General features: G+C 47.5%; 36 protein-coding genes (1 of these 36 running past the window's edge). 8 read left to right on the top strand and 28 right to left on the bottom strand.

The features are described 5' to 3' along the window. The 12 genes from CK797_RS07550 to CK797_RS07495 all read right to left on the bottom strand — a co-directional run. Positions 1-1217, bottom strand: partial view of a pyrimidine-nucleoside phosphorylase gene (locus CK797_RS07550; protein ID WP_104689153.1) — the 5' portion only. It extends 82 nt beyond the left edge of the window; the window shows 1217 of its 1299 coding nt (coding positions 1-1217); it begins with the start codon at positions 1215-1217; its stop codon lies off the left edge, out of view. Between the two features lie 31 nt (positions 1218-1248). Then, entirely contained in the window at positions 1249-2442 is a 1194-nt protein-coding gene (locus tag CK797_RS07545; protein WP_104689152.1) for a phosphopentomutase, read from the bottom strand. 47 nt (positions 2443-2489) lie between these two features. Further along, entirely contained in the window at positions 2490-3167 is a 678-nt protein-coding gene (gene deoC, locus CK797_RS07540; RefSeq protein WP_104689151.1) for a deoxyribose-phosphate aldolase, read from the bottom strand. A 356-nt stretch (positions 3168-3523) separates the two neighbouring features. Next, on the bottom strand, positions 3524-4303 hold the full coding sequence (locus tag CK797_RS07535) for a DUF1129 domain-containing protein (protein WP_104689150.1): 780 nt from the start codon (positions 4301-4303) through the stop codon (positions 3524-3526). A 24-nt stretch (positions 4304-4327) separates the two neighbouring features. Further along, positions 4328-5425, bottom strand: coding sequence for a redox-regulated ATPase YchF (gene ychF, locus CK797_RS07530; RefSeq protein ID WP_104689149.1), 1098 nt, complete (start codon positions 5423-5425; stop codon positions 4328-4330). 79 nt (positions 5426-5504) lie between these two features. Beyond that, a complete protein-coding gene (locus CK797_RS07525; protein ID WP_104689148.1) occupies positions 5505-5702 on the bottom strand; it encodes a DUF951 domain-containing protein in 198 nt (65 codons plus the stop codon). Between the two features lie 12 nt (positions 5703-5714). Beyond that, entirely contained in the window at positions 5715-6602 is an 888-nt protein-coding gene (locus tag CK797_RS07520; RefSeq protein ID WP_104689147.1) for a ParB/RepB/Spo0J family partition protein, read from the bottom strand. Next, complete coding sequence (locus CK797_RS07515; protein WP_104689146.1) at positions 6589-7362, bottom strand: ParA family protein; 774 nt, start codon at positions 7360-7362, stop codon at positions 6589-6591. The genes CK797_RS07520 and CK797_RS07515 overlap by 14 nt, the downstream gene beginning before the upstream one ends. Positions 7363-7375: 13 nt before the next feature. Further along, positions 7376-8329: a nucleoid occlusion protein gene (locus CK797_RS07510; protein ID WP_104689145.1), complete on the bottom strand. Its 954-nt coding sequence runs from the start codon at positions 8327-8329 to the stop codon at positions 7376-7378. 17 nt (positions 8330-8346) lie between these two features. Next, positions 8347-9072, bottom strand: coding sequence for a 16S rRNA (guanine(527)-N(7))-methyltransferase RsmG (gene rsmG / locus CK797_RS07505; RefSeq protein ID WP_104689144.1), 726 nt, complete (start codon positions 9070-9072; stop codon positions 8347-8349). A 364-nt stretch (positions 9073-9436) separates the two neighbouring features. Continuing rightward, complete coding sequence (rihC, locus tag CK797_RS07500; protein WP_104689143.1) at positions 9437-10345, bottom strand: ribonucleoside hydrolase RihC; 909 nt, start codon at positions 10343-10345, stop codon at positions 9437-9439. A gap of 81 nt (positions 10346-10426) precedes the next feature. Next, complete coding sequence (locus CK797_RS07495; RefSeq protein WP_104689142.1) at positions 10427-11629, bottom strand: NupC/NupG family nucleoside CNT transporter; 1203 nt, start codon at positions 11627-11629, stop codon at positions 10427-10429. 477 nt (positions 11630-12106) lie between these two features. Between CK797_RS07495 and CK797_RS07490 the strand changes: the two genes are divergently transcribed. Continuing rightward, complete coding sequence (locus CK797_RS07490; RefSeq protein WP_104689141.1) at positions 12107-13096, top strand: aldo/keto reductase; 990 nt, start codon at positions 12107-12109, stop codon at positions 13094-13096. Between the two features lie 542 nt (positions 13097-13638). Here CK797_RS07490 and CK797_RS07485 read toward each other — a convergent pair. From CK797_RS07485 to CK797_RS07470, 4 genes are all read right to left on the bottom strand, one after another. Then, a complete protein-coding gene (locus CK797_RS07485) occupies positions 13639-14991 on the bottom strand; it encodes an amino acid permease (protein WP_104689140.1) in 1353 nt (450 codons plus the stop codon). Positions 14992-15319: 328 nt separating this feature from the next. Then, positions 15320-16063, bottom strand: coding sequence for an amino acid ABC transporter ATP-binding protein (locus CK797_RS07480; protein WP_104689139.1), 744 nt, complete (start codon positions 16061-16063; stop codon positions 15320-15322). A 1-nt stretch (position 16064) separates the two neighbouring features. Further along, positions 16065-17528, bottom strand: a complete 1464-nt coding sequence (locus CK797_RS07475) for an ABC transporter substrate-binding protein/permease (RefSeq protein WP_104689138.1) — start codon at positions 17526-17528, stop codon at positions 16065-16067. Between the two features lie 209 nt (positions 17529-17737). After that, entirely contained in the window at positions 17738-18964 is a 1227-nt protein-coding gene (locus CK797_RS07470; RefSeq protein WP_104689137.1) for an MFS transporter, read from the bottom strand. A gap of 326 nt (positions 18965-19290) precedes the next feature. On the opposite strand from CK797_RS07470, the gene CK797_RS09260 reads away from it, so the two are divergent. Beyond that, positions 19291-19653 (top strand): cadmium resistance transporter, encoded by a 363-nt coding sequence (locus tag CK797_RS09260; RefSeq protein WP_412458030.1) that lies wholly within the window; start codon positions 19291-19293, stop codon positions 19651-19653. Positions 19654-19720: 67 nt separating this feature from the next. On the opposite strand, the gene serS is transcribed toward CK797_RS09260, so the two are convergent. Continuing rightward, complete coding sequence (gene serS, locus CK797_RS07460) at positions 19721-21019, bottom strand: serine--tRNA ligase (protein WP_104689135.1); 1299 nt, start codon at positions 21017-21019, stop codon at positions 19721-19723. 332 nt (positions 21020-21351) lie between these two features. Between serS and CK797_RS07455 the strand changes: the two genes are divergently transcribed. Further along, the gene (locus tag CK797_RS07455) at positions 21352-22110 is read left to right on the top strand and encodes an NADPH-dependent oxidoreductase (protein ID WP_104689134.1); all 759 of its coding nucleotides are present in this window, start codon (positions 21352-21354) and stop codon (positions 22108-22110) included. Between the two features lie 53 nt (positions 22111-22163). Here the strand turns inward: CK797_RS07455 and CK797_RS07450 are convergent, their stop codons facing one another. The 3 genes from CK797_RS07450 to CK797_RS07440 are packed head-to-tail and all read right to left on the bottom strand — an operon-like array spanning position 22164 to position 24942. Further along, a complete protein-coding gene (locus CK797_RS07450) occupies positions 22164-23084 on the bottom strand; it encodes an FAD:protein FMN transferase (protein ID WP_104689133.1) in 921 nt (306 codons plus the stop codon). Positions 23085-23089: 5 nt separating this feature from the next. After that, positions 23090-24346 carry an NAD(P)H-dependent oxidoreductase gene (locus CK797_RS07445; protein ID WP_104689132.1) on the bottom strand — a complete coding sequence of 419 codons (1257 nt, stop codon included), beginning with the start codon at positions 24344-24346 and terminating at the stop codon, positions 23090-23092. Continuing rightward, entirely contained in the window at positions 24346-24942 is a 597-nt protein-coding gene (locus tag CK797_RS07440; protein WP_104689131.1) for an NADPH-dependent FMN reductase, read from the bottom strand. Before CK797_RS07440 ends, CK797_RS07445 begins: the two co-directional genes overlap by 1 nt. Positions 24943-25156: 214 nt before the next feature. Here CK797_RS07440 and rlmD point away from each other — a divergent pair, with 214 nt between their 5' ends. The 3 genes from rlmD (at position 25157) to CK797_RS07425 (ending at position 28190) form a co-directional block, all read left to right on the top strand. Next, positions 25157-26548 carry a 23S rRNA (uracil(1939)-C(5))-methyltransferase RlmD gene (gene rlmD, locus CK797_RS07435; RefSeq protein ID WP_104689130.1) on the top strand — a complete coding sequence of 464 codons (1392 nt, stop codon included), beginning with the start codon at positions 25157-25159 and terminating at the stop codon, positions 26546-26548. A 136-nt stretch (positions 26549-26684) separates the two neighbouring features. Further along, entirely contained in the window at positions 26685-27077 is a 393-nt protein-coding gene (locus CK797_RS07430; RefSeq protein WP_104689129.1) for a HesB/YadR/YfhF family protein, read from the top strand. 57 nt (positions 27078-27134) lie between these two features. After that, positions 27135-28190 (top strand): dipeptide epimerase, encoded by a 1056-nt coding sequence (locus CK797_RS07425; RefSeq protein ID WP_104689128.1) that lies wholly within the window; start codon positions 27135-27137, stop codon positions 28188-28190. Positions 28191-28256: 66 nt separating this feature from the next. Here the strand turns inward: CK797_RS07425 and CK797_RS07420 are convergent, their stop codons facing one another. From CK797_RS07420 to CK797_RS07410, 3 genes are read right to left on the bottom strand one after another with little or no spacing between them, the layout of a single operon-like run. Then, the gene (locus CK797_RS07420; protein WP_104689127.1) at positions 28257-29939 is read right to left on the bottom strand and encodes a glycoside hydrolase family 13 protein; all 1683 of its coding nucleotides are present in this window, start codon (positions 29937-29939) and stop codon (positions 28257-28259) included. 57 nt (positions 29940-29996) lie between these two features. Next, a complete protein-coding gene (locus tag CK797_RS07415; RefSeq protein WP_104689126.1) occupies positions 29997-31502 on the bottom strand; it encodes a glycosyltransferase in 1506 nt (501 codons plus the stop codon). Then, on the bottom strand, positions 31502-33046 hold the full coding sequence (locus CK797_RS07410; protein WP_104689125.1) for a glycosyltransferase: 1545 nt from the start codon (positions 33044-33046) through the stop codon (positions 31502-31504). Before CK797_RS07410 ends, CK797_RS07415 begins: the two co-directional genes overlap by 1 nt. Positions 33047-33174: 128 nt before the next feature. Between CK797_RS07410 and CK797_RS07405 the strand changes: the two genes are divergently transcribed. Further along, positions 33175-33576 carry a hypothetical protein gene (locus CK797_RS07405; RefSeq protein ID WP_104689124.1) on the top strand — a complete coding sequence of 134 codons (402 nt, stop codon included), beginning with the start codon at positions 33175-33177 and terminating at the stop codon, positions 33574-33576. Positions 33577-33649: 73 nt separating this feature from the next. On the opposite strand, the gene pyrR is transcribed toward CK797_RS07405, so the two are convergent. The 5 genes from pyrR to CK797_RS07380 all read right to left on the bottom strand — a co-directional run bounded on the left by pyrR (position 33650) and on the right by CK797_RS07380 (position 56335). Next, positions 33650-34186, bottom strand: a complete 537-nt coding sequence (pyrR, locus tag CK797_RS07400) for a bifunctional pyr operon transcriptional regulator/uracil phosphoribosyltransferase PyrR (protein ID WP_104689123.1) — start codon at positions 34184-34186, stop codon at positions 33650-33652. 153 nt (positions 34187-34339) lie between these two features. Next, positions 34340-35140 carry a hypothetical protein gene (locus tag CK797_RS07395; RefSeq protein ID WP_104689122.1) on the bottom strand — a complete coding sequence of 267 codons (801 nt, stop codon included), beginning with the start codon at positions 35138-35140 and terminating at the stop codon, positions 34340-34342. Positions 35141-35333: 193 nt separating this feature from the next. After that, on the bottom strand, positions 35334-48026 hold the full coding sequence (locus tag CK797_RS07390) for a mucin-binding protein (protein WP_104689121.1): 12693 nt from the start codon (positions 48024-48026) through the stop codon (positions 35334-35336). Between the two features lie 936 nt (positions 48027-48962). Continuing rightward, positions 48963-54575, bottom strand: coding sequence for a mucin-binding protein (locus CK797_RS07385; RefSeq protein WP_104689120.1), 5613 nt, complete (start codon positions 54573-54575; stop codon positions 48963-48965). Between the two features lie 470 nt (positions 54576-55045). Further along, positions 55046-56335, bottom strand: a complete 1290-nt coding sequence (locus tag CK797_RS07380) for an adenylosuccinate synthase (protein WP_104689119.1) — start codon at positions 56333-56335, stop codon at positions 55046-55048. Positions 56336-56532: 197 nt separating this feature from the next. Between CK797_RS07380 and CK797_RS07375 the strand changes: the two genes are divergently transcribed. Beyond that, complete coding sequence (locus CK797_RS07375; RefSeq protein WP_104689118.1) at positions 56533-57507, top strand: GMP reductase; 975 nt, start codon at positions 56533-56535, stop codon at positions 57505-57507. Positions 57508-57671: the final 164 nt, after the last annotated feature.

The following is a 57671-nucleotide window of genomic DNA, read 5'->3' as shown; positions in this document are numbered from 1 at the left end:
TCCTTGATATCTTGGCGGTTGCTATAGATCGTCAGAAGCGGCTCGCCCGCCTCAACAGAGTCACCGAGCTTATGGTGAAGCTCGATCCCGACACTATAATCTAGCTTATCATCAGCCTTCTGTCGGCCTCCGCCGAGCAGCATACTGGCAGTACCAATCTCATCAGCGGCCAGCTTGGTAACTATCCCGGCCCGCTTTGCCGGATACGAGATCTGGTACTTCGCCTGAGGCATAACTTGATAGTCATCCATTACGCGTGGATCACCGCCCTGGGCAACCACCATCGCCTTGAAGCGATCGTATGCAGTGCCGTCAGTAATGGTTTGTTCAAGCAATTGTCGTGCTTCTGCAGGAGTTTTGGCCTTGCCACCCATTACTACCATATAACTGCCAAGGGTCAAGACCAGTTCGGTCAAATCGTTTGGCCCCTTACCCTTCAAGACATCAATTGATTCCTCAATCTCGAGGGCGTTGCCGATCTTGTTGCCTAGCGGCTGGTTCATGTCAGAAATCACTGCCATACACTGCAAGCCGGCCTGCTTACCGATGTCCACCAGGGCATGGGCGAGCGCCCGAGACTGGTCCAGCGTCTTCATGAAGGCGCCGGCCCCGGTCTTAACATCAATTACCAGGGCATCAGTTCCCGAAGCAATCTTCTTGCTCATAATCGAACTGGCAATCAATGGAATTGAGTCTACCGTGTCCGTAACATCCCGAAGACCATAGATCTTCTTGTCGGCAGGGGCAACTTCCCCGGTAGCACCAACAATTGCCAGTTTTTCCTTGGCAACCTGGTCGATGAATTGCTGTTCACTCAGCTCCACTTTAAAGCCCGGAATCGCCTCAAGCTTGTCTAGCGTACCGCCGGTGTGACCCAGACCACGGCCCGAGATCATCGGAACCGGGATCCCCGTGGCCGCCACCATTGCGGCAAGCGGCAGGCTGACCTTGTCACCAACACCCCCAGTAGAGTGCTTATCAACCTTGACCCCCGGGATCTTGCTCAGGTCGAGTCGTTCCCCAGAATGCATCATTTTCATGGTCAAGCTGGTCTGCTCGACGCTGGTCATCCCCCGGAAGTAGATCGCCATCAACAGGGCACTAATCTGGTAGTCGGGAATGCTCCCGTCAACCACTCCGTCCACGAAGAACTGTAACTGTTCATCGCTTAAGGTTCCCCCGTTTCGCTTGGTGTTGATGATGTCAACCATCCGCATCACAATCGCTCCTCTCGTTTTACTTTAATAGCTAGTCGTTGCTGATTTCCTTGTAGAAGCTGGTTCCCCGGACAGAGTCAACGTTAAAGTTGTCCAGAATCGTTGCTCCAAGGTCAGAGAAGGTCTTCCGCAGACCCAGTGACTGGTTGGTCTTCTTCATTGATGGAGAGTAAACCAGCAACGGCACGTTTTCACGCGTGTGGTCGGTACCCCGGAAACCAGGATCGTTACCATGGTCGGCAGTAATCATCAGCAGGTCGTCTGGCTTCATTTCTTTAAGCACTGTACCCAAACGCTTATCAAAGTCCATCAATGCCTGACCGAAGCCCTTTGGATTACGCCGGTGACCATACATGGCGTCAAAGTCCACCAGGTTAGTAAAGCAGAAGCCAGTGAAGTCCTGCTTCATGACATCGTCCACATGGTCCATCCCGTCCATGTTGCTCTCGTTGTGGTAGCCACGGTCGATCCCTTGACCGGAGAAGATATCATTGATCTTACCAACTCCAATGACATCATAGCCAGCCTCACGCAAGCGGTCCATGTCAGTCTTGCCAATCGGCTTCAGACTGAAGTCATGCCGGTTAGCGGTCCGGGTGAAGTGATCCTTGTCTGGGCCAACGTATGGACGAGCAATGATCCGTCCAACAGTGTATTCAGGACCATTGACCAGAGTCCGAGCATATTCACAGATCTTGTATAGTTCCTTGACTGGGATAACATCTTCGTGTGCCGCAATCTGCATTACAGAATCTCCGGAGGTATAGAGAATCAGTTCTCCAGTCTTCATTTGCCGCTCACCGTAATCGTGGATAACTTCGGTCCCGGAATACGGCTTGTTGACGATCACCTTCCGGCCGGAGAACTTCTCCAGCTTGTCAACGATTTCTTGTGGGAAGCCGTTTGGGAAGGTGGACAGCGGCTTAGTAACTGGCAGACCCATCATTTCCCAGTGACCATCCATACTGTCCTTACCGGCAGAAAGTTCTTCCATCTTGCCATAGTCACCGATTGCCGGATCAGCAACTGGAACCCCTTCGATTGGAGTATCACGGAGGTTGCTAATACCCATCTTGCCCAAGTTTGGCAGCTTTAAGTCACCCTTATAAAATTCGCCAACGTGACCAAGGGTATCTGAACCAAGATCATCAAACTTATCGGCATCATGTGCAGCACCAGTACCAACTGAATCCATTACAATAACAAATACACGTTTATATGACATGTTAACCCCTCCATCTTGAAAATTTTATTAGCTAAAACTATACCAAACTAGTCTTGCTTGGCAGCTTCTTCGAGGATCTTAACAGAAGCGGAAACCCCGAGCCGGTTGGCACCGGCTTCAATCATAGCGTAAGCCTCATCCAGACTGTGGATACCACCAGCAGCCTTGATCTTAAAGTCAGGGCCAACAGCTTCGCGCATCAGCTTAACGTCTTCAGCCTTGGCACCGGAAGTGGAGAATCCAGTGGAAGTCTTAACGAAGTCGGCACCACCCTTGACAGTCAGCTTGCTGGCCCGAGTCTTCTCTTCGTCGGTCAGCAGGCAGTTTTCGATGATGACCTTCAGGAGCTTGCCCTTTTCGTGGGTAGCTTCGGCAACGGCCCGGATATCATCTTCAACTGCCTGGTCGTTACCACCCTTCAGCTCACCAATGTTGATGACCATGTCGATTTCGTCAGCACCATCTTCAATGGCCTGCTTGGTTTCAAACACCTTGCTGGCTGTTGAAGTAGCCCCCAGAGGGAAGCCGATCACAGTACAAGTGTTAATATCGGTTCCTTCCAAACCTTTATGAACCCGCTTGACCCAGTATGGGTTGATGCAGACAGAAGCAGTATTATACTTCCGAGCTTCGGCAACGGTCTTGTCGATCATCTCGGCAGTGGCTTCTGGCTTGAGCATCGTGTGGTCCATGTACTTAGCTAATTGTGCTTGTGTTAACTTCATAGTTGAAATCTCCTTTGAAAATATGTATGCGTTTTCAATCGACTACGTTTATAGTTTAACAAGCTCCTGTACATTTGTCCAGCGATTTTTTGAACATTTGACCAATTTTTATTTTTCCACAAATTCATTAAGATAATTTCATCAAAATAATCATAATTTATTAACAATTAGTTGTTCAGTAGCGAATTTAGGCAAATAAAAACGAGGATGACAAATCGTGGTTCGTCATCCTCGTTAGTTTTCGTTTCTAATTGTTATAAAGGCCAATTGCAACTGAGACTATTAGTGCCAAGCATACGAAGCAACAAATAAGCAGCGCTCCCCCGCGGTAAGCCACGCAGCTTGTTATGCTAGGATTAACGCCGCCGGTTGCCACCGTAGAAGCCGCCAGTGATATGGTACTTCCGCCGGTAGTAGATGTCCCCCGCAAAGGTTACCACAGCGATCGCTAGGTATGCCCACTGGTTGAGCCGTGGATTGATAACGTTTGGCAGCAGAGAAGCCAGCATGTAGACTGCCAGCCAAGCCACCAAGCCAAAGGCGACGGTCAGAACCCGGAACCACATTGGCTTGGTCTGCACCCACTTGCCATCCTTGTTTTTCGTCGGCTGAAGCTGTGTAGTAACGTAGCCAAACAGGACCCCACCAAGAATTGCAACCAACAGGATGGCTGTAATACCGCTGCTTCCAGCACGGCTACTGCGCATGGCTAGTGGTGACAGCCAGAACATCAGGCCAAACATAAAGGTGAAGATACTTAAAAAGATCAGGGCATTATCGATTGCTAACATCCAGATCGATTTCTTAGTCATGTGTTCAGGAGTCTTCTTCGGATTCTTCAACTCCTTGGCATAGGCAGTTGGGGTGCCAAAAAGGGCTTTAGCTGTCTTCCCCTTCTTCTGGCCAGCCGCCAGTTGCTGAGCAGTCTCTTCCAGCATTGCCGGCTTCTTATCACTAGCAACCCCCTGCCGGTCCAGCTGCTTATTCAGCTGATACATAAATTCTTCATTCTTACGAGTTAAATGATACTGACCAAACGCGCTCCCCTGGGCTTGGCGCTGGGCCTTGACGTGCTCCTTCTGCCGCTGGCCAGCCGCCGCGTTACGTGCCTGATTATGTGTTTGTTCTTCGCTCACGAATAAACTCCTCTCTGCTTTAAATTAGACGTTGAAGCGGAACTCAACGATGTCACCATCTTGCATTACGTAGTCCTTACCTTCAAGCCGCAGTTTCCCAGCTTCCTTGACTGCAGCCGCGGAACCAAGTTGGTCGAGGTCGGTAAAGCTCATGACTTCGGCCCGGATGAAGCCCCGCTCAAAGTCAGAGTGAATAATCCCGGCAGCTTGTGGTGCCTTGGTCCCCTTCTTGAAGGTCCAAGCCCGGGTTTCAGGACCACCAGCGGTGAAGAAGGTTTCCAGGCCCAGTAGCTTGTAGGCAGCCCGAATCAGCCGGTTCAGCCCTGGTTCTTTGACCCCTTCCATTTCCAGGAAGTCGGCCTTATCAGCGTCATCCATCTCGGCAATTTGTTCCTCAGCGGCAGCGGCAACCCCGATTACCTCACCGTCACCCTTGACGTGTTCTTTGATAGCTGCCATGTACTTACTATTGTCAGGGTCAGCCATATCATCCTCGGCAATATTGGCAACATAGAGAACCGGCTTGCTGGTCAGCAGGAAGAGGCCCTTGACGATCTTCTTCTCATCATCGGAGAAGTCAATGGACCGCACGCTCTTGCCATCTTCCAGGACCGGCTTAATCTTGTTTAAGACTGCTAACTCAGCCAGGGCATCCTTGTCGCGACCCTTAGCAGCACGCTGTACCTTGCTCAATCGTTTATTAACGGCATCCAGATCAGCCATGACCAGCTCCAAGTTAATCGTGTCGATATCTTCAATTGGATCAACTTTTCCAGAAACCGTGGTAATGTCGTCATCATCGAAGGCCCGAACAACGTGAACAATTGCATCAGTCTGACGAATGTTTTCCAGGAACTTGTTACCAAGTCCTTCACCCTTGCTGGCCCCCTTAACGATTCCGGCAATGTCGGTAAATTCGAAGGTCGTCGGTACGATCTTTTTGGCCGGGATCAGTTCCTGAATCCGGTCCAGGCGCTTGTCTGGAACCTCAACCATCCCCACGTTTGGATCAATCGTAGCAAACGGATAGTTGGCCATTTCAGCCCCCGCCTTGGTAATTGCGTTAAACAACGTTGACTTACCGACGTTTGGCAAGCCGACAATTCCTGCAGTTAATGACATGAATAATTCACTTTCCTTTTTTCGTTAATCTTTCTTATTTTAAGCTATATTGCACGATTTGTGACCACTTTAACCATATTTATTCCGCCGGGTGAGCCTTTTCGATGACTTTCTTGAGTCCCTTGTCGAACTTCTGTCGAGTCATCATTACCACGTGACCACATCCCTGGCATTGAATCTTGATATCGGCCCCAACCCGGGTAATCGCCCAGCGATTGGTGCCACACGGGTGGGCCTTCTTCATCATGACAATGTCACCCTTATCATAGTTTGCCATCTTGCACCCCTCCTAATCGAGCGAAATATCAAGCAATTCCAAAATCCGCGTCAAATCGTCGTTGGAGGTATATGGAATCTCAATCTTCCCGCTACCCCGCTTCCGGCTTTGAGAAACCGCCACCTTGGTACCAAACTTGCTCTGCAGCTGGTCCTCTGCCTCACGAATATAGACCGGTTTACGTTGCCGCTTATGCTGGTCCTTTGCCTTGGCGGTACCGTTCATCTGAGCAACGATCTTCTCCAGCTGACGGACTGTTAAGTTCTGCTTAACTGCCCGGTTAGCTAGCGGAGTCAACTGACGTTTATTTTTCAATCCCAGGATGGTCCGTGCCTGGCCCATCGACAGTTGACCAGCATTTAAGGCTTCCTTAATTGGCGCTGGCAGCCCCAACAGACGGAGATAATTGGCAATGTATGGACGGCTCTTACCGAGTTTGACCGCTACCTGAGCCTGGGTCAGCGATAATTTATCCATCAGTGTCTGATAGGCCTGAGCCTCTTCAAGCGGCGTCAGGTCCTCACGCTGAAGATTCTCTAAAACGGCAACCTCCATCATCTGCTCATCGCTCATCGTCCGAACAATTGCCGGAATCGTCTTTTGCTTGGCAAGCTTAGACGCCCGAAAACGTCGCTCACCAGCAACCAGCTCGTAGCGTTCCACCGCCGGATCGGGCTGACGGAGAATGATTGGCTGAAAGACGCCGGACTTCTCAATTGAGGCCGCCAGCTCCCGAAGCGCCGCCTGATCGAAAGTTCGCCGGGGCTGGTAAGGGTTGGCCCGGATGCTCGTCAGTTTGATGTCTTGAACTTGTTCTGTTGAATCTGGATCTGCAATAGTATTTTCCTCAAAGAGAGCCTCAATACCACGACCCAGGGCACCTGTTCTATGCTTTGCCATGTTTTGCCAACACTTCCTTTGCTAGTTGTTCATACACGTGGGCCCCCGTCGACCGCTTATCGTAGTCGACAATCGCCAAACCATGGCTCGGGGCCTCCGATAGGCGGACGTTACGGGGAATCACCGTCTCATAGACATGATCGCCAAAGGCCTTGCGGACCTCGGCATTGACCTGCTGGCCAAGGTTGGTCCGCTTATCGTACATTGTTAGCAGAACCCCTTCAATCTTCATTTGCGGGTTGAAGTGACGCTTGACCAGGCTAATCGTGTTCTGTAACTGGCTCAGTCCCTCCAACGCGTAATACTCACTCTGGACAGGGATCAGGACCGAGTCAGCAGCTGTAAAGGCATTGATCGTGAGTAAGCCCAGGGATGGCGGACAGTCAATCAAGATAAAATCGTAATTATCGCGAACCTCACCGAAGGAATCCTTTAGACGGGTCTCCCGAGCCATCAGATTGGTCAGCTCAACCTCTGCCCCGGACAGGGCAATTGTCGTCGGCGCAATGTCTAATCCCGGATGGCTGGATGGTTTAATTACGTCTGTCAGCATCGTTGTCTCATCAATCAGCACATCATAGACACTCTGCTCAATCTGCCGTTTCTCAATACCCAGGCCGCTGGTAGCGTTGCCTTGGGGGTCAAGATCAATCAGCAACACTCGTTTTCCCAGGTCGGCGAGACAGGCCCCGAGGTTCACACTTGTCGTGGTCTTGCCGACACCACCTTTTTGGTTTGCTAACGCAATTACTGTGCCCATCTTACTTGCCCCCTTACTGTTTCTTCGGAATCTCAATGGTCAGCTCGTAGCTGCTCCCCGTATCTTTCTCGTGGGTCGTAACCGTAAAGCCATTCTCCGTGGCCATCTTGATTGACTTCTTAATTGTGTTCAACGCTAAACGGCCATCCGTAGCCTTGGCCTCTTGACCTCGCTTGCGCTTGGTCGTTTTTGCCTTCTTGGCAGCTTTCTTTGTCGGCTTCACGGTTGGCGCTTCTTCGGAAACTGGGCTAGCTGTAATTGAGGATGTCCCAGCTGACTGTTCCTTAGCCAACTTCTTCTGTTTAGCCACCTCAGACGGTAACGGCCGCCCGAGAACCTTGGCAACTTCGTCCTCGGTCTGCCGAACCGTCAAACGTTCATTGACAATCCGCATCAGCATGGTTCGCTGTTGAGCCTCATCAAGGTCGAGCAGGGCCCGCCCATGACGTTCTGAGATTCGGTGATCCAAGATAGCCGTCTGTACCGGCGTGATCAACTTAAGCAGACGGAGTTTATTAGCAACGAAGGACTGACTCTTTCCCATCCCCTTGGCAAGGGCCGCCTGGGTCAAGTGATTGAGATCCATTAGTTGCCGATAGGCCTGAGCTTCCTCCACGGAACTCAGCTGAGCCCGCTGGAGGTTCTCAATCAGAGCCAGAGAGGCCGACTCTTCATCCGTCATTTTCTTCAAAATGGCTGGAGTGGTTGACCAACCGAGCATTTTCATAGCCCGGTAACGGCGCTCACCAGCAATGATTTCGTACTTAGCTGGTTCGTATTCCCGAAGCACGATCGGTTGCAAAAGGCCGTGTTCCTCAATCGTATGAGCCAACTCCCGAATCTCATCTTGGTTGAAGACCTTCCGCGGCTGGTAGCGGTTCGGAATAATCTGATCCAACTTGATATTTACAACCTTATTTTTATTGTCTGAATCACTCTTGCCAAAGTTAAATAGTGAAAATGCCATACTCTCTCCCCCTGACGCTATTGAATTGGTTTCTTATTTGGCAGTCCCGGTCGCCGCGGGTACTTCTGTGGTGTCGGCGCTTGTTTATCAATCAGGATAATATTGCGCTCGTCGTCCGTTCTCGGCAGGGTCAACTGAACTGTCTGTCGAACTTGACCACCCAGCTTAGCAATTGCCCCAGCGGCATCCTGTAATTCTTCCGGCGCTGCTAAGGCCTTGTAGGCGATAAACTCACCGCCAACCCGGACTGCAGGCAGGCACAGCTCACTCAAAACAGCCAATCGAGCCACCGCCCGGGCCGTCACCACGTCAAACTGTTCACGGTGAATACTCTTTTTAGCACTGAAGGTCTCGGCTCGATCATGAATCAAGGTCACATCAGTCAGCCCCAGTTTGGCCACCAAATCTTCCAGAAAGGCGATCCGCTTATTAAGTGAGTCAACAATCGTTACTTTGAGCTGAGGGAAGGCAATCTTCAGCGGCAGTGACGGAAAACCCGCCCCGGCTCCGATATCGCAAAGCGTCAAATCAACCGTCTGCAGACGGGGATCCGCAAACGCTCCAGTGATGGAGTCATAAAAGTGCTTCAGGTAAACCTCGTCACGATCTGTGATTCGAGTCAGATTGACGTGCTTATTGCTCTCAACCAACATCCGATAATAGGTTGCAAATTGTTTTAATTGTTCAGCATCCAGCGTAATCCCGTGATCCGCCAATGCCTGTTGAAATTGTTCTGGATTCATCAGATTCTCCTTTCGTGAAACAGATAATTGTTTCACGTTACCCTACTACTGTACCGTAAAACTAGCCTACTTTCAACCGCCAACCCCGGCTCCCTCTATAAATATTTCCCGGGAAATATCGCGTTAAAGAATTCTTTATCCAACAGGACGCAAAAAAGGGCGGCACCGCTTTATTACGGCAGTGCTACCCCCCTTTCTTATATTAAAAATTATCCCCTTACCTCCAACTCAAGGTGCGGGTAGCGATATAAGCCCCGCCCGACTCTTGGCCGACATGTCTGATATCATCCATATTCTACAGCTAGCTAAAAGCAACTAAAAAGGCGGAAGCCAACAGCTCCGTCGACTTCCGCACTCTTAATATTTACTTCATCTTGCTGACTTCATCCAGGAACCACTTGTTGAAGTATTCAGCATCAATATCCAGACAAACCTCAGCATTGGTCTTGCCATCGTGGTAAGCACCACGGATATCACCGACCGTGGCACCAATGGCGGGACCATCTGTTTGTACGTCAACCCACATCTTCTTGGTGGTAAATGCCTCTGGGTGAAGCAGGTAGAAGATAGTGTTAACATCGTGCATTGGACGTCCTTCATCTGTCCCATCATTGTAATGGGTGATCAAGGCGTGAAGCATTTCACCGGTCTTGTTCATCTTGCCCAGCTTCTCAATCGTGTCCTTAGTAAGCAGGGCCTTAAGAGTAACATCCAGGCCAACCGTAACGATCGGAATACCAGCGTTGTACATGATCCGGGCAGCGTCAGGATCAGTGAAGACGTTGAATTCAGCGGCACTGGTCATGTTACCACCTGACATTGAGCCACCCATGGCTACAATCTTCTTGATATGACTCTTAACCTCTGGGTATTCACTGAATAAGAGGGCAATGTTGGTGTAGGATCCGGTTGGTACCAAGACAACCTCGTCTTCGGCCATAATGGCGTCGTGCAAAGCCTCAACCGCCGTCTTCTTGATTGGCTCACCATAATCGTCACCGAAGTCGTAGCCAGGCATTCCTGATTCACCGTGGATCCGGGCGGCGTCCTCAAATGGCTTGATCAACGGCTGTTCGGCCCCGGCGGCAACTGGAATGTCCTTACCAAAGAAGTGGATAATCTTCAAAGCGTTAGCAGTGGTCTTGTCAACCGTAACGTTTCCGGCAACCGCCGTGACCAGTTTCAGGTCAATTGATGGGTCGTTAATTGCCATCGTCAATGCAGCAGCGTCATCAATACCAGGATCGGTATCCATAATAATCTTAGTAGTCATATTTTATTCCTCCTCGAGAAATGCAAGCGTTTACGAATGTTGGGTTAAAAAAAGCAGCCCTTTACAAGCTGCTTTTTAGTTTTACCAAACGAACAGACCAACGAAGGCCGCGGACAGCAGTGATACCAGAATACCAGAAAGTAACAGGTAACCAATGTTGTGAGCGATGTAGTCGTTATCTTCCTTACCAGCCAAGCCCTTGAAGGCACCGATAATCATACCTAAAGTACCAAAGTTGGCGAAGGAGGTAACGAAGACAGTCAGAACAGCCTTCAAGTGAGCTGGGTAGTGGTCAATGGCACCAGTAACCTTACCCATAACAACGAATTCGTTAGTAACTAACTTCATACCCATGTTTTGTGCCAAGTCCCATGCTTGGTGAACTGGCAGACCGAGCAGCCAGGAGAATGGGAACATGCAGACACCAAGGATACTTTCCAGTGACAGTGGCTTCCAGAACAGACCTAAGATCTTGTCGATCAGGGCAGCCAATGCAACGAAGGCAACAACGTTAGCGATAATGATCAGAATCAGCTTACCAGCACCCAGGATGGAGTCACCCAAGAAACTGAAGAATGGTTCCTTCTTACCGTTATCAGTATTACCAACCTTTTCAATCGTATCTTCTTCAGGCGTAACTTGAACAGGGTTCAACATACTCGTCGCAATCAATGCGTTCATAATGTTGATTGGAACCGCGGTCAGAATGTATTGACCAGGCATCATCAGAATGTATGAACCAAGGATTGAGGCAGTAACACAAGACATTGACATCATGGCCAAGGTCAGGTTACGTTCCTTGCTCATCTTCCGAATCTGCATCCCAGAAACGGCCAGAACTTCAGTGTTACCTAAGAACATCATTTCAACAGCAAAGAAAGATTCGAACTTTGGTTGACCAGTGATGTATGAAAGTCCACGTCCGATCCACTTGATGATCCATGGCAAGAAACCAATGTAAGTCAAGATATCGAACAGCGGAACAATCATCAGGATTGGCATCAATGCAGAACAGATGAAGTTCAAGTTCTTAACATTGTACCAGTCACCTAATGCAAAGACAGTCCCCTTTGCAGATACATCAACGATCCAAACGAAACCGTCAGCAGCAGCCTTAACACCGGCACGACCTGCGGAAGAACCAGTCAGGAACCATGCGAGGATAAGGTTAATAACAATCATAATCCCAACCGTCTTCCAGTTGATGGCCTTACGGTTCTTAGAGAACAGCCAACCAATAGCGAGGAAGACAATCAGTCCAAGAATATTGATTGCGAGATACATATTTACACCCCTTAATAAAAAAATACAGGTAATTGTTAGCCCGACTACTTAAATCGATATAAATAATGGCTTTGTTCGGTGGGCTAACTTTACGACATACTTAGAATATCTTAAAAATTCCCACCTGTAAAGCACCAATTATTATTTTCTTTGTGAAATGAGGGCGTTTACATCGTTTTGGAAAGCGCTGTAACGTTTTACCTTCTATATATTTACTGGCCAAAGCTCATAAAATTACTTTTTCACAAAGAATTTCGATTTTTTGGAAGCGCTGACAAATAGTAACAAAAGAATAGAGAAATAGTATGCTTTTCAGTAACCATTTCTCCGCCCCTGCCAAGGAACTATAATTATACTTGATCCCCCAAAATGGTCAATATCAAATTCAAAAATAGAAATTTTGTTCATTTTTTGCATAAAAAAAGCTATAATAGAGTCAGAAATAGTAAGCGCTTTAACCAAGGAGGCTACGAAGATATGGATAAGTCAAAATTAGTTAAAATTGGTCACTCAGATGTCTACGCAACTCCACTTGGTCTTGGAACCAACGCCGTGGGTGGTTATAATCTCTTCCCAAACCTAAAGGATCAAAACGGTCGGGATCTTGTTCGTGCCGCCCTGAACAACGGGATCAACCTGCTTGATACAGCCTACGTCTATGGGCTAGGCCATTCCGAGGAATTAGTCGGTGAAGTTATGAAGGAATACGACCGAGAAAAGATTGTCCTGGCCACCAAGGGGGCACAGAATTTTGCGACCGGTGAACAAGTCATCGACAATAGCCCAAAGTTCTTAACAGACCAGGTTAATCAAAGTTTAAAAAGATTAGGTGTCGACTATATCGACATCTTCTACATTCACTTCCCAGATCATGATACACCTAAGGCCGAGGCAGTTGGCGCCCTTCAAAAATTGAGAGAGGCTGGTAAGATTCGGGCCATTGGGATTTCCAACTTTAGTCTGGATCAGATCAAGGAGGCTAACGCGGATGGCTATGTCGACGTGGTTGAGGATGAGTTCAGTCTCCTCCACCAGGACCACCTGACCGCGGGAATGCTTGATTACCTGCATGAGCACCAGATCAGCTTTGTACCGTACTTCCCACTAGCTTCTGGCCTGCTGACGGGGAAGTACGATCACCAAATCGACTTCCCGGCCGACGATATCCGCAGTCAAATTGTGGACTTCACTGAACCACGCTTCAGCAAAATTCTCAAGGCCGTTGACATTGTGCGGCCAATCGCCAAAGCCCACCAGGCAACTGTCGCTCAGGTGATTCTGGCCTGGTATATGCAGAATCCGCTGATCTCCGTGGTTATTCCGGGGGCAAAGCACGCTGAACAAGTTAAAGCTAACGCTCGTGCTCTCGATATTACCCTGACCGATACGGAATACCAAGCGATTGAACAAGCCTTCGATGTTTTCAAGAATACAACAAGCGGAAAATCTCTAGCCGATCCCGACTAGGCGATATTTCCCGGGAAATCAAAGGTGACGATTGGGCGTTCCACGTCTAACCGTTGCTTTATTTTAAAACTAAAAAACGGAGACAACTTAATGTCTCCGCGCTTCCGTATGGAAAGGAATTGGCCGCTATTAATTGTATCAAGATCCGTTATTGTGTCTCTATCTGCAGTTCTTTCGCCTTCCGTGAAGAACTTTAGCTTATTATCATTTAGGTTGTAGATATGGCCACTAATTTTTAGCTAACATACTTTTCAAGGAAACTAATATGTTTCGTCTGGAGTGGGGTGTTGTTAATTATCATGTAAAGCCATTTTAATTAACTAGCTTCAAAGTAGTTTATTATGAGAAGATGTTCGTATCAACGGGCCAATCTCCCTTCCACACCCTTAGTATAGTAGATCGCTTTTAAAAGTTCAAACTAACCGCGCTGTGTCGGGCTTGGTGACGGTTTCAATAACTAGACATTTACCCAACATTTCTTCGCTTGATCCAGTATTTTAAACTCTTTTTGCTTGATTTGCGTACTATATTTACCCAAATTTTTAATCTTTATTTTTTGGTAGAAAACTATAACTCACCGCTAGCAGAGCAAAGATGATTACCGTAATAACCAGTGGCAGTCGGGTGCTATCGATAAATAGCAAAATTACCAGCACAGCCAGGAAAAAGGCAATTGTGAGCCAACTGGTCAGTGGGAAGCCGGGCATTTTGAAGAAGGTCACTCCAGATGGGTGCTGCTGACGGTACTTGATATGGGCCCAGAGGATAATCAACCATGTGAAGATGAAGGTGATCGTTGAGATGCTGGCGATCATATCAAAGACTCCCGCTGGCATGATGTAGTTTAAAATCACCGTGATGAAAAGAATCAATGATGAGAAAGTCAGAGCATTATTTGGCACTGCCTTGGCACTCAGTTCGCCGAAGCGCTGTGGAGCATTGCCACCCCGGGCCAGTGAGTAGAGGGACCGACTGGTACTGAAGATGGCGCTGTTGGTAGCTGACATCGCTGCGGTTAGGACCACGAAGTTCAGAATGGCGGCTGCACCAGGTACCCCGATGGCTGCGAAAACTTGAACGAAGGGACTGGAACTAGTCTTAATCTGGTACCAGGGATAAATTGCCATCATAGCGATCATCGATCCAATGTAGAAGAGACCGATCCGGACTGGCAGGGTGTTGATTGCCTTAGGAATATCCTCGTTGGGGTTCTTGGTCTCCCCAGCAGTCAGGCCAACCATCTCAATACCGACAAAGGCAAAGACAACCATCTGAAAGGACATCAGGAAGCCCAGCGGTCCGGTCGGGAAGAAGCCACCATGATTGACCAGGTTGGTCAAGGTAACCGGCCGCCCTGCCACGGAACTGTGGAAGAGCAGCATGATCACACCAACCGCAATCAGTGCCAAGATAGCAAGTACTTTAATCATTGAGAACCAGCTCTCTAATTCACCGAACAATCCAACATTAACCATGTTAACCAACATTAAGAGAACCACGATCACTAGTGGTCCCACCCACTGGGGTAGACTTGGAAACCAGTAGCGCAGGTAGATACCGGTAGCAGTCAAGTCGGCCATCGCTAGGGTCAGCCAGCAGGCCCAGTACATCCACCCGGCCACAAATTCCATCCGGTCGCCCAGATATTCCTTCACCGAATCAATGAAAGAGTGTTTGCTTGTGTCGGCCAGGATTAACTCACCAAGGGCTCGCATCATGAAGAAGCAGAAGATCCCTACTATTAAGTATGAGAGGATAATCGATGGGCCGGCCTTATGAATCGCAGATCCAGAACCAAGAAATAGTCCCGTTCCAATCGCCCCACCGATGGCAATCATGGTGACGTGGCGACTCTTCAGTGAACGTTTCAGTTTCTTTTGCTGTTGTTTGTCCATAAATTTTCCCTCCTTGAATATTACGATTAGGCATGACACGAAAAACGTCCCTGGTACGGCTATCGTACCAGGGACGTTTTATGCAACGCGGTTCCACCCATCTTTATAGCCCCCATTACGGGAACTACCTCTGAGTCGATATAGGAACCACCCTATTTCATCGTTCATGCCATGAGGCTGGGCCCGACTCTCAGCACCTGTCGGGTTCTCTGGCAACCAGCCATGTTAAGTTATTGACCATTATACCGGCCTCAGCATAAATGTCAAACAATAAGTCATATTGAAAGCGGATAATTCGGTTTCCTGATTATCCTCATTTCCCATCACCCTAGACATTCAGTACCTTATCCAGGAAATTCTTGGTATCGGGATCCTTTGGGTGGTCGAAGATTTCCTCCGGTGTCCCCTGTTCACGAATGTTCCCATCATGAAAGAAGACAACCCGGTCGGCCACCTGTTTGGCAAAGCCCATCTCGTGAGTAACCACAATCATGGTCATTCCCTTCTTGGCCAGCCGCTTCATGACTTCAAGTACGTCACCGACCATTTCAGGGTCCAGGGCCGAGGTCGGTTCATCAAAGAGCATCACATCCGGTTTCATCGCCAAGGCACGGGCAATCGCCACCCGTTGCTTCTGCCCACCGGAGAGGGTTTGCGGTTTAACATTGGCCTTGCTCTGCAGACCGACCAGTTCAAGGTAGTGCATGGCGTCGCGCTCGGCCTCCTCCTTGCTGGCTTTGCCCAGCTGAATCGGTGCCAGGGTGATGTTCTCCAGAACGGACATATTAGGGAAGAGGTTGAAGTGTTGGAATACCATTCCGATATTTTCCCGAACCTTGTTGATGTTGACTTTCGGGTCAGCAATATCGTAACCATCAATGTAGACATGACCACCGTTCGGCACCTCTAAACGATTTAAGCAGCGTAAGAAGGTACTCTTTCCGGAACCAGATGGCCCGATCATGCAGACCACTTCATTGGGTGCCACGTTCAGGTTGATTCCCTGGAGGACTTCATTGTTCCCGTAACTCTTTTGGAGGTCTTTAACTTGTACTTTGTATCGTTTATCCATATTAAGCCATCCTCTTTTGAATATAGTTTGATAACCAAGTCAGCAGGGTAATGATGATAATGTAGATGGTTCCGATGATCAGCCACATCTTGAACCCTTCCATGTTCTGCGAAATGATAACAGTCCCGGTTTCGGTCAGTTCCATGACCCCAATTGCGGACAAGATCGAGGTATCCTTCAGAGTCATGATAAATTGGTTGACCAGCGATGGTACCATAATCTTCAGACCTTGCGGCGCGATGACCTTAACCAGAGCCTTGTGGTATGGCAGTCCTAAACTGCGGGCCGCTTCCCATTGGCCCGGGTCGACAGCCTCGAAGCCACCTTTGACGATGGCTCCGATGTAGGCTCCCTCATCCAGCATCAGCGTGATAACCCCAGCAACGAACAGTGGAACCTTGTGGCCGATGACGTTTGGTACCCCCATATAGATGAAAAAGGCCAGGACGATCATTGGCAGACCACGGAAAATATAGATGATCACACTGGAGATAGCTTGGGCAACCCGGTTTTGCATAATCCCGAGGACTCCAAGAATCAACCCGAAAATCATGGCACAGATGATCCCAACAATTGTCAATTCAACGGTCATCCAAAGGCCCCGCAGCAGGGCTTCCCGGTTAGCCTTCAGCAGGCCGATAATTGTCCGGTCGGCAGTAGTACTCTTGGCAGTCTTGTTACCCTTAGTATACTTGTCGATGATTTTCTGCAGCCGGCCGGTATCCTTCATCCAGGTAATCCCAGCGTTGATCTTCTTTTGCATCTCCAAGTTCTTACCCTTCTGGAAAGCAATGGCGACCGGCTGGGCATCGATTGGCTTCTTGGTGACGATCTTCAGTGGCACCCCGGTTTTGATTCCGTATTCGAGTACCGGACCATCATCGAAAGTAGCAACACTGTTACCGATTTTGACATCATTCCACATTGTGTTGGAGGAATCAAAATACTTAATCTTATAACCATACTTCTTCTGGTTTTTCTTCAGAAAGAGAGATGCACTGGTCCCAGACTTGGCGGAGACCGTCTTACCTTTCAACTGTTTTAAGGACTTGATGTTGCTATCCTTGGCAACCGCCATTTCAACCCCGTCCGTATAGTATGGTACGGAGAAATCAAACTTCTGTTTACGCTCATCAGTAACACTCATCCCAGCCATCACGGCATCAACCTGACCACCTTCCAAAGCTTGAAGGTCACCATTAAAGCTCATCGGCTTGAGCTTGTACTTGAAATGCTCATGCTTGGCAATCTCACGAAGCATTTCTATTTCGATCCCGGGGTTCTTGCCGGAATAACCACCCTTGCTATCTTGAATTGCAAAAGGTTCAAAGGTATTGTTCGTAGCAATCGTGTAAGTTGGCTCATCAGCAGAGACAGACTGTGGTTCGATCAATAGCCACCCAACTGCAATGGCAAGCACTGCAAGCCAGCTGGCAAATATCTTTTTCCAACTTCTTCTCCGCATTATAACCGACTCCTTTTTAATCAAATTTTAACGTTGCTAATACTTTAGCATTACGTTCAAAAGAAGTGAATACTTTGAAGCTAACTGTGTATAAATCAAAGAATTATAACGTTTGAAGTAAATAATTTTAAAGTTTTATATCTAATTATGATTAATTTTGTTAAGCAGCAATTATGCTATATTCCGCTTTACTAAGTGAATTCTCATTTTTATAATTGGTGTTTACTATATATTTCTAGCCAGCTAAAAATTACTACGCAAATAATACCTGCCGTAAAAATAATAGCAAAGCCCCATTGCCAATTTGTCTTTTCCACCAGCTCACCGATTCCGTATGATGCAATCACTTGGCCAAATGCATAACCAAAAAAGCCTAACATACCGATTCCACTTGCTGCGTATCGTATTGGTAATATATCCAGAACCATAATATTCAGTAATGACTGCTGTCCATAGACACAAATCCCCATAACAGCGACAGTCATATTGACAACTAATGAGCTCGCAGTCACAACATACAATGGCAACGTAAAAATAACCAATAAAGCAGTCCCGATTACGAGAGGAAGACGGCGGCCTTTCAACCAGCGATCACTAGCTAATCCCAATAAAATCGTACCCGGAATAGCGGCGTATTCAAACCATGAAAAAGCAGTTGCTGTCTGAGTTACGGTAAAGTTTTTAGTTAACTCTAGATAGGTCGGTATCCAATTTTCAATCCCATATCGTAAAATATACGAAAAAGCATTTAGAAAACCTAGGATCCACATCAATGGATTCTTTAATAGGTGGTTTGCAAATTCATTCCAAAACAGATGTCCATTATCTTTTACCTTACCGGTATGCATCGGTGCGTCTTTACCAAGCCAATAAACAATCACGGCCATTGCCATTGATATTATGGCCGGAATTAGAAAAATATTTTTAGTATTTTGACCACCATAATAAGAAATAATAACAGCAACAATAATTGCGCTTGCTCCAGAACCCAAATTATGAGAAACATGCCAGCAACTAATTGCTGTTGCCAATCGTTTTCTTTGGAACCATTCTGTAATCAATTTTTGACATGACGGTGCTCCACATCCCTGGGTTAATCCAAGTGCAGCCATTAAAGCAGCCATAATATAGTGATTATGGGTTTGTCCTAACAAAAGGTCGGCAACTGACGACAAAAATAGGCCAATACTGATTAACAGCCGCGGGCGAATTCGATCGGCCACGATTCCAAGGATAAATTTACTACTGCCGTAAGAAACTGCTAGTATTGCTAATAATAAACCGATTGTCCCTTTGCTAAATCCATCATACTCAATCAGAGCTGGACTGGCTTGTGTAAGGTTCAATTTTACGATATGGTAACTAGCATACGCTAATATTGTTGCCCCCAAAACCCTTGCCTGGGCAGTATGACGCTTATTCCATTGTTGAATCATAAATAACAAGTCTCCTTTTCACACTCCCTAATTTAATTGCCAAGCGTTAATCAGACAAACATAACTGTGCGTGTTTTATAAAGATTTAATGCCCTTTAGAAAGATTAAAGAATGAGGTTAAAATCTTGTTAAATATACTTTTATTAGTAATACTTTTTATCGGTATTAATACCGATACGCTTATTGCCCTCCTTTTTATTATTAATCAGTGTAAGTTAACTACTGCGCTGTATAGTGTTGTCTTATCCGACATCACCCTATGGGTAACAGGCATTATCATTGGCAAAACCTTTACAATTGTTTTTCCAACCTGGATCACTGGTTTCATGGGATTCCTCCTTTTATGGATGGTTATTAGGCCACAAGCGACTACCACCACTAGGCAATTGAATCAGCCTGGATTTGCCTCTATCTTTCTCCTATGCATTAGCCTGGGTGGTGATAATCTAGCCGTGTATATTCCCTGGGTAACCAATCTAAACATTCAGTCTATTATGATCATTACATTGGTTTTCATCTGCTGCTCGATTGCTATGACCCTAATTGCTAAGAGCATAATCTTGATAAAACCATTGATTTACCTTCTAAAAAGGTACAGTGGCTACTGCACTAAACTCGTTTACTTATTCTCAGGAATTCGTATTATTTACAATAGTCACGTAATAAGGCATCTTATTGCTATTATTTAAAACACAACGGACCCATGACAACCAGCTTGGTTATCATGGGTCCGTTAATTTCAATTAATGCCTTAAGTTACTTGTTACGGAACGGTACCGCATTTTCCTTGGTGATCTTGGTTACCCCGTGCATGTATGGGACCAATACCTCAGGAATCGTAACAGAGCCATCAGCGTTTTGGTAATTTTCCAGGATGGCGGCAACCGTCCGGCCAACAGCCAATCCGGAACCATTCAGGGTGTGAACGTATTGTAGCTTGCCATTCTCATCCCGGTACTGAGTGTGCATCCGCCGGGCTTGGAAGTCTAGGCAATTCGAGCATGATGATACTTCACGGTACTTATTCTGCGCCGGCATCCAAAGTTCGATGTCATGGGTCTCTGAAGCAGTGAAGCTCATATCGCTGGTCGTTAAGGTAATAACGTGGTATGGGATCTCCAGCTTCTTCAGAATGTTCTCGGCGTTAGCGGTCATCTTCTCGAGTTCATCCCATGAGTCCTCAGGCTTAGTGTACTTAACCATCTCAACCTTGTTGAACTGGTGCATCCGGATCAGTCCCCGGGTGTCTCGACCGGCAGCCCCGGCTTCTGAACGGAAGCATGGGGTCAGGGCAGTAACGTAAACCGGCAATTCCTCGGCTGGGATAACGTCACCACGGTAGTAGTTAGTCAATGGCACTTCGGCGGTTGGAATCAGCGTCATGTCCTCGCCGTTAACCTGGTAGACCCCTTCCTTAAACTTTGGGAACTGGCCAGTACCGTACATGGAATCAGCGTTGACGATGTACGGAGGCAGAACTTCGGTATAGCCATCCTTCATGTGTTCATCAAGCATGAAGTTATAAACGGCTCGTTCCAGTTGGGCACCCATACCTAAATAGTAAACGAAACGAGCACCAGATACCTTGCGGGCCCGGTCAAAGTCTAAGATCCCCAGGTTTTCACCAACGTCCCAGTGGTGTTTTGGCTCAAAGTCAAAGTCGCGGATCTTACCGACCTTGCGGAGTTCAACGGCACCCTCCTCGATCAGGCTGACTGGCACTCCATCGTGCGGAATATTCGGCAAGTGGGCCATCTTGTTATGAAGCTGCTCGTCGTTGGCCTCGATTTGCTGGTCGAGTTCCTTAATCTTATCACCAAGCTCCCGGGTCTCCTTGATGGCTGCATCAGCGGATTCACCATTGCGCTTAGCTTCACCAATCTTTTTAGAAGCGGCGTTGCGTTGAGCCTTCATGGTTTCGGTTTGTTGCAAGAGTTCCCGCCGCTTTTGGTCAAGAGTCAAGACCTCATCGATCTCTTCGGCCTTGACACCCCGGGTCGCCAGCTTTTGCTTAAAGAATTCTGGGTCCTTGCGAATCTTCTTGATGTCTAGCATATGATTACCTCCAATAAAAAGAGCCACTCCGTCTCAAAAATTTTGGGACGAAATGGCTCTTAGTTCCGCGGTACCACCCAAGTTTGGTATTAAATACCACCCTCGTGATGGATAACGGTCATCGGCCGTGCGGCATTACCCGCCCACGTCATCTTCTGCACCGGAGTTTCGACTGGCCGCTCGCACCACCCGCGGTCTCTCTACGTAGTCTACTTGAAATGCATCCGTGTTTCTTATCGCCATTATCATATTACATCTGAACACAATTAGCAACCGTTAACTGAGCCTTATTTATGTTAAAATATAACTAATAAAAAGTAAGGAGGGCCATCATGATTCATAATTCTACCATTGATTACCAGCTCAACCATCGATCCATCCGGGCATTTAAGCCCCAAAGCCTCAGTGATGACCAACTGACCACTCTGTATGAGGCCGCTCGCCATGCCTCAACCAGTATGTTTATGCAGCAATTTAGTATTCTGCACGTTACTGATCCCGCCAAGCGAGCCGCAATCCGACGCCTCGGCAGACAACCTTATATCGGTCAAAATGGCGACCTATTAATTTTTCTAGTCGACCTCTACCGTAATCAGAAGATCCGCCAGGCCGCGGGTAAGGATGACGGTCGTCTGCACACTACGGACATCTTCCAACAAGCCGTTGAGGACACAGTTTTGGCTGTTCAGAATACTCTGCTCGCTACCGAAAGCATGGATCTGGGCGGTGTAATCCTCGGTTCCATCAAAAATGATCCAATCGAGTTGATCAAAGTCCTTGACCTGCCGAAGATGACTTTCCCACTGCTGGGCCTTCAGGTTGGCATTCCCGACCAGGCTCCTCAGCTCAAGCCTCGGCTGCCGCTGGATACTCTAGTGATGGAAAATAACTATCATCGCGCTTTTAAGGCCAGTGACCTCAAAGACTATGACCAGGCCGTCAGCCAATATTATGATCTCCGTGACGCCAATCGCCGAATTGATTCCTTCACCAAGCAGATTGCTGGCGCTAAGCTTGACAACCATAAGACGGATCGGGACAAGCTGGCAGCCGCCCTCCGGCAACAGGGACTGGCCCTGGACTGGAAGTAGCCGCCGACAAAACACAAAAAGAGACCGTGCAAAATTTTTGCATGGTCTCTTTTTTATACGCCAACATTTTCCACCGACTCATCATTATGAATAAAGACGGCCCCCCGATTACCAGGCCGGTCTAGCCAGCCGGGGATCGGCTGACCGTTGAAAAAGAGTCGTTTGGCCTCAATCTCACCCATCACTGACTGGTCGGTAAAGACGGTCACGCTGCTCAGTTTGGTATCAAGCGGGTAGCCCGTCCGCGGGTCAATCAAGTGATGGTATCGACGGCCATTCTTGATCAGAAAACGTTCGTAGATCCCCGAAGTCACCGCTGAGCAAGCCGGCTTACGTACAACCTCGATGTTCTCGCCCCGATGAAGCTGCGGATCTTGAACTCCGATCACCCACTGGCCATCACTCCGGCGTGGCGATCGGCCAACAAAGAGGAGATTGCCGCCAAGGTTGATGATTCCGGCGGTAACGCCCTGCTGGACCCAAAAGTCTTTGATCCGGTCAGCAATGTAGCCCTTGGCAATTCCGCCGAGGTCCAGCTCCATTCCGGCCTGTTTAAGGTAGACCGTACGAGCCGAGTCATTGAGTTCCACCTGCCAGGGGTCAATCAGTTTCAACCGCTCCTGGATATCGGTATCGGCTGGGACGTTAGCGCCCTTAAAACCGATCTTCCAAAGCTTGACCAGGGGACCGATTAAGGCATTGAAACCGAAGTCGGCCCGGCTGTACTTAACCGCCATCTTGATCAGATCGTAGCTTGTCGGCGACACCGCCACCGGTTTGCTTCCGGCAGCATGGTTAACATCCATCAGCTCCGATTGGTCACGGTTGACTGTCAGCCGGTCTTCATAGCCGTCAATCAGGTCCATTGAGGGCTGGAGAACATCAGCAGCCCTATCACCATAAACGGTCAGTACGATCCGTGTCCCTAAGGCGTGGTGGGTCAGGATATGCGGCTGATCACTTAATTCCGCCATGGTAACTAGTCATCTTCTTCGGAAGCACCAGTTGTAGCATCCGCGGCATCGTCATCGGCATCAACACTGCCGGATTCGGAGGCACCGGTGTCAGCATCGGTCTCCTCAATCCCAGTCGGTTCGTTGGTTGCTGATCCGGTTGACGTAGCAGCAGCGCTGGTGTCGTCACTAGACTCGGAGGCCCCAGTCGATGCATCTACGTTATCATCACCCGCAGCGGGTGCGGCATCCTCGTGCTTAGAAGCTCCGGTAGAGGCATCCGCCCCCTTGTTCCAGGCACCCTTTTCAAAGAGGTTCAAGATGTACTCCACACTACCGGTGAACTCGATCGTACCAAGATAATGGCCATCGACATCACGCAGGGCGTAGTATTGAATCAAAGAACGGTGACCGTTCATCCAGAGTGGCCGCGTAACCACGTCCCGCTTACCATCCCGGAAACTATTAATGATGGCCATAACTGCAGGAACGGCCTTTGGTGGGTGACACTCCGTTACTGGTTCACCTAGGGAAGCCACGTCCCGAACGTGTTCCCGGTTTGGCTTGTCTGAGTACCAGGCAAAGTGGTCGGTACTATCAACCAGGTCAACTTCGAATGGAATGGTGCTGAAGATCTGTTGAACTTCTTTCAGCGATAAACGACCAGTCGGGAATTTGATGTAAGCCTCGCTGATCCGTGGCTGCTTGATTGGCATTTCTACTTCCTCCTCATCCGCATTTTCAAAGACTTGAATATATTCAATAAAGTGGGTAAAACACTGTTCCAGGTTGTCACGCATCTCTTCATTAATCAGGCGGCCATCCTTAGAGAAGACATGGGTGGCACCCCCGATCAGGACCTCGTTGCCCGGAAGCAGGTTGGCGTCACAGTCTGGTGAGATCAGGATCTGCCGCATCTGGACCTGCGAACGGGCCGACGCCTGGCGACCATAAGAAACCCCAACAACCATGACTGGCTTGTGCTTCAAGACAGTCGTGTGGTAAGAGAGCCACTCTACAGCGCTCTTGAGGGCAGCCGGGATCCCATGGTCATATTCCGGGGTGGAGAAGACAACCCCATCGGCAGCCTTGACCTTCTGCTTGAGCTTCCAGACCTCGGTTTGTTCTTCGAGGGGAACATCAACGCTGAAGGCTGGCAATTTACTGATCTCATAGATCTCGATGTCTGCCATCTGCTTGAAGTGCTTCTTCATAAACTTAAGCAACAGGCGATTGTATGAAAAGTTGGCATTGGTCCCAACTAGTGCAAGAATCTTCTTCATTAGTCCTTTGCCGCCTCCTTCTTTTTAGCTTCCGCGGTGGCTTCGGCAACCATCCGGTTAATCGAACGGGCATAGATCTTAAAGTCATCAATGCACTTATCAAGGAACTTGACCGACATCTCATCGGTAATATTGCCATTCTCATCGATAACGTTGGCAACATCACTCATGAAAAACTCACTTCCCTGATATACCTGGGCGTTAACTCCTGGTGAGATTAAAATGTCACGGAGCTGGACCTGCGAACGGGATGAACCCTGCTCGTGGGTAGAGGCCCCAACAATCATGACCGGCTTATTCTCCAGCGGGTGCACCTCGTAGGAGAGCCATTCTACGACGCTCTTCAGCGCTGAGGTGATGGAGTGGTTGTATTCTGGGCTAGCAATAATCACGGCGTCCGCGGCACTAATCCGTTGGTCGAGGTCCGCGATAACCTGGGGTGCCCGCCCCTTGTAGTTTTCGTTAAACATCGGAACCTTTCGGATATCAATCACATCGACCTCGTCAGTATCCTGGTACTGCTTGGCAATGAATTCCAACAACATCCGGTTGTAGGAATGATTGGCGTTTGATCCGGCAATTGCAGCAATCTTCAAAGGTGTCACTTCCTTTATTATTTTATGCAACATTTCACATTCTTATTTTACAATATTTTAGTAAGGATAAAAACTAATTATTAGTAATCTTTTAAATAGTCAGAAGATTTTCAACGTTTTGATTATAAAAATAAAGTAATCAGACAGACGAACCAGCCAATCGACCTGGCCTAATATGATAAAATAAAGCAAACAATAGATCGGAGAAATCATCATGGCACAGAATCGTACTAAACAAGATGTCACCATTAACGTGGGGGAACGCTTCCCACTGACGATTCGTCGGCTCGGGGTTAATGGCCACGGGATCGGCTACTTCAAGCACAAGGTCTGTTTTGTCCCTGGAGCCCTGCCGGGAGAAGTCGTTGTTGCTGAGGTCACTAAGGTACTGCCCCGCTACCTGGAGGCGAAGATTCATCGTCTCCGTCGTGCCAGCAAACACCGGGTTACCCCGCGTGACCCTTACGCCGATGTGGCCGGGGGCTTTGAACTTGAAAACCTCGCTTACTCAGAACAACTGAAGTTTAAGCGCCAAGTCGTCATCGATAGTCTAGCCAAGTTCAAGCCCTATGGCTACCGCAACTACGACGTTCGGCCAACCATTGCTGCACCGCAGGAGTACGACTACCGCAACAAGGCTCAGTTTCAGGTAAGAATAGTTGACGGACACGTAGCCGCCGGACTCTACAAACCGGACAGCCATGACCTAGTCGATATGCAGGAGTGTGCGGTCCAGATGCCGCAAACGATGCACGTCATCCGAACGATGGTCAAACTGATTGAGGACCTAGCTATCCCGGTATATGATGAAGATCACAACAGTGGAATCATCAAGACCCTGGTAGTGCGCGAGTCCTGGACAACCGGTGAAGTACAGCTGACAATCATCACTAATACCCCAAAACTGATTCACAAACACCAGCTGCTCGACGCCATCGCCGTCAAACTCCCCGAGGTTGTCTCGGTCATGCAAAACGTCAATCCCGGCGACACCCCGCTTATCTGGGGTGACCGGATGATCCACCTGACTGGGACAGAGGAGATCACCGAGAGTTTAATGGGCCTGGACTTCAAGCTCTCCGCCCGGTCCTTTCTCCAGCTGAACCCCGAGCAGACCGAAACCCTGTATGAGGAAACGGCCAAAGCACTTGAACTGACACCAGATGATACCCTAATCGACGCCTACGCCGGGATTGGGACCATCGGTTTGTCGCTGGCCTCCCGAGTTAAGGCAGTCCGGGGGATGGAGATCATTCCAACGGCGGTGGCCGACGCAAACGAAAACGCGCAGGCCAACGGGATCACCAACGCCCAGTACGTAGTCGGCAAGGCTGAGGAGATTCTGCCCCAGTGGCAAAGGGACGGCCTTCACTTTGATGCCCTGGTAGTTGACCCACCGCGAGCTGGCCTCGACGATGCTTTGATCAAGGCAATTCTCAAGACCAAGCCACGCAAATTTGCCTATGTCTCCTGCGGAATGGCTTCCCTGGCCCGCAACCTGCGGCGGCTAACCAGCGTCTATCACGTTGACTACATCCAGCCAGTTGATATGATGCCCCAGACAGCCCGCTGTGAGGCAGTTGTCAAATTGTCCCTGCGCAAGTAAATAGTAATAAGCAAAGCCCGTAGGCGATCATTCAGCGATCACCCACGGGTTTTTGATAACATCAACGACTCAGCGAGCACAATCATTGATCGGCTACCTCGGCAATAGTATTGTTGGGGACAAAGGAGTGATTGCAATGAAGTTAATTATCACCGATAGTGCCAGTCAGTGGTTCCGACAACAGTTGGCCCTAACCAGCGGGCAAGGGGTCAAGCTCTTTGGCACGACTATCCGGCCTCGCCATGTCGAACACACCCCCAACCAGGGATTTGCCACCGAGAATAACCTCGGTGATGCCGTCTTAACGACTACTAAGGACGGGATCAATTACCACATTAATTTCGCCGACGAGTGGTTTTTCTCCGGCCTAGTGACAACGGTCGACTACCAGCCAAACGCTGGCCAGCCACACTTCACCTTCACCAAAGAGCAGCTGAACGCTACAAGCAAGTCGGCAAGTGAGCCCACAGCCCCGGCGATCGACGCCACCACCTCCGCCTCGCAGAAATTCGAGGACTACTGGGAGTAACCCCAGCCCAATGAAAATGTTAGAATGGGAAAAAGGAAAGAATCGAGATGGCTAATAATGAAAGATAGTCTCATCATCCACCACGCAACAACACAACTTGTTAAGATCCCCCTCAAACGCCCATTTGTCACTCACTTGCATACAGTCACGGCAATCAACGCGGTCAAGCTGACAGTCACCCTCGCTAACGGAATGGTCGGTGTTGGCGCCGCTACCCCCAACCGGGTAGTCACCGGCGATACCTTAACCAGTATGAAAGCAATCCTCGATGAGGTCATCATTCCTCAGATGACCGGAATGTCCCTCACCCACGTTGAGCCACTGGAAAACAAGCTCCAAGGCTGTATCGTCGGCAATTCCGGGGCCAAAGCGGCCTTTGACATTGCTGTCTACGACCTTCTCTGCCAGATCTACCATGTCTCGTTAAACCACCTGCTCGGTGGCAGCAAGCAATCAATGGCCACCGATTATACCATCAGCATCGGCGAACGTGACCAGATGGTGACTGACGCCCAGGACCTGGTTAAGAAGGGCTTCACTTCCCTAAAAATCAAGATCGGCAACAACCCGGTTGAAGAGGACGTGGCCACGGTCACGGCAATTGCTCAAGCGGTCGGGCCGGCAATCAGCCTGCGCCTGGACGTCAACCAGGCCTGGTCCTATAAGCAGGCCCGCCGGGGACTGGCCTCACTGGCGGCGGCCGGTCTAAACATCGCCTTCGTTGAGCAGCCCCTGCCAGCTGACCAGTTGCACGACCTTGCTGTTTTGCGCCAGGAGAGCGGCCTGCCGATAATGCTGGATGAGAGTGTCTTTTCCCCGGCGGATGCGCTGCGGGCAGTCAGTGCCCATGCAGCTGATTACATCAATATCAAACTGATGAAGTGCGGCGGAATTTATCAGGCTACTAAGATCAACCAGATCTGCGAAGCGGCTGGCGTGCCCTGCATGGTCGGCTGTATGATCGAAGCTCCGGAGAGTATCGCGGCTGCCGTGGCTTTCGCCAACGCCCACACCAATATCCGCTTCATCGACCTCGACTCGATCTATATGATCAACAAGGATGTGGATCTTGGTGCTGTCAAACGGGTCGGTACCCACCTCTGGCACGCATGATATTCATAGTCAAAATTAAAATCAGCAACTAGCGAAAAAACTTGCTAGCTGCTGATTTTTTATTCTCTAGTATTGGTAAACCTTAGCTTCATATGGCCGGAGAGTGCTGCCTTGATCATCAGAATAGTTGCTGATCAAGACCTTGGCATTCCCCGGAACGTCGTAGTGTCGCTCAAGGGCCTGGTCAGTGTAGTTCAAAATAACCAGCAGGGTTGTATCCTGATCATGCCGTGTATAGGCGAAAACCTCCTGATCGTCTTCGTTACCAGGCACCAGGGCATACGTCCCGTCGGTGATCACTGGCATAGTGTGCCGAAATTTAATCAGGCGCTGGTAATAATAAAAGATCGAGTTGGGGTCGGCCAGGGCATTGGCAACGTTGATTCGCCGATAGTTGGCCGTGACCTTCTCCCACGGCTGGTGATGAGAAAATCCGGCATTAGTACTGTCGTCCCACTGCATTGGCGTCCGGGCGTTATCCCGCGAGTGCATTCCCAAGTACTTCAGCATCGTCGGCCCGTCGACCAATCCTTGATCTTCCACTAGCTGGTGGTAGGCATTGCGCGACTCCAGATCCACGTAATCTGACAGCTTGGTGAAACCAGCATTGGTCATGCCAATCTCTTCGCCCTCGTAGATGTAAGGAGTTCCCTGCATGAAATGGGTCATCGTCGCCAACATCTTGGCCGATTTGACGCGGTAGTCTTCCGTCGAATCATCGCCAAAACGGGAAACAACCCGGGGCTGGTCGTGATTGTTCCAGTAGAGGGAGTTCCATGCTGTTCCTGCCAGTTCAGTCTGCCACTTGGACAGGTTAGCCCGCAAATCAGTCAGGCGCGGCTTTTGGTCGTACCACTTACCCAAAGCTGGGTTCGGATTGGTATCCAAATTCATATGTTCAAACTGAAATACCATGTTCAGCTCTTGATTGTGAAGGTCTGCATAGCGCTTAGCATCGGCTGGGGTAACCCCAGGGGTCTCACCAACTGTGATCATCCGGTGCTTGCTCATGACATTCTTATTCATCTCACGCAGATAGTCATGAACGCGGGGACCGTTGGGCACGAAGCCCTCCACGGTGGCGTACTTTTCATCGGCGCTCTGGGGACCATCTGGGAGCCCTGCCGGCTTGGAAATCAAGTTGATAACATCCATCCGGAAGCCGTCGACTCCCTTGTCGGCCCACCAATTCATCATCTGATAGACGGCCGTTCGCACCTTGGGGTTGGTCCAGTTGAGGTCCGGCTGCTCAGGGGCGAAAAGGTGAAGGTAGTACTGGTCACTTGCTGGATCGTACTTCCAGGCCGGACCAGAAAAGTAGGAACCCCAGTTGTTAGGAGCATGACCGTCCTTACCATCCCGCCAGATATAAAAGTCACGATAAGGATTGTCGCGTCCCTGCTTAGCTGCTACGAACCAGCGATGCTGATCAGAGGTATGGTTGACGACCAAGTCCATAACCAGCTTCATCCCCCGCTGGTGGACCGCGGCCAGGAGCTGGTCGAAGTCGGCCATTGTACCCAGGATTGGGTTAATCGCTCGATAGTCGCTGATGTCATAGCCATTATCAACCTGGGGTGATTCATAGATCGGATTGAGCCAGAGAATATCGACCCCTAATTTCTGCAGGTAGTCGAGGCGACTGATGATTCCCTGAAGGTCACCAATCCCGTCATTATTACTATCCTGAAAGCTCTTCGGGTAGATCTGGTAGACCACCGCATTCTTCCACCAATGATTGTTTTTCATTTATAAAACCTCTCTTTGTGAAAAACGGTAGCCAGCCTTTGACTACCGCTAATTTGATTACTGCTTATCCACGACTGGTATCCACTGCGTCCAGGTCGTTGCATTGCTGATCGGGTCCAGATTAGTGTAGGCACCCGTGCTCAACTGCTGCAGGGCTGTCGGATCTTGCAGGAGTTTCACAACCGCATCGACGAATCGGTCCTGACTGCCAAGCGGTATCAACTCACCATTGACTCCAGACTTAACCATGCTGGCCGGGCCGTACCGGTAGTCGTAACTGACCACCGGAACCCCGTGGCTTAAGGCCTCGCCCATCGCCAGCGGCTGGGCGTCGATCCGGCTGGCGTCGACAAACAGCTGTGCCTGATCATAGATCGGTGCAAGGTCGATCTGATAGCCGGCAAAGTTCACGACGGTATCGAGGCCAGCCTCCTTGACCTGATCCTTATAGCGTTTAACATCAGCGGTCGCCCCGTAGCCATACAGGGTCAGACGACTGGTTGGTACCTGCTTGTGGATAGCAGCAAACATCGTCAGTAATTGGCTAACCTGTTTATCCTCACCCAGCCGGCCAACGTAGATCAGCTGGCCCGGTGTCCGGGCGGCCATTGCTACTTGTGCAGCGGGCCGCTCGACCGGGACCCCATTGATTGCCAGAATCGGCACTTGTTTACCAAGGCGTTGCTGCAGGTCACGGGCCTGTTGCGGCGTCATCACAATGATACCGTCCCACTTCTTGAGTTCACTGGTTAATGGTCCTTGGAGCATCCCGTTCATTGGTCCCTTCCCCAGGTCTTGGCCGTCATCGACATGGTTGATTGGCAGCCAGAGGTATTTCCGGGCATCACTGGCCATCTGCAGCACCGGCTGGATTGCCATTGCCGGCCGGTCAGCAATAAAGATGTTGTGCCCGCCATTGGTCCGATTCAACTCATCGAGGAAGAAAATGAAAAGGTCGTCGAGGGTGTCAAAGTAGTAATCCTTACCCTGGTAGCCCCGCAGGACGTTCAACGAATTGATCGGTGTGTTCTGGACGGACTGAACATAGTAACGCTCCAGATAGGTGCTACCATCCGGGCGGTAGTAGCGCTCAAAGAACTCCTGCCCATCTTGACCAAAGAAGGCATCGACGGCCTTATAACCACGCAGGTCATAGCGCTGGCGCAAGGTCAGGTTGCCGGCAGGATCATACCAGTCAACCCGGTTGACCTCGCCGACCGTGCCCCCGGCAAAGAAGACCTCAGCAACCAGACGCTGGCCATCCTTCACTTCACGAGAATTATTCCCAGTGCCAACCTGATAATCAGCTGGAAGGTGCAGGTCCTCAGTATGCCGAGGCTGGCCCCGATAGGCAGTCGTCCCGGCAAAGAAGTCGTACATGTTGACTAGCTGATGATCATTGAGGCCAAAACGCGGCATGGTGTGGTGAAGAACCGGATCGAAGTCACGAGTAACTAGTTTGGCCGCTGCATTATGATTTGTAAAGAGTTTAACCCGTTTAATCTCCGCATGTTCAACGCTCGAATTGCTACTCAATAGATATTGATTCACAAAGAAAAACACTATTTCCGAGCCTCCCTTTTCTCCACGTCAGCAATGATTTCTTGCCAGAGTTTCATAACATTGGGTGCCGAGTAGCGCTCGCTGTCCACGTAAGCATTTGCGCTCATCTCCGCTAGCTGGTCCTGGTTACTCAGCAGGGTAATGATTGCTCGGGCCAAGCCAGCAATGTCGCCATTCTTAGTCAACAGACCATCGCGGCCATCGATCACCACATCAGCAGGACCATACTTGATGTCGTTAGCAACAATCGGCAAGCCGTGTGATTGGGCCTCGACTAAGGAAAGGGGCAACCCTTCGACCCGACTTGGCAACACCAGAAGCTGAGCATCTTCGTAAACGGAATTAACATCGGTGGTGTAACCATGGAAAGTGACCGAGTGTCCAATCCCTTCATCCACCACAATCTTTTTAAGCTGCCGATCAAAATTGTTGTTGGCATAGCCCCAGAAGTCTAACCGTGCATTGGGCACACTGGCTAGCACCTGCGGCCAGGCTTTCAGCAACTGGTCCTGCTGCTTCTCGGGAGACAGCCGCGCTACCATAACCACTTGATTTTTGCTACGTTTTGCAAACGGTACCTTTGGCTTAGCGAGGACCGTATCCGGCACGATTGGTCCTGGAATCCGGAAGATTGGGGTTCCGGCCTGGCCGAAGCGGGCCTTAAGATCAGCTTGCTGCTGAGGGGTCAGGGCAATTATTCCATCCCAGTCTGTGAGGTGACGCAGCCCCCACTCATAGTTGTAATTCAATGTCGAGTGGAGAATGTCGTCATTGTTGTTGACATGGTCGTTGTGCAGCTGCATATAGCGCGACACTCGATTTTTCATATGGAGAACCGCCCAGCCAACCTCGTACACCCGGTCGACAACCAGACCGACGGGACCAGATCCGCAAACCGACCGGTCGGTGACCAGCTGGTCGTAAAAGAAGCGGGTCAACTCGTCAAGGCCGGTAAACTGATAGTCCTGACCGTGATAGTCGAAAAGGTGGTAGGTCTTGATCTCCTTGCTCCGCTTGTCCTTCATGTGGACGAGCTGGAGGGTCAACTTGCCGGTTGGTGTGAAGTAATTTTCCGTGGCAATATTGCCTTGCCAGTCATAAACCTGTTCCACAGAGAGAAATCCCCGCACGTCGTACCATTTGACATTAAGAAGCTTGCCATAGTGGTCAAAATACTGCAGGTTGATAATATGTTTCTTGGCATCATTACGCCGCCGAACGTAGAGTACACGGTGGCCGTTGCGTGAGTAAGAATAGTTAATGCCATCCGCCTGTCGCCGCCATGACGGATCGATCTTTAGGTCGCGAATCGTGACGTCGCGGGGGACAACCGTACAGGCGTCTTGAAAATAGTCGAACAGGTTCACAAAATCCGCGTCCGCAATACCAGCGTGCCTGGTCACCAAGTGCAGCTCATTTGAGTACTGGCGCGTAACAATCTTAGCCGGCTGCTGAAATTGCTTAAACAACTTAAGCCGCTTCATCTGGGCGTGCTCAATTCCCGATTTATTTTCCTGAATGCCATCATTTAAGAACAGTAGCATAGACATCCCCCTTTTCTATTTCACAAACTGAGTTTAGCATACTTTTCGCGATCCTGAGGGCCTGATATGTGGGAGGAAACGGCCGAGTGTGTTATTATCATTATTATATAGAAAGAAGTGGCAGAGATATGCAAAACCCATTTGGCAATAACAATAATAATGACCAAAACCCGTTTAACCTCAATAATCTCCCCTTACCACCAAACTACGCCAAGATTGTTAACAACCAGGGTGATCTGCGCATCGCCAAGGTTGGCTTCTCATGGACAACCCTCTGGTTCGGCCCCATCCCGGCTCTCTTCCGGGGAGATTACTACAATTTTCTTCTAATGATCGTTCTGGACATGGACTATGTCCTCGTAACGATGTTTTTCGGCTGGAATCAGTTGCTTGAGTTTCCGTGGCCGTCAATTGCATTCGGCTTTTTCTACAACATGATGTACTTCAAGCACCTGTTCAACAAGGGCTACCACCCCGCCGACCAACGATCACGTGAGCTATTGGCCCGGGCCCGATATTGGAAAGAATAACACATGAATATGAAGAAACGACGCTGATTTTGACAATTATCAAAATCAGCGTCGTTATTTTACTTATATTTAATTATTTATGATCAATCGTGACGTCTTCGTGGCCGTCGTACTCCTCAACCGCCACATGGACCGTCTCGTTCATGGCCGTCGGAATGTTCTTGCCGACGAAATCAGGCCGGATTGGCAGTTCCCGGTGTCCCCGGTCAACCAGAACAGCCAAGGAGATCCGTTTTGGCCGCCCCATGTCCATCAGAGCGTCCAGGGCGGCGCGAACCGTCCGCCCAGTGAAGAGCACGTCATCAACCAGGATAACGTGCTTATCGGTGATATCGATGTCCAACTGGTCGGTATTGACTGTGGGCTCACGGTGGTGGTCTGGTACATGACGGTCATCCCGATAGAGGGAGACATCGAGAGCCGCAACCGGCACACTAACGTTTTCCAGCTGATTAAGCCGCTTGGCCAGACGTTTGGCCAGGTAAACACCCCGGGTCTTAATACCAACAAAGACCAGGTTCTCGACCCCCTTGTTCTGTTCGATAATCTCGTAGGTAATCCGGGTCAGTGCCCGCTGCATGCTTGAACCATCAACGACTTCATGTGCCATGTTCGCCACTCCTCTTTCTTTTTCAAAAAGCCCTTCTTTAATTACCATAAAGAAGAGCTGTCATCTTTCTGCCGCCCCTTGATGGCCTCACGGAACCATATTAAAGGTAATTATATTCATTCTACGGGGCAAAACGACCCCTGTCAAACCCTGCTATTCCGCAAACTTATCCATCCAATTCTGAACCATGCTGCTGATGTTGTTCCAGATGTCTTTGAAACCACTCTGGTTCTTCAGGTCGTTGACAATCTGGACCCCGTTATCTGGGTTCTGACGTACCTGTTCAACCACGTTGGTGACTTGGTTTAGACGGTTCTTAGTGTTGTCGTTTTGAACCTGGCTGGTTAGCTGCTGGTTCTGATTCTCAATCTTGTCCAGACGCTGGTTGAGGGCTTCCTGGTCCTTGTCATGCTGGTACTGTTTAACAGCCCCACGGAGCTCAGCCACCTGATTGGCCAGCTTCTGATTATCACCACTCAGCTTGGACACGCTGCTGGAATTGTTAGCAATCTGGCTGCTCTGCTGAGCATTATTGGCTGCCTGATCCTGCTGCTGGCGTCGATGACTCGACCAGCCCCACAGCAGGCAGATAATTACGATCACCGCAAGCAGACCCCAAAGCCAGCCACGCTTTTTCCTCGGTGCCGGGGTTGGATTCGTCGGTTGCGTCGGCTGACTCGGCATGGTCGGCTGCGTCCGCATCGGCCGCACGTTCAGGGTCACACTTGTTTGAGCGGTCTGGCCGGTGGCATCCATCACGCTGATAACCACCGGATACTCTCCCTGCTGGTCGATATTAACCTGGGTAAGGTTAAACAGGGCCTTATCCGTTAAATCTGCACCATCGTTACCGGTCACATGGACTCCGAGCTGGCGTTTAAGATCTTCCTGATTAATCGTCTGTCCCAGCGGCCAATCAAGATACTGCCGCACAGTGGTTATTGTCAATGCCATTGTTATTTCCCCTATCTTCCGTTTTCCTTAATTGTACCACTGCTATTTACCTCTCCCAATAAAAAAACGACTCATGATCAACTGATCATAAGTCGCTTTCACTCGGCATCAATAATCCTAAACTATCAATTATGGTTTAGGGGGTCAACTTTACATTAAAATTTAGGATCTATCAGTGCCAAGATTTCATACTCTATTCATGACGCTTCTTCATACCAGCGAGACCTCCAGCAAGTGCCAAACCCATCAGGCCAAGAGAAGCAGCGGAAACAGCATCTTGATTACCTGTCTGTGGCAATCTGGTACTATTCTGTCGAGCTGGCCGTTGCGATACAGGAGTGCCCCGGTGAAGGTTAACCTGCTGTGTAGTCGGAACAGTCTTAAGCGTTTTTGTCTGTGGTGCTGGCTTGGTCGACGGGCTTGTTGGTTTGTTCGTCGGCTGTGTTGGACTCGTCGGACTTGTTGGCTTATTTGTCGGCTGCGTTGGGCTCGTCGGGCTTGTTGGCTTATTTGTCGGCTGCGTTGGACTCGTCGGACTCGTTGGCTTGTTCGTCGGCTGCGTTGGACTCGTCGGTTGCTGGTTGACGTAATAGTAAACAACGTGCGTCAATCTGTCTCCATGATCAATCCGCTCAGAAGGAACACTGATTTGATCAGGGGCGTAGTTGGTATCCTCAGCCGCTGGTGTCGTAACCACATCCGTCAATTGAGTTGGACTCCAAGTCAGCTGCGGCTGACCATCCTTTAAAATCGGCTCTCCAGTAACCGCATCGACAATCTCCGTAGCCGTGAAGTGATAGGTCGTTGCCTTGGTTGGCGCAGCTGTCTGCCCCTTCTTCGGACCATTGCCATAAACGTAGGTAATTATCTGAGTAGCGTCCCCAGCCGTGGTGTCCTTAACTGGCACCGTCTTTTGGCCGTGAACCAGGTAAATTGTGACATTCTGGGCACCAGTCCCGAAGTTATCCGGCAGTAAATCGTAACCGAGGCCATTAACCTTGGTCGTGTCCAGTTGATAGCCCTTGTTCAACCAACTATTCCGAATCTGATCGTACTTGAATGCTACACTATTTGGAATCAGACCATTCGTATCACCCTTGGCTAGGCCTTGATGATCAACCAACGTCTTGTTAGCTGTGCCGTCAACTACCGTATAAGTCAGCGGTTGTTGGTTAGCACTGTAGTAAACGTTGATGACCACGTCTTGACTATCCGGATTAACGTTTGTAGCTCCAGCCTTAGTATGATCAGCCGTGTAACCAGTGATCTTCGGGCTTACTACATCTTGGAAGCTGCCGTTATCCGGCGTCCACTTGATGTCGCCAACCATTTTACCGGTGACCTCATCCTTACTCTGAGTTCCCGTAAAGTTAATGGCTTGGGCGTGGTGAGCTGGAGCGGCAACCTGGTTATTACTCTTATAGAGGTAATTAATTGTTTCCCCAACTTGCTTAGTCGATGTAACATCGTCCAGCTTATGTGTCAGGTAGACATAGTAATCCTGATCCGTCTGGGAGTCGTCATCAAACGTTCCTTGTTTTGTTGCTGGATCCAAAGCCTGTGCAAGCTGATAACCCGCACCAGCGTAGTTCCACAGTGCGTTGGTATAACTTTCTCCAGCCTCACCCTTCAAGTTCTGCTCGTGGTTAATCAACTCGTTACCATCGGTTGGCTGATAACCATTCTTGGCGGCTTTAATGCCGTTGACATCAATGTAGTGAACGTGGACGTTCTGGTCACCAACATAGTAGCGAACAACGTGGTTTAGCTTATCGCCATGGTTGATCCGCTCAGCTGGAACACTGGTTTGATCAGGGACGTAGTTGGTGTCCTCAGCCGCTGGTGTCATAACTGCATCCGTCAGTTGAACTGGACTCCAAGTTAATTGCGGCTGGCCATCCCTTAAAATCGGCTCTCCAGTAACCGCATCGACAACCTCCGTAGCCGTGAAGTGGTAGGTCGTTGCCTTGGTTGGTGCAGCCGTCTGCCCCTTCTTTGGACCATTGCCATAGACGTAGGTAATCGTTTGAGTAGCGTCCCCAGCCGCGGTATCCTTAACCGATACCGTCTTTTGGCCGTGAACCAGGTAAATTATGACATTCTGGGCACCAGTCCCGAAGTTATCCGGCAAGAAGTCATATCCGAGACCATTGGCCTTAGTTGTATCTAACTGGTAGCCTTTCGCAAGCCAGCCGTTCCGAATCTGATCGTACTTAGAGGCCACACTATTTGGAATCAGACTATTGGTATTACCCTTAGCTAGGTCTTGATGATCAACCAACGTCTTGTTAGCTGTGCTGTCAACTACCGTATAAGTCAGCGGTTGTTGATCAGCCTTGTAGTAAACATTGATAACAACGTTTTGACTAGTTGGCATAACGGTTTTTGCCCCAGCCTTAGCATGATCAGCTGTGTAACCAGTGATCTTCGGGCTTTCCACATCTTGGAAGTCACTAGTAGTTGGCGTCCACTTGATATCGCCAACCATTTCACCAGTAACTTTGTCTTTACTCTGAGTTCCAGTGAAGATGATGTTCTTGGCATGATAAGCCGGAACCGCGGACTGGTGATTACTCTTGTAAAGGTAGTTGATTATCTCGCCAACTTGCTTAGTGGTCTTAATGGTATCAAGGTCATGCGTTAGGTAAACGTAATAGTTTTGATCCGTCTTAGAATCACCGTCGAAACTTCCGGCCGTAGCACCTGAATCTTTTTGGACAAGCTTATAGCCAAAGTCACCATAGTCCCAAAGTACATTGGTGTACTTAGCACCAGCTTCACCCTTCAGGCTCTGCAAGTGACTGGTTAATTCGTTACCGTCAGCCGATTGATACCCGTCTTTACCCACTTTAACGCCATTAACGTCAATGTAGTGAACGTGGATGTTCTGGTCACCAATATAGTAGTGAATAACATGGGTCAGCTTATCGCCATGATTGATCCGCTCAGCTGGAATACTGGTTTGATCAGGGGTGTAATTAGTGTCCTCAGCCGTTGGTGTCGTAACCACATCCGTCAGTTGAGTTGGACTCCAGGTTACTTGCGGCTGGCCATCCTTTAAAATCGGCTTTCCAGTAACCGCATCAACAATTTCCGTTGCCGTGAAGTGGTAAGTCGTTGCCTTGGTTGGTGCAGCTGTCTGTCCCTTCTTTGGGCCATTACCATAAATGTAGGTAATCGTTTGAGTAGCATTACCAGCTGTAGCGTCCTTAACCGGTACCGTCTTTTGACCATGAACCAGATAAACTGTGACGTTTTGGGCGCCAATACTAAAGTTATCTGGCAGGAAGTCATATCCGAGACCATTAGCCTTGGTTGTATCTAACTGGTAACCCTTAGCAAGCCAGCCATTCCGAATCTGATCGTACTTAGAGGCCACACTATTTGGAATCAGACTATTGGTATTACCCTTAGCTAGGTCTTGATGATCTTCCAAAGTCTTACCGATCGTATCATCAATGACTGTGTAGGTCAGTGGTTGCTGGTCAGCTTTGTAGTAAACATTGATAACAATATTTCGACTGGCTGGAGTAACAGTTGCGGCCCCAGCCTTAGTATGATCAGCCGTGTAACCAGTGATCTTTGGGCTTACTACATCCTGGAAGTTGCCATTAGCTGGTGTCCACTTAATATTACCTACTCGTTTATCAGTAACCTTGTCGTGATGCTGGGTTCCCGTGAAGGTAATGTTGTGAACTTGGCTTGGTGCAGCTGGTCGATTGCTGTCAGCGTACAAGTAGCTGATTATCTCCTCGACAGTCTTAGTCGTTGTAACGTTATCCAGCTCATGCTTCAGGTAGACATAGTAATCCTGGTCTATCTGAGAATCATCATCAAATGTTCCTTGTTCCGCTGCCGGATCCAATGCTTGAGCAAGTTTATAGCTCGAGCCAGCGTAATTCCACAGTGTGTTGGTATAACTTTCCCCAGCTTCACCCTTCAGGCTTTGTAGATGATTGGTCAACTCATTACCATCGGTTGGTTGATAACCATTCTTGCCGGCTTTAATACCATTAACATCAATGTAGTGAATATGAACATTTTGGCTACCGACAAAGTAAGGAATGATAATTTCGATCGGTTGACTATTATGACTAATTAGCTGACCTGGAACTATCGTCTGTTTTGGTACGTAATCGCGATCATAAGCTGTTGGGCTCTCAACGACATCTGTATGTTGATCAGGGCTCCAAGTCAGCTGCGGCTGGCCATCCTTAAGAATTGGATCACCAGTGATAGCATCGACAATTTCCGTAGCGGTGAAGTGATACGTCTTTTCATAATTCTTGGCAGCCAGCTGGCCCTTCTTAGGACCATTGCCATAAACATAATGGATTGTCTCCGTAATATCCGCGGTATCCTTAGCAGGAGCTGTCTTTTGACCATGAATTAAGTAAATTGTTACGTTTTGTGGAGCCGTACCAAAGGTATTTGGAAGAATATCATAGCCGAGGCCGCTTGCTTTAGCCGTATCCAACTGGTAGCCCTTGTTTATCCAGTTGTTCCGAATCTGTTCATATTCAGTAGTTATGCTACCTGGAATCAGGCTGTTGGTATCACCCTTGGCCAAGTCTTGATGATCTTCCAAAGTCTTGCCAGTCATATCATCAACGACTGTGTACGTCAGCGGCTGTTGGTCAGCCTTGTAGTAAACGTTGATAACAACGTCTTGACTATCTGGATTAACGCTTGCAGCTCCAGCCTGAAGCTTGTCAGCCGTGTAACCCTTGATCTTCGGGCTTGCCACATCTTGGAAGTCACTAGTGGTTGGTGTCCACTTGATGTCGCCAACCATTTTACCGGTGACCTCGTCCTTACTCTGAGTTCCCGTGAAGGTGATATCTTTGGCGTGGTAAGCCGGAGCGGCAACTTGACTATTACTCTTATAAAGGTAATTAATTGTTTCCCCAACTTGCTTAGTCGTCGTAACCTTGTCTAACTCGTGTGTCAGGTAGACATAGTAATCTTGATCCGTCTGGGAATCATCATCAAACGTTCCTTGTTCCGTTGCTGGGTCCAGAGCTTGCGCAAGCTTATAATTCGAGCCAACGTAGTTCCACAACGTATTGCTGTAATGATCGCCAGCTTCACCTTTCAGATTCTGTTCATGATTAGTTAGTTCAACACCATCAGTTGATTGGTAACTGCCAGTTCCGACTTTGACGCCATTAACATCAATGTAGTGAATATGAACATTCTGATTCCCAACATAATAAGGAATGATAATTTCGATCGGCTGACTGTTGTGACTGATTAGTTGACCTGGGACCATCGTCTGCTCTGGCGTGTAGTTACGGTCATAAGCTACTGGACTCTCAACAGCATCAGTATGTTGATCGGCGCTCCAAGTAAGTTGTGGCTGACCATCCTTTAGAATTGGGTCACCAGTGATAGCATCGACAATTTCCGTAGCGGTGAAGTGATACGTCTTTTCATAATCCTTGGCAGCCGGCTGGCCCTTCTTAGGACCATTTCCGTAAACATAATGAATTATCTCCGTAATGTCTGCGGTATCCTTAGCAGGAGCTGTCTTTTGACCATGAATTAAGTAAACTGTGACATTCTGAGCACCAGTACCGAAGTTATCTGGCAGGAAATCGTAACCGAGACCATTAGCTTTGCTTAGGTCCAGCCGGTAGCCCTTGGCAAGCCAAATGTTTCGAATCTGATCGTACTTGGAGGCCACACTATTTGGAATCAGGCTATTGGTATTACCTTTGGCCAGGCCTTGATGATCTTCCAAAGTCTTGCCCGTCGTATCATCAATGACTGTGTAGGTCAGCGGTTGTTGATCAGCACTGTAGTAAACATTAATGACCACGTCTTGACTCTTTGGCGTAACAGTTACGGCTCCCGCCTGAAGTTGATCAGCTGTATAACCCGTGATCTTCGGGCTTGCCACATCTTTAAATTTATCATTAGCCGATTCCCACGTAATATCGCCAATCAAATCACCAGTAACCTTGTCCTTATGCTGGCTTCCTGTGAAGGTGATTGCAGGGGCTTGATAACTTGGTGCAGCTGGCCGATCGCTATCGGTGTACAAGTAGTTAATTGTTTCATTGACGGTCTTAGTTGTTGGAACCTTGTCTAGCTCATGTGTCAGGTAGACATAGTAATCCTGATCCGTCTGGGAGTCATCATCAAATGTCCCGTGTTTTGTTGCTGGATCCAAGGCCTGCGCTAGCTGATAACCCGCACCCGCGTAGTTCCACAGTGTATTAGTGTAACTTTCTCCAGCTTCACCCTTCAAGTTCTGCTCGTGGTTAATCAACTCATTACCATCGGTTGGCTGGTAGCCTTTCTTACCAGCCTTGATATTATTAACGTCAATGTAGTGAACATGGACGTTCTGATTACCAACATAGTAGTGAACAACGTGGGTCAGCTTATCGCCATGGTTGATCCGCTCAGCTGGAACACTGGTTTGATCAGGGACGTAGTTGGTGTCCTCAGCCGCTGGTGTCGTAATCGCATCCGTCAGTTGAGTTGGACTCCAAGTTAATTGCGGCTGGCCATCCTTTAAAATCGGTTCTCCAGTAACCGCATCGACAATCTCCGTAGCCGTGAAGTGATAGGTCGTTGCCTTGGTTGGTGCAGCCGACTGTCCTTCCTTTGGACCATTGCCATAAACATAGGTAATCGTTTGAGTAGCATCGCCAGCTGTAGTGTCCTTAACTGGCACCGTCTTTTGGCCGTGAACTAGGTAAATTGTGACGTTCTGGGCATCAGTACCAAAGTTGTCCGGCAGGAAATCATAACCAAGGCCATTAACCTTGGTCGTGTCCAGTTGATAGCCCTTGTTCAACCAACTATTCCGAATCTGATCGTACTTGAAGACCACACTATTTGGAATCAGGCTGTTCGTATCACCCTTGGCCAAGTCTTGATGGTCTTCCAAAGTCTTGCCCGTTGTATCATCAATGACTGTGTAGGTCAACGGTTGTTGGTCAGCCTTGTAGTAAACATTGATAACAACGTTTTGACTAGTTGGCATAACGGTTTTTGCCCCAGCCTTAGCATGATCAGCTGTGTAACCAGTGATCTGCGGGCTTGTTACATCTTGGAAATTGCCCTTAGCTGGCGTCCACTTGATATCGCCAACCATTTCACCAGTAACTTTGTCTTTACTCTGAGTTCCCGTGAAGGTGATATCGTGAGCTTGATAGCTTGGTGCAGCCAGCCGATTACTATCGGCGTACAAGTAGTTGATTGTTTCCTTAACAGTCTTAGTCGTTTTAACATTATCCAACCCATGTTTCAGGTAGACGTAGTAGTTCTGATCCATCTGGGAGTCATCATCAAACGTCCCGTGTTTTACTGCTGGATCCAAGGCCTGTGCAAGCTCATAGCCAGCACTAGCGTAGTTCCACAGCGCGTTGGTGTAACTTTCCCCAGCGGCACCGCGCAGACTTTGCAGATGGTTAGCTAACTCGTTACCATCAGTTGGCTGATAACCATTCTTGCCAGCTGGTACATTATTAACGTCAATGTAGTGAACATGAACGTTCTGATCACCAACATAGTAGCGAACAACGTGGGTCAGCTTGTCACCATGGTTGATCCGCTCAGCCGGAACACTGGTTTGATCAGGAGTGTAGCTGGTATCTTCAGCCGCTGGTGTCGTAACTGCATCCGTCAGTTGAGTTGGACTCCAGGTTACTTGCGGCTGGCCATCCTTTAAAATCGGCTCTCCAGTAACCGCATCGACAATCTCCGTAGCCGTGAAGTGGTAGGTCGTTGCCTTGGTTGGTGCAGCCGTCTGTCCTTCCTTTGGACCATTGCCATAGACGTAGGTAATCGTTTGAGTAGCGTCACCAGCTGTGGTGTCCTTAACCGGCACCGTCTTTTGGCCGTGAACCAGGTAAATTGTGACATTCTGGGCATCTGTACCAAAGTTATCCGGCAGGAAATCATAACCGAGGCCATTAACCTTGGTCGTGTCCAGTTGATAGCCCTTGTTCAACCAACTATTCCGAATCTGATCGTACTTGGAGGCCACACTATTTGGAATCAGGCTGTTCGTATCACCCTTGGCCAATTCTTGACGATCTTCCAAAGTCTTGCCCGTCGTATCATCAATGACTGTGTAGGTCAACGGTTGTTGGTCAGCGCTGTAGTAAACGTTGATGACCACGTCTTGACTGGTTGGCTTAACAGTTGTGGCACCTGCCTGAAGTTGATCAGCCTCATAACCAGTGATCTGCGGGCTTTCCACATTTTGGAAGTCGCTAGTAGCTGGCGTCCACTTGATGTCGCCAACCATTTCACCGGTGACCTCATCCTTGCTCTGAGTTCCCGTAAAGTTAATGGCTTGGGCGTGGTGAGCTGGAGCAGCAATTTGATTATTATTCTTATAAAGGTAATTAATCGTTTCCCCAACTTGCTTAGTCGATGTAACATCGTCCAGCTTATGTGTCAGGTAGACGTAGTAGTTCTGATCCATCTGGGAGTCGTCATCAAACGTTCCGTGTTTTGTTGCTGGATCCAAAGCCTGTGCAAGCTGATAACCCGCACCAGCGTAGTTCCACAGTGCGTTGGTATAACTTTCTCCAGCCTCACCCTTCAAGTTCTGCTCGTGGTTAATCAACTCGTTACCATCGGTTGGCTGATAACCATTCTTACCAGCTGGTACATTATTGACGTCAATGTAGTGAACATGAACGTTCTGATTACCAATATAGTAGCGAACAACGTGGTTTAGCTTATCGCCATGGTTGATCCGCTCAGCTGGAATATTAGTTTGATCAGGAGTGTAATTGGTGTCCGTAGCCGCTGGTGTCGTAACCACATCCGTCAATTGAGTTGGACTCCAAGTCAGCTGCGGCTGGCCATCCTTAAGAATTGGATCACCAGTAACCGCATCGACAATTTCCGTAGCCGTGAAGTGGTAGGTCGTTGCCTTGGTTGGTGCAGCCGTCTGTCCTTCCTTTGGACCATTGCCATAAATGTAGGTAATCGTTTGAGTAGCGTCACCAGCTGTAGTGTCCTTAACCGGTACTGTCTTTTGGCCGTGAACCAAGTAAATCGTGACATTCTGGGCACCAGTCCCGAAGTTGTCCGGCAGTAAATCGTAACCAAGGCCATTAACCTTGGTCGTGTCCAGCTGGTAGCCCTTATTCAACCAACTATTCCGAATCTGATCGTACTTGAATGCTACACTATTTGGAATCAGGCTGTTGGTATCACCATTAGCCAAGTTTTGGGAATTAACTAACGTCTTATCAGCTGTGTCGTCAACCACCGTATAGGTCAACGGTTGTTGGTCAGCACTGTAGTAAACGTTGATGATCACATCTTGACTATCTGGATTAACAGTTGTGGCACCTGCCTGAAGCTGGTCAGCCGTGTAACCAGTGATCTGCGGGCTTTCCACATTTTGGAAGTCACTAGTAGCTGGTGTCCACTTGATGTCGCCAACCATTTCATCGGTGACCTCATCCTTGCTCTGAGTTCCCGTGAAGCTAATGGCTTTGGCGTGGTGAGCTGGAGCGGCAATTTGATTATTATTCTTGTAGAGATAATTAATCGTTTCCCTAACTTGCTTAGTCGATGTAACATCGTCCAGCTTATGTGTCAGGTAGACATAGTAATCCTGATCCGACTGGGAGTCATCATCAAATGTCCCGTGTTTTGCTGCTGGATCTGGATCTTGAGCGAGCTGATAACCCGCACCAGCGTAGTTCCACAGCGTGTTACTGTAATGATCGCCAGCTTCACCCTTCAAGTTCTGCTCGTGGTTAATTAACTCGTTACCATCAGTTGGCTGATAACCATTCTTGCCAGCTGGTACATTATTGACGTCAATATAGTGAACATGAACGTTCTGATCACCAACATAATAATAAACAGTAATTTTAATTGGCTGACTATCATGGCTGATCAATTGTCCTGGAACCATTATCTGTTCTGGCGTGTAGTTACGGTCATAAGCTACTGGACTCTCAACGGCATCAGCATGCTGATCAGAGCTCCAAGTAAGCTGCGGCTGACCATTTATCAGAATTGGGTCACCAGTGATGGCATCCACAATTTCTGTAGCCGTGAAGTGATACGTCTTTTCATAATCCTTGGCAGCTGGCTGACCTTTCTTAGGACCATTTCCATAAACATAATGGATTGTCTCCGTAATGTCCGCTGTATCCTTAGCAGGAACTGTCTTTTGACCATGAATTAAGTAAACCGTGACATTCTGGGCACCAGTCCCGAAGTTATCCGGTAGGAAATCGTAACCGAGACCATTAGCTTCGTTCAAATCCAGCTGGTAACCCTTGGCAATCCAGCCGTTCCGAATTTGGTCGTACTTGGAGGCCACACTATTAGGAATCAGGCTATTAGTATCACCCTTGGCCAAATCTTGATGATCTTCCAACGTTTTACCCGTCGTATCATCAATGACTGTGTAGGTTAGCGGTTGCTGGTCAGCCTTGTAGTAAACATTGATAACCACGTTTTGACTATCTGGATTAACAGTTATGGCACCTGCCTGAAGCTGGTCAGCCGTGTAACCCTTGATCTTCGGGCTTTCCACATTTTGAAAGTCGCTAGTAGTTGGTGTCCACTTGATGTCGCCAACCGTTTCTCCTGTGACCTCGTCCTTACTCTGGGTTCCCGTAAAGGTGATATCTTTGGCGTGATAAACTGATGCAGCTGGCCATTTACTACCTGCATACAAGTAATTGATTGTCTCTTTGACAGTCTTAGACTTCGAGACTGTATCATAGGCATGCTTCATATGTATAACAATATTTTGTACATCATCGGTAGCAGTATTGTAATTAGCAATTATATAATCGTTAAGCCCTGCTTTATCGTCTACTCCCGGCTTAAGTTTTACAGCATTCCCACTTGCACTAGCAAAGACGTAATGACGTTTTTTTAATAGTGCAATCGTTTTTACCGGATTAGTGGTAAAGGTAATTGCCTGCCCAGCTTTACCTTGGAGGCCATCTTCATCATAGTAACCATAATCAATTGGTTGGCCTCCTTCACTATCATCGACATATTTCAAAGTTGCCTTCTGCAGGTGCATCAAGTTAATTGTAATAACATTCTTTTCAACCTGATCAGTAAACTCTTTTGAAATAATCTGAGAATTGCGATTTATCGCACTGTTATCATCAGCGAGTATATACCCGCCACCCTTAGTGGAAAGATAGTCATCTAACTGTTTCTGCGCTGTCGATAGATCCATCATTGTACCAACCATGCCATTAAGGTTATCGACTTTCAGCGGCTGCGGCTTCTGTGGATCAGTCACATCAACAAACTTAACTTGACCAGTCGTATGTTCATTAACGACTGGCATGTAAAGAAAACCAATTGATCCATCACTAGACCCACCAACTACATAGGACCAAATACTATCTAATTGCCCTTGATAGTTTGGGTCAATCATCCGAGAAGCTAACAATACCTTACCATCATATGTGGGATAAATACCTACTAAGGCAACCGGCTTATTATAGTCCCGCTGTCCAGTCTGACTATAGCCAAAAATTGGTAAAACCTGACTAGAGCATTCATAAACTCCATTATATAAGGAAGGATCAGCAATCTTATTAAGTGTCTCATCTGCCGAGTCACTTGTTTTTACAACCCTATTGCCAAAATACGAAGACAACAAGTCGTCACTATCGATAGCCACTTTTTCGTTAGTTGTCAAATTAACGAATTCTTCCTGTCCGGTATCATTTCCGCTAGAGACCTGAACCCACTGGGCCTTCTTTCCTTGGGCTGCGTCAGCCATTAGGTTAACCACATGTTGAAGCTGTTCCTCATTTAAAAGATCACCGCTATGATTAATCGGATCAACGTATAAATTAACAGTTTCATCGTTTGGCAAGCCACTCAAATCATAAGTTCCATCGGCCTTAAGTTTAACCCCATCACCAGTCGAAAGGGTCCCCAAATTCACAAAAGGCTTATAATAATCCTTTGGTAAATTATTAAACACGAAATTATCTTTAGGATAGGAATACGACATACCAGCCTTAGTCTGGGCCTGCATGAGTTCTGCTGGTCCATTAATTGAAAGTGGACCAGCAGTTAGAAGGTAGGCATTAGAATCATTGATCTGATATTGGTCCGTCCACATTCCATCAGTTAGCTTAATTGGGTGCTTGTCCAATTGCTGCTGAAAGGAATTTATACTTTTGCCCATACCATCTCCAGATATGTCGACAAAGACGGCGGTGTTAGCCGACTTATCAACCAATGTGTTTGGATCAAAGCTTGAGATAACCTGATTATGGTTATTTCGATAAATGATTTCCCCTGGATTGTCCGTTGTACTTGTAAGCTGCCAATCCTTATTATTTAGTATCTGGTTACTATGAGGGTCTAACTTAATAACATCATATTTACCGGTTGCTGCGTTATATTTATAAGGAATTTTTATGTAGTTTTCCCCTTGATAGGCGGTTCCTTCATTATAACTGTATAGGATAACTGACCCAGCATTTGTAGTCGGATCCGACGGGGTCGTTGATCTTTCACTCTGGTCTTGTGCAACAACAGGTTGATTTACTTGATTTGATGCAACTGTATTGGTCGAATCAGCTGATGAAGACGACGTAGTAGTGTTAGCATCACTTGTAGCTGGTTGTGAAGCTGCCGAATTATGGGTAGCTACATCTGTATGTAAGGGAACGACACTATTGGTAACTGCCGGCTGTGATGCAGTCGTTTTCGCAGCATCACTGGTCGTACTACCGTTATCGTCAATCGTTGCTGCATCGGCAATCATATTGTTGGCACCAAAATACATCGTAGTTCCCAGTAAAACAGAAACAACCCCAATTCCAAGCTTCCGTAAGCCATAGTGCGGCACTTCACGCTCGGCTATCTGAGCTTGTTTCATCGCATGATTATTCTTTGAAACCATAAATACCAATCCCCCTAAACTTTAGCACTCCACATCATGGTTAATTTTAAAGTAGCTTCATGATTAGAATGACTTGTTATACAATTTATATTTTATTAAAAATATTTTTTATAACAAGTAATAGATTAATGTTTTAATGGTTATATAAAAATTAGTAATCCATCAATGCACCGATAAGCCAGCTTTCCATCACGTAACAATAAATAAACTAGCAATTTTAATTATTAATTAAATATGATTATTTTTTCATACGTTTAATTTGCTTGTCGATACTGCTTTTGTTCTCGCTATTGTAGTAATAGTCGTCCCCATTTCAACTATCAACCATTTATTTTTTATTACTAATGAAAAAACACTTTGCCTATTTAGCGATAACTAATCATATAAAAAACACCGAGAAAACTGTATGATTTGAATTGCCTTAAAATACGTTGGAATTTTGTTTATTAAATTGCACTTTATAATTTTACTCAGGGTCTTTATATGCCTCATCTTCAGACTCACATTTTCACCATCAAAAGTTTAATGGCGTATTAGGATACCAATTCGTTAGTAGTTCTATTGGCAAACCTTGTAATATGCCCATCCCAAGCCAAGAGACTCGACTTAAGATAGAACACATCTGGTCATTTCTCTATACATATCTATATAGACAGATAACTATAGACAAAATTTTCATTTGATTTATCGGCAATGAAGAATCACTGTATTAACCAGGTGATGCTTGAGAAACTAATCGATCATCAACCATAAAGGTTACACAAGATCAATATAATTGATGTCTACTTAATCCATACAAAAAACGGCTCACGATCAAAATTAATCGTGAGCCGTTTTCACTCGACACTGATAATCCTAAATCATCGATCATAAAGTTTTAGGAGTCTGTTTGTTTTAAGACTTAGGAAGCTAATCAATGCCAAGCATCAATACTATTCATAACGTTTTTTTCATACCAGCGAGACCTCCAGCAAGTGCCAGACCCATCAGGCCAAGAGAAGCAGCAGAAATGGCCTCTTGATTACCTGTCTGTGGCAACTTGGTGCTATTCTGTTGAGCTGACCGTTGCGATGCGGGAAGACCATGGTACCGGCTAACCAGCTGTGCAGTTGGAACAGCCTTAAGCGTGTTTGTCTGTGGTACTGGCTTTATCATCGGACTCGTCGGGCTTGTCGGCTTCTTCGTCGGCTGCGTTGGACTCGTCGGATTTGTTGGCTTGTTCGTCGGTTGTGTTGGACTCGTCGGTTGAACAGCCTTGCTATAAGCAACCGTAATATCAATATCCTTGGAGTTCTGGTCAATGCCAGGGATTTCCTTAACATTGCCTTGACCGTCATCGTAACCCTCTTGAACCTTGGAGGTATAGCCATTGATCGTCGGGGTTACGACCGTTGCAAACTGATTACCACTTTGAGCAATCCAGGTAACGTTCTCGGTCTGGTCCTTGAGTTCATTGCCACTAGCATACGTCCACTTCTTCGTGACACTATCATAGTAGGCCGTTCCATTAAAGAATAATTTAGCGGTCTTAGCGGCAGGAGTCTGCTCACCAGCACCTTCGTAGTGAATCGTTTCAGTAACCGTCTTAGTCAAGTCGTCGCGATTCAAACCGTTGCCTGGCTTGTCTGGTGTTACCGGAATGATCTGGTGTTCAACATAGATCGTGACATGTTGGTCACTCTTGGCAACCGTTGTCGGGATCGTAACTTCTGGATTGATAATCTTGTAACCTGCGTCTTTAAGATCCTTAAGTGTCCCTGTCTTGTCATAGTTAAATTCAGTTCCAACCTTTTGGACGCCACTCTGCTTACCATACTCCGTTAGGTCTTGATCAGTCGTAACGTCGTGAACCGTAACCTCAATTGTCCCTTGATCCACTGGTGATGGCTTCTGATCATTCTTAGTGTAGATAACGGTGACAACATAACTATTACCCTGTTGTGGTGCAGCAAAGTGAACATTCTTCATATTTGGCTGATAATTCTGAACTTCAGGCGACTCAACATCAGCAAAGGATGATTTATCTGGTGTCCAAGTGCCAGCCTTAACCGTCTTACCTGTGACCTGATCAACCTGATCAGTCTTCGTCCAGGTAATTGTTTGAACTGGGCTGTCAGCAGGTGCCTTAGTACCATCGGCCATAATGTAATGAACATGAGCCGTTGATGTGGTGGTCATCGGTTGATTCTTGATGTTGTGAACTAATTCAATAACCCACTGTTGACTAGCACCAGCCTTGTCAGCAACACTATCGTAGTTACCAAACTTGATGTCCTGGTAACCCTTAGCAGGTAAGCTCTGTCCATTGTAACTGACATCTTTCCAAATATAACCATGGCTAAGCAGATAATTAAGCTGAGACTGAGTATCGACGAAGCTAATCGGAGTGCCTTCCAGACCAGACTGGGTATACTTTCCAAGCTGAACAGCCTTCTTGGGCGTAACATCATTGATAATCAATTCAGCGCTTTGCTGGGTCTTAGCCGGTGCCTTCGTCAGGTAAATGGCAAACTTCTGATCACTGTTATTGGTTGCTGCGTAATTACCGAAGTTAATTGTGTCGTATGAAGTCCCGCTCAGTTTCTGGTTATTCGTAACATCTTGAGCGTGGTCGAACTTATAACCATTGTTAAGGTAAGCCTGAACGATGTTGTCAGCATTTTCAAAGCTGATCGCCGTCCCCTTAGCGCCCGTAGCACTGGTTTTGCCAACTTCTTGACCATTAGCGTAGATCGTCAGTTCAGCCTTGTGAACTTCGACTGGGTTGGCCTTGTAGTAAACCGTGGCTTCCACGTTGTCATGGCTGTAGGCAACATTCTCAATGGCCTTAATGTCGTTACCATCCGCCAGGTCACTCGGCGTGGTCTTGGCAGCATCAATCGTGTACCCATCAATCGTTGGTGACGTAACCTTCTGCAATACCGTTGGCGTGGACCATACGAAGTCGCTATCCTTAGCGGTACTGATATTCTTTTCATTCTTGAGGTCGTAGTCGTAGGCAATCTTACCATTGGCCGTACTCTTCACAGCAAGCATCTTGCCGGTAACCTTGTCGACCATCCCTTGACCAGTAAAGGTTAACGTGTTGGTGTAGTCACTTGCTACCGGTTTACCAGTTGCTTCATCAACGTAGTGGACGGTTTCAACAACCTTCCGTGTCAGATCTTTCCGACCATAAGCATTTTCAGGGTTAATCGGTGTGTAGTCGTGTTCCAAGAAGACATAGAATTCTTGGTTGACACTTGGTTTGTTATCGAACTTCCATTGACCGGCGGCAGTGTTATAGTCCGTTCCATACTTGGTTGGTTTCTGTGGATCAGTTGTTGCCTGAACAATGCTATGAACCTTATAGCCGGCCTTAGTCAATGCATCCACATTGCCTGCAGCGCCGTCAAAGGTAATTGCAGTATTGTCTTTACCAGAGACTTTGAAGGAGTTCAGTTCCTTATTACCATCAGTGATATCAATAATGTGCAGGATTGCCTTTTCAACCTGTTCCGGCTTTACATTGCTGTAAGTAACAGTAATCTTTTGAGATGGGGTATAGTATGCAACCTGTTCTTGACCAACAGAACTGACATCTACATTAGTGTAACCTAGATCCTTTGGCGCTTTAGAATCAACCTCATCAAAGGTACTGTGAATCGGTGTCCATGCATAATCACCAATAGTAACATCCACTTTACCATCATTATTGGTGTCGTAACCGAGAATCTTATCCGTTACCTTATCAATAATCGCTGTCCGGGTAAAGTGAGCACTTTGTTGATAAGTGGCTTTACCATCTGGTGCACCATTAACCGCCTTACCAGTGGTATCTTGGTAATTAATTGTCCGGATTACCGTCTTATTCAGATCATCATGACGTAGACCATCTTTGTCTTGAGGATGATTTGGCGTTACCGGTATCGTATCGTGATCATAGTAAACCTTAACCGTTTGATCTACCGGATTATCCAAGTCAGGTTGAGCTTCTTTAACAATTGAAGCATCTTGACCATCGATAAAGTGCGGCACCTTCTTGTAGCCTTTGGCAGTAAGATCCGGAGATCCTTGCTCCTTCCAGCCATTTTTATCCAACATCCAAGCGTTATTCAACTGGTAACTGTGACCATCCTCGCTTACTGTCCCATAGCCAATTACTTTACCTTGTTCATCTGTAATTTCGTCACGAGAAAGGTTAGATACTTGAGAAATCTCACTAACATTAGGGATTTCCTGACCAGTTTGGCTATCTAAGTACTTAATTGTCCGCGTTACCGTCTTAGTTTCCCGGTTTGTCTTATATGTGATTGGTGCTTTCTTGTAGACAACGTATACGTCTTCATTGACACTTTGCGTCTCAGGCATAACCGGAGTTTCTTCTTTGACAATTTCTGGAGTCTCAACATATCCAGATACAACTGGCGACGGTACTTCAATAAATTTATCTTTTGTAGACGTAATCTTCCATTCAGGCTTAGGAGTTGCCGTATTAGTAGTATCCACTACCCAATTTTTGTTAGCATCTTGCTTAGCATTGACTGGCTTATCCGTTACTTTATCAATGTAAGAGTTCCCCGTATAGATAACTTTCTGGACAACATTTGGAATTTTGTTGCCATCATTATCATGCATTACAGAACCATCATTTAAAATATAGTGAATCGTTCGCGTCGTTACCTTGGTTTGAGACTTTGGTACAACATTATGGACAAAATGCACTTCAAACACATTATTTGCTCCATCTGAATTAAAGAGCTGGTCTGGCTTGTAGTCATTGCTTACTAACTTATAGCCTTGCTTTACATAATTAGCAATTTGTTGGCTAGGATCAATTGAAAAACTAATCTTATCAGTATAGTGGCCTTCAATTTCCTCACCACCAGGTAATTGCTTGTTGAGCGTATCATCAATATAAGTAATTGAAGCTGTTGACCTTTGGGGTAATACAAACATGCCTGCGCATTCGGCGTCCCCACCACCAAGATAATTATAAATAGATGGCAATTTTCCTCTGTATCCTGGATCCATTGAAGAATACATGACTTTAAGTTCTGGAGATCCTTCGTCACTGCCTAATCCTTTGTAATATAAAATCATCCGCCCAGCATATTTTCCCGGAATCAGTTCATCATTTTCGCCTAATTCCGGAATCATTAGTACTGTAGGATTTTGAGCTGCTGTAGCGTTACCATTTTGGTAATTTTCAACTAAATTATTCAGCTCTGTAGATGTCTCGGCATTATATAGCTTAGCTAAGGTTTGGCTACCTTTATCTTCATTAGTAGCAATAAGGGTCGTATTTTGAACATCCAACCCATTAATTGATTTTTGAAGTGCTTTAGGATTATTGAATAAATTATATAATTCATCAATATCTTGCGATTTATATGTAGAATCACTATTTAAAACCAAATAGTATTGTTGACCATTACGAGTAATAGTTGGTAACCCAGTAGTTAATAACGCCTTAATATAGCTAGATGGAGCAACACAGTAACGATACCCGTACAGTGTTTTCCAATTATTTTCACTAGCTAAATCATTGTTAAAGGCCTTATCTGCTACAACGCTTGGATCAAAAATTGACCAAAAATTACCGATTTGCTCCAAATCAGAGTCTTTATAACCACTAAGGTCAATTGCCTGTTCAAACGTTTTATTATTCTTAATCGGGTTATATTGATCCATCACCGATTGAAGAACAGTTCCACCGCCATTATAAATCTGATCTTCTTGATCGGATGGAACTACTTTTAAGAATAAAGGATACTTGTGAGTTGTATCAATTTTATTTGGGTCTAGTACAGTTAACTTATGATTATACTTGTCGACAAAATAAGCTTTATATTCACCTGGCTTTTTCTCCGCAGTATTGATCTCTAGAGTATCCGCCTTAGCAATATTATCAAGATCGACTACCTTATATTTTCCAGTATTATCTTTCTCAAACTTTATTTTTACCCCATAGACTGGCGGAACATCTCTAGATTCATTTACGTCACTAAATACCGATCCCCAAGCATATTGAGTAATAGGATAAACTTCTGCATAGCCATCTGTTAATTCATCGTTAATATTATTTTGCTGAATTTCATTTTGATTATTACTAGAAATATTCGTTGTACCATCTGCCGGGGTAGACATCTGAGAATTAGGAACTTGGGATACTTGGCTAGACGACCCATTTTGGCTAGTCTGAGTGTTTGCAGACAAGCTAGAATTCTTTTCTGCATTTGCCACACTATCACTATTACTTATAGCTGAAGACGACTGACTGCTCTGAGCCGCTGAAGTTGCAGGAGTTGCCTGTGTGGCCGTATTGTTAATAGCCACAACCTTACCAGTGTTCTGCACACTCGCCCCCGTCTGGCTGGTACCGTCGTTGATGTCGCCACCACTAGTGAGCTCATCTGCGTTGGCAACTGTACTGTTGGCGCCAAGATACATCGTTGTTCCTAACAAAACAGAAACGACCCCAACCCCGAGCTTCCGCAAACCATAGTGCGGTACTTCCCGTTCGGCAATTTGGGCCCGTTTTATCATATGATTATTTTTTGAAACCATAATACCAATCCCCCTAAATCTTGGTACTCTCCGTCATAATTAGGATAAATGTTTATTTATGACGGTTTTATTCTTTATATTTTACAATTTTTATTTTAAGAAAATTTAAAAGTCATCGCAAGCGCCTTTCTATAGCATTGGTTATCAAAAGAATAACCCAACAATCAAAGCATCACCAAATATATTGATAAATCAACTGTTAGATAATCAATCAATGAAAAACAATCAAATATAATTATAAATCTAATATGATAACTTTTTCATGTATATCTCCCAAAAGTACTTTAATTAAATTAATCACTATCAAATAGGAGTATATTAAAAATCTCAATAGCAGAAATATTTTAAACTTAATTGACATAATCAAATATCAAGTATATTTATTGCACGATAAACATTAAGTCAAAAAGAGGGCACCAAGCAAGACAATTTTGTCTTGCTTGATGCCCTCTTAGCTATTCATTATCTAATTATAATTCCCATGGGTTCTTAACGATAATCGTCTGGATCCGGTCCGCACCGACGGAAACCGTCGCTAATGGTGTTTCGGACAACTCGCTGACCCGCTTCAGGTAGTTCTGGGCGTTGATCGGCAGATCCTCAAACTTCTTGACCCCGGTGATGTCCTCATCCCAGCCTGGCAATTCCTCGTAAACGGGTTCGCAACGGTCAAGTTCCTTTAGACTAGCTGGGTAGTAGTCAATCTGCTTGCCATCCAGCTTATAGGATGTACAGATCTTAACGGTCTTCAACCCAGTCAGAACATCGAGCAGGTTCAAACTGAGGCAGGACAAACCAGAAACTCGACGAGCATGACGCATGGCCACACTGTCAAACCAGCCGACCCGACGCGGCCGCCCAGTGACGGTTCCATATTCATGACCAGTCTCGCGGATCTGGTCACCGATCGAATCAGTCAGTTCAGTTGGGAACGGGCCAGCACCAACCCGGGTAGAGTAAGCCTTGCAGATGCCGACGACCGTATCAATCTTGTTTGGACCAACGCCGACCCCAGTGCAGACACCCCCGGCGATCGGGTTAGAGGCAGTGACGTATGGGTAGGTTCCTTGATCAACGTCCAGCATTACCCCTTGGGCCCCTTCAAAGAGGACCTTCTTGTCTTGATCGAGGGCATCGTTAACGATCCGTGACGTATCGGTGACATACTTTTTCAGTTCCTGACCGTATTCATAGTAGCTTTCAAAGATGTCGTCAAAGTTGAGTGGGTCAACATGGTAAAGTTTGGTGAACAGTTCGTTTTTCTCAGCCAGATTGCGTTGCAGCTTAATCTTGAAGGTATCCTTTTCGAGCAGGTCGCTCATTCGGATCCCGACCCGGGAAACCTTGTCCATATAAGTCGGGCCGATTCCGTTCTTGGTGGTGCCGACCTTATGATCACCCTTGGCCGCCTCCTGGCATTTATCGAGCAGAATGTGGTATGGGAATGTCACGTGCGACCGGCTAGAAATCCGGAGACCGGAAATATCAATCCCATTGTCTTGCAGATAGTGGAGCTCCTTCAGTAGAGCTGGTGGGTTAATGACCACGCCGTTACCGATAACGGCCAGCTTATCCTTACCGAAGATCCCAGAAGGAACCAAACGCAGGGCAAATTTCTTTCCATCAAAGGCAATAGTGTGACCGGCATTGTTACCACCCTGGGAACGGACAACAACGTCCGCGTCCTGACTGAGGTAATCGGTCATCTTCCCCTTTCCTTCATCGCCCCATTGACTACCAACAATTACAACTGATGACATTTCTTATTCACCTCATCGTTTATTTTCGTAAAAAACGCTTTTACTTCATAATCCTACCGAAAAACTCCCCCGTCGTCAATGACTTTTCCGAACTATTTTTCGAGTATCAGCAAAAATAGTCCATATTTTTATTGACGAAGGTCTGGGATAAGCGCATAATAGCTTACGGTAATTTTATGATAAAAGGAGCAATTCTTGTGCAAACGTTCGATTATGATGATATTCAGCTAATTCCTAACAAGTGCATTATTAAAAGCCGTCGGGAAGCTGACACCAGCGTGAAATTTGGACCACGGACCTTCAAAATTCCGGTTGTACCTGCCAACATGGAGAGTGTCATCAACGAGGATCTGGCCGTCTGGCTAGCGCAGAATGGCTACTACTACGTGATGCACCGTTTTCAGCCAGCAGACCGGAGCGGCTTTATCAAACGGATGCACGAGCGCGGGCTATTTGCCTCAATCTCAGTCGGCATTAAGGACGCTGAGTATGACTTCATTGACCGACTAAAAGCCGAACATTTAGTCCCAGAATACATCACGATTGATGTTGCTCACGGTCATTCGGATTTTGTCATTAAGATGATTCAGTACATCAAACGAAATTTACCAGGCAGCTTCGTTACAGCTGGCAACGTCGCCACTCCTGAGGCAGTCCGAGACCTAGAGAATTCCGGAGCCGACGCCACCAAAGTCGGGGTGGGCCCCGGCAAGGCCTGCATCACCAAACTAAAGACCGGTTTTGGGACTGGTGGCTGGCAGCTTGCGGCCATTCGTCTCTGCGCCAAGGCAGCCCGTAAGCCAATCATCGCCGACGGAGGAATCCGCCACAACGGTGACATCGCCAAGTCTGTCCGTTTCGGGGCCTCGATGGTCATGATCGGGTCGATGCTGGCCGGTCACCTGGAGTCGCCCGGTCACGTCATCACAATCGACGGCAAACGCTACAAGCAATACTGGGGCTCGGCCTCCGAGGTCCAGAAGGGCGCCTACCGAAACGTCGAGGGTAAGCAGATGCTAGTTCCGTTCCGTGGATCGATTAAGGATACTCTCCGCGAGATGCAGGAAGACCTGCAATCATCCATCTCCTACGCTGGTGGTCGCGACCTAGAGGCTATCCGTAAGGTCGACTACGTAATCGTCAAGAATTCCATTTTGAGCGGAGACTATTAAACTATAAAAACGCCAGGTATTCGGGATGGCTATAATGCCCTCTAAGTATACAGATGAAATAGAAAATTCATCTTATATACTTGGAGGGCATTTTTTGTGGATAGGAATTCAAAATATAGTACAGAAGAAAAGCTATCGATATTAAACGAATTAAGTCATTCTAG

This window comes from Limosilactobacillus pontis (genome assembly GCF_002940945.1).
In the GTDB taxonomy this organism is placed as follows: domain Bacteria; phylum Bacillota; class Bacilli; order Lactobacillales; family Lactobacillaceae; genus Limosilactobacillus; species Limosilactobacillus pontis_A.
The sequence above is the reverse complement of the archived record's forward strand: the minus strand, read 5'-3'. Positions and strand labels throughout refer to the sequence as shown.

Coding starts and splice junctions, on each gene's coding strand:
- CK797_RS07470 (WP_104689137.1), bottom strand. CDS start 18,964: ATGATTCAACAATGGAATAAGCGTCATACTGCCCAGGCAAGGGTTTTG.
- CK797_RS09260 (WP_412458030.1), top strand. CDS start 19,291: ATGGGATTCCTCCTTTTATGGATGGTTATTAGGCCACAAGCGACTACC.
- CK797_RS07420 (WP_104689127.1), bottom strand. CDS start 29,939: ATGAAAAACAATCATTGGTGGAAGAATGCGGTGGTCTACCAGATCTAC.
- CK797_RS07515 (WP_104689146.1), bottom strand. CDS start 7,362: ATGGGCACAGTAATTGCGTTAGCAAACCAAAAAGGTGGTGTCGGCAAG.
- CK797_RS07425 (WP_104689128.1), top strand. CDS start 27,135: ATGAAAGATAGTCTCATCATCCACCACGCAACAACACAACTTGTTAAG.
- CK797_RS07385 (WP_104689120.1), bottom strand. CDS start 54,575: ATGGTTTCAAAAAATAATCATATGATAAAACGGGCCCAAATTGCCGAA.
- deoC (WP_104689151.1), bottom strand. CDS start 3,167: ATGAAGTTAACACAAGCACAATTAGCTAAGTACATGGACCACACGATG.
- CK797_RS07520 (WP_104689147.1), bottom strand. CDS start 6,602: ATGGCAAAGCATAGAACAGGTGCCCTGGGTCGTGGTATTGAGGCTCTC.
- CK797_RS07545 (WP_104689152.1), bottom strand. CDS start 2,442: ATGTCATATAAACGTGTATTTGTTATTGTAATGGATTCAGTTGGTACT.
- rlmD (WP_104689130.1), top strand. CDS start 25,157: ATGGCACAGAATCGTACTAAACAAGATGTCACCATTAACGTGGGGGAA.
- CK797_RS07455 (WP_104689134.1), top strand. CDS start 21,352: ATGATTCATAATTCTACCATTGATTACCAGCTCAACCATCGATCCATC.
- CK797_RS07450 (WP_104689133.1), bottom strand. CDS start 23,084: ATGGCGGAATTAAGTGATCAGCCGCATATCCTGACCCACCACGCCTTA.
- CK797_RS07390 (WP_104689121.1), bottom strand. CDS start 48,026: ATGGTTTCAAAGAATAATCATGCGATGAAACAAGCTCAGATAGCCGAG.
- CK797_RS07475 (WP_104689138.1), bottom strand. CDS start 17,528: ATGCGGAGAAGAAGTTGGAAAAAGATATTTGCCAGCTGGCTTGCAGTG.
- CK797_RS07410 (WP_104689125.1), bottom strand. CDS start 33,046: ATGCTACTGTTCTTAAATGATGGCATTCAGGAAAATAAATCGGGAATT.
- CK797_RS07380 (WP_104689119.1), bottom strand. CDS start 56,335: ATGTCATCAGTTGTAATTGTTGGTAGTCAATGGGGCGATGAAGGAAAG.
- CK797_RS07395 (WP_104689122.1), bottom strand. CDS start 35,140: ATGGCATTGACAATAACCACTGTGCGGCAGTATCTTGATTGGCCGCTG.
- pyrR (WP_104689123.1), bottom strand. CDS start 34,186: ATGGCACATGAAGTCGTTGATGGTTCAAGCATGCAGCGGGCACTGACC.
- CK797_RS07445 (WP_104689132.1), bottom strand. CDS start 24,346: ATGAAGAAGATTCTTGCACTAGTTGGGACCAATGCCAACTTTTCATAC.
- CK797_RS07430 (WP_104689129.1), top strand. CDS start 26,685: ATGAAGTTAATTATCACCGATAGTGCCAGTCAGTGGTTCCGACAACAG.
- serS (WP_104689135.1), bottom strand. CDS start 21,019: ATGCTAGACATCAAGAAGATTCGCAAGGACCCAGAATTCTTTAAGCAA.
- rsmG (WP_104689144.1), bottom strand. CDS start 9,072: ATGAATCCAGAACAATTTCAACAGGCATTGGCGGATCACGGGATTACG.
- CK797_RS07485 (WP_104689140.1), bottom strand. CDS start 14,991: ATGGACAAACAACAGCAAAAGAAACTGAAACGTTCACTGAAGAGTCGC.
- CK797_RS07405 (WP_104689124.1), top strand. CDS start 33,175: ATGCAAAACCCATTTGGCAATAACAATAATAATGACCAAAACCCGTTT.
- CK797_RS07480 (WP_104689139.1), bottom strand. CDS start 16,063: ATGGATAAACGATACAAAGTACAAGTTAAAGACCTCCAAAAGAGTTAC.
- ychF (WP_104689149.1), bottom strand. CDS start 5,425: ATGTCATTAACTGCAGGAATTGTCGGCTTGCCAAACGTCGGTAAGTCA.
- CK797_RS07495 (WP_104689142.1), bottom strand. CDS start 11,629: ATGTATCTCGCAATCAATATTCTTGGACTGATTGTCTTCCTCGCTATT.
- CK797_RS07490 (WP_104689141.1), top strand. CDS start 12,107: ATGGATAAGTCAAAATTAGTTAAAATTGGTCACTCAGATGTCTACGCA.
- CK797_RS07510 (WP_104689145.1), bottom strand. CDS start 8,329: ATGGCATTTTCACTATTTAACTTTGGCAAGAGTGATTCAGACAATAAA.
- rihC (WP_104689143.1), bottom strand. CDS start 10,345: ATGACTACTAAGATTATTATGGATACCGATCCTGGTATTGATGACGCT.
- CK797_RS07525 (WP_104689148.1), bottom strand. CDS start 5,702: ATGGCAAACTATGATAAGGGTGACATTGTCATGATGAAGAAGGCCCAC.